At 58.2% G+C, this 49,580-nt stretch carries 35 protein-coding genes (1 of these 35 cut by a window edge); 8 read left to right on the top strand and 27 right to left on the bottom strand.

All coding sequences use genetic code 11. From position 1 onward, the window contains the following. Positions 1-197 precede the first annotated feature (197 nt). From AC13QE_RS29165 to AC13QE_RS29115, 11 genes are all read right to left on the bottom strand, one after another. Positions 198-701 carry a class I SAM-dependent methyltransferase gene (locus AC13QE_RS29165; protein ID WP_488486349.1) on the bottom strand — a complete coding sequence of 168 codons (504 nt, stop codon included), beginning with the start codon at positions 699-701 and terminating at the stop codon, positions 198-200. Between the two features lie 424 nt (positions 702-1,125). Further along, positions 1,126-4,230: a rhamnan synthesis F family protein gene (locus AC13QE_RS29160; protein WP_488486348.1), complete on the bottom strand. Its 3,105-nt coding sequence runs from the start codon at positions 4,228-4,230 to the stop codon at positions 1,126-1,128. Positions 4,231-4,363: 133 nt separating this feature from the next. Next, positions 4,364-5,143 carry an ABC transporter permease gene (locus AC13QE_RS29155; RefSeq protein ID WP_488486347.1) on the bottom strand — a complete coding sequence of 260 codons (780 nt, stop codon included), beginning with the start codon at positions 5,141-5,143 and terminating at the stop codon, positions 4,364-4,366. Positions 5,144-5,211: 68 nt separating this feature from the next. Then, positions 5,212-6,594: a zinc ribbon domain-containing protein gene (locus tag AC13QE_RS29150; protein WP_488486346.1), complete on the bottom strand. Its 1,383-nt coding sequence runs from the start codon at positions 6,592-6,594 to the stop codon at positions 5,212-5,214. Between the two features lie 188 nt (positions 6,595-6,782). Continuing rightward, a complete protein-coding gene (locus AC13QE_RS29145) occupies positions 6,783-9,188 on the bottom strand; it encodes a cellulose synthase (RefSeq protein ID WP_488486345.1) in 2,406 nt (801 codons plus the stop codon). Next, positions 9,179-10,228 (bottom strand): family 8 glycosyl hydrolase, encoded by a 1,050-nt coding sequence (locus AC13QE_RS29140; RefSeq protein WP_488486344.1) that lies wholly within the window; start codon positions 10,226-10,228, stop codon positions 9,179-9,181. Before AC13QE_RS29140 ends, AC13QE_RS29145 begins: the two co-directional genes overlap by 10 nt. Beyond that, a complete protein-coding gene (locus tag AC13QE_RS29135; RefSeq protein WP_488486343.1) occupies positions 10,225-12,720 on the bottom strand; it encodes a cellulose biosynthesis cyclic di-GMP-binding regulatory protein BcsB in 2,496 nt (831 codons plus the stop codon). Before AC13QE_RS29135 ends, AC13QE_RS29140 begins: the two co-directional genes overlap by 4 nt. Further along, complete coding sequence (bcsA, locus tag AC13QE_RS29130) at positions 12,720-14,909, bottom strand: UDP-forming cellulose synthase catalytic subunit (RefSeq protein WP_488486342.1); 2,190 nt, start codon at positions 14,907-14,909, stop codon at positions 12,720-12,722. The genes AC13QE_RS29135 and bcsA overlap by 1 nt, the downstream gene beginning before the upstream one ends. 59 nt (positions 14,910-14,968) lie before the next feature. Next, complete coding sequence (gene bcsN, locus AC13QE_RS29125) at positions 14,969-15,952, bottom strand: cellulose biosynthesis protein BcsN (protein ID WP_488486341.1); 984 nt, start codon at positions 15,950-15,952, stop codon at positions 14,969-14,971. After that, positions 15,843-16,172, bottom strand: a complete 330-nt coding sequence (locus AC13QE_RS29120; RefSeq protein WP_488486352.1) for a hypothetical protein — start codon at positions 16,170-16,172, stop codon at positions 15,843-15,845. Before AC13QE_RS29120 ends, bcsN begins: the two co-directional genes overlap by 110 nt. A 24-nt stretch (positions 16,173-16,196) precedes the next feature. Continuing rightward, positions 16,197-17,105, bottom strand: coding sequence for an alpha/beta hydrolase (locus AC13QE_RS29115; protein WP_488486340.1), 909 nt, complete (start codon positions 17,103-17,105; stop codon positions 16,197-16,199). 299 nt (positions 17,106-17,404) lie between these two features. Between AC13QE_RS29115 and AC13QE_RS29110 the strand changes: the two genes are divergently transcribed. Continuing rightward, a complete protein-coding gene (locus AC13QE_RS29110) occupies positions 17,405-19,594 on the top strand; it encodes a TonB-dependent siderophore receptor (protein ID WP_488486339.1) in 2,190 nt (729 codons plus the stop codon). 199 nt (positions 19,595-19,793) lie between these two features. Continuing rightward, positions 19,794-20,375 carry a dienelactone hydrolase family protein gene (locus tag AC13QE_RS29105; RefSeq protein ID WP_488486338.1) on the top strand — a complete coding sequence of 194 codons (582 nt, stop codon included), beginning with the start codon at positions 19,794-19,796 and terminating at the stop codon, positions 20,373-20,375. Between the two features lie 131 nt (positions 20,376-20,506). Here the strand turns inward: AC13QE_RS29105 and fhuB are convergent, their stop codons facing one another. The 8 genes from fhuB to AC13QE_RS29065 all read right to left on the bottom strand — a co-directional run bounded on the left by fhuB (position 20,507) and on the right by AC13QE_RS29065 (position 31,593). Then, positions 20,507-22,498 (bottom strand): Fe(3+)-hydroxamate ABC transporter permease FhuB, encoded by a 1,992-nt coding sequence (fhuB, locus tag AC13QE_RS29100; protein ID WP_488486337.1) that lies wholly within the window; start codon positions 22,496-22,498, stop codon positions 20,507-20,509. After that, complete coding sequence (locus AC13QE_RS29095) at positions 22,495-23,400, bottom strand: iron-siderophore ABC transporter substrate-binding protein (RefSeq protein WP_488486336.1); 906 nt, start codon at positions 23,398-23,400, stop codon at positions 22,495-22,497. Before AC13QE_RS29095 ends, fhuB begins: the two co-directional genes overlap by 4 nt. Continuing rightward, positions 23,390-24,202 carry an ATP-binding cassette domain-containing protein gene (locus AC13QE_RS29090; protein ID WP_488486335.1) on the bottom strand — a complete coding sequence of 271 codons (813 nt, stop codon included), beginning with the start codon at positions 24,200-24,202 and terminating at the stop codon, positions 23,390-23,392. Before AC13QE_RS29090 ends, AC13QE_RS29095 begins: the two co-directional genes overlap by 11 nt. 53 nt (positions 24,203-24,255) lie before the next feature. Beyond that, on the bottom strand, positions 24,256-24,729 hold the full coding sequence (locus AC13QE_RS29085; RefSeq protein WP_132720143.1) for a GNAT family N-acetyltransferase: 474 nt from the start codon (positions 24,727-24,729) through the stop codon (positions 24,256-24,258). Positions 24,730-24,788: 59 nt separating this feature from the next. Continuing rightward, the gene (locus AC13QE_RS29080; protein ID WP_488486334.1) at positions 24,789-25,379 is read right to left on the bottom strand and encodes a sigma-70 family RNA polymerase sigma factor; all 591 of its coding nucleotides are present in this window, start codon (positions 25,377-25,379) and stop codon (positions 24,789-24,791) included. A 164-nt stretch (positions 25,380-25,543) separates the two neighbouring features. Continuing rightward, complete coding sequence (locus AC13QE_RS29075) at positions 25,544-26,263, bottom strand: 4'-phosphopantetheinyl transferase family protein (RefSeq protein WP_488486333.1); 720 nt, start codon at positions 26,261-26,263, stop codon at positions 25,544-25,546. Continuing rightward, the gene (locus AC13QE_RS29070; RefSeq protein ID WP_488486332.1) at positions 26,264-27,583 is read right to left on the bottom strand and encodes a lysine N(6)-hydroxylase/L-ornithine N(5)-oxygenase family protein; all 1,320 of its coding nucleotides are present in this window, start codon (positions 27,581-27,583) and stop codon (positions 26,264-26,266) included. A gap of 32 nt (positions 27,584-27,615) precedes the next feature. Further along, positions 27,616-31,593: an amino acid adenylation domain-containing protein gene (locus AC13QE_RS29065; RefSeq protein WP_488486331.1), complete on the bottom strand. Its 3,978-nt coding sequence runs from the start codon at positions 31,591-31,593 to the stop codon at positions 27,616-27,618. A 326-nt stretch (positions 31,594-31,919) separates the two neighbouring features. Between AC13QE_RS29065 and AC13QE_RS29060 the strand changes: the two genes are divergently transcribed. The 6 genes from AC13QE_RS29060 (at position 31,920) to AC13QE_RS29035 (ending at position 39,559) form a co-directional block, all read left to right on the top strand. Beyond that, positions 31,920-33,071 carry a GNAT family N-acetyltransferase gene (locus tag AC13QE_RS29060; RefSeq protein ID WP_488486330.1) on the top strand — a complete coding sequence of 384 codons (1,152 nt, stop codon included), beginning with the start codon at positions 31,920-31,922 and terminating at the stop codon, positions 33,069-33,071. Continuing rightward, positions 33,071-34,441 carry an MATE family efflux transporter gene (locus AC13QE_RS29055; RefSeq protein ID WP_488486329.1) on the top strand — a complete coding sequence of 457 codons (1,371 nt, stop codon included), beginning with the start codon at positions 33,071-33,073 and terminating at the stop codon, positions 34,439-34,441. The genes AC13QE_RS29060 and AC13QE_RS29055 overlap by 1 nt, the downstream gene beginning before the upstream one ends. A 15-nt stretch (positions 34,442-34,456) precedes the next feature. Then, positions 34,457-35,638 (top strand): PLP-dependent transferase, encoded by a 1,182-nt coding sequence (locus tag AC13QE_RS29050; RefSeq protein ID WP_488486328.1) that lies wholly within the window; start codon positions 34,457-34,459, stop codon positions 35,636-35,638. Between the two features lie 107 nt (positions 35,639-35,745). Continuing rightward, a complete protein-coding gene (gene lysA / locus AC13QE_RS29045; protein WP_488486327.1) occupies positions 35,746-36,990 on the top strand; it encodes a diaminopimelate decarboxylase in 1,245 nt (414 codons plus the stop codon). Positions 36,991-37,145: 155 nt separating this feature from the next. After that, positions 37,146-38,567, top strand: coding sequence for a cytochrome P450 (locus AC13QE_RS29040; protein ID WP_488486326.1), 1,422 nt, complete (start codon positions 37,146-37,148; stop codon positions 38,565-38,567). Then, a complete protein-coding gene (locus AC13QE_RS29035) occupies positions 38,564-39,559 on the top strand; it encodes a lysophospholipid acyltransferase family protein (RefSeq protein WP_488486325.1) in 996 nt (331 codons plus the stop codon). The genes AC13QE_RS29040 and AC13QE_RS29035 overlap by 4 nt, the downstream gene beginning before the upstream one ends. A gap of 342 nt (positions 39,560-39,901) precedes the next feature. Here the strand turns inward: AC13QE_RS29035 and AC13QE_RS29030 are convergent, their stop codons facing one another. The 8 genes from AC13QE_RS29030 to AC13QE_RS28995 all read right to left on the bottom strand — a co-directional run. Further along, complete coding sequence (locus AC13QE_RS29030; protein WP_488486324.1) at positions 39,902-41,023, bottom strand: mannitol dehydrogenase family protein; 1,122 nt, start codon at positions 41,021-41,023, stop codon at positions 39,902-39,904. A gap of 318 nt (positions 41,024-41,341) precedes the next feature. Beyond that, on the bottom strand, positions 41,342-43,084 hold the full coding sequence (locus AC13QE_RS29025) for a glycerol-3-phosphate dehydrogenase/oxidase (RefSeq protein ID WP_488486323.1): 1,743 nt from the start codon (positions 43,082-43,084) through the stop codon (positions 41,342-41,344). Between the two features lie 60 nt (positions 43,085-43,144). Next, a complete protein-coding gene (locus AC13QE_RS29020) occupies positions 43,145-44,674 on the bottom strand; it encodes an FGGY-family carbohydrate kinase (RefSeq protein ID WP_488486322.1) in 1,530 nt (509 codons plus the stop codon). Between the two features lie 57 nt (positions 44,675-44,731). Then, positions 44,732-45,568: a DeoR/GlpR family DNA-binding transcription regulator gene (locus AC13QE_RS29015; protein WP_488486321.1), complete on the bottom strand. Its 837-nt coding sequence runs from the start codon at positions 45,566-45,568 to the stop codon at positions 44,732-44,734. Between the two features lie 176 nt (positions 45,569-45,744). Then, on the bottom strand, positions 45,745-46,692 hold the full coding sequence (locus tag AC13QE_RS29010; RefSeq protein ID WP_015343135.1) for a D-ribose ABC transporter substrate-binding protein: 948 nt from the start codon (positions 46,690-46,692) through the stop codon (positions 45,745-45,747). Positions 46,693-46,792: 100 nt separating this feature from the next. Beyond that, positions 46,793-47,845, bottom strand: a complete 1,053-nt coding sequence (locus AC13QE_RS29005) for an ABC transporter permease (RefSeq protein ID WP_132720129.1) — start codon at positions 47,843-47,845, stop codon at positions 46,793-46,795. 22 nt (positions 47,846-47,867) lie between these two features. Next, positions 47,868-49,412: a sugar ABC transporter ATP-binding protein gene (locus AC13QE_RS29000; RefSeq protein ID WP_488486320.1), complete on the bottom strand. Its 1,545-nt coding sequence runs from the start codon at positions 49,410-49,412 to the stop codon at positions 47,868-47,870. Next, a protein-coding gene (locus tag AC13QE_RS28995) for a DUF2291 domain-containing protein (RefSeq protein ID WP_132720127.1) crosses the window boundary here: on the bottom strand, positions 49,409-49,580 show its 3' end. Its footprint extends 485 nt past the window's final position; 172 of the gene's 657 nt are visible here — the last part of the coding sequence; its start codon lies beyond the right edge, outside the window; its stop codon occupies positions 49,409-49,411. The genes AC13QE_RS29000 and AC13QE_RS28995 overlap by 4 nt, the downstream gene beginning before the upstream one ends.

The following is a 49,580-nucleotide window of genomic DNA, read 5'->3' as shown; positions in this document are numbered from 1 at the left end:
CCCAGAGGACCGTCCAACAAATCCCAACTTGTGACATGAACAGTATGCGGCTTTGTCAGCGCCGCGGCCCACACCGAAGGCTTACATTAGGTTTTCGCATAGTGTGACTATGCTTGCGGTTTGCGTGGCCATTGTTACCGCGATGGCTTCGCCGGAAGGCTGTTTGCGCTCATCGCTCATTTGGTACCTATATTTTTTTATTTTATAGCTTCGAATACGAACATTGGCCATCCGCCATGATCTTGCCAAGGCCCCCAATACTGATGGGCAATCGCTTTAGCGAAGCCTGCTTGCTTTAGATGGTCCAGAATATCCCAGCCAAAATTTTGAAAGGCGAGAGACCCTTCACTTGTCATTGGGTTTCCATGATATTCGGGAGGCAGGTAATGTTCTATAGAACCGTCATCCTTTACGCTCGCGCGTATGACAGTTGTTTCGAGATCCGCTATAAAGGGAACAGTGAATACCATTCTGCCGCTGTCACGAAGAATGCGGGCACATTCATTGAATGCCATTTGGTAATTTGAGACGTGTTCAAGGACCTCCTGGCTCACGACGAGGTCAAAACTTTGATCAGGAAACGAGAGATTTCTGAGATCCTCATGCCGGATCGATCCATGTCCCTTGATCTTGGATGGCTTCCTGGCTCGGCGTCTGGAGATATGAACTCGCTGCCCTGGGCACGGAAAAAGTGAGCCCAACGCGGAAAGAAAATGGTGGTTACTTCAGGAAGGTAGACGTCTGTCTCAGGTGCAAGACTTAAACCTCTGATAAATGATCAAACCGCACGCATGCGGTTGTTCATGCTGCATCCTTCACACCAAAAGGCTTCTGACCGCCCGACAACCAGTTCGCCATTTTTCACCCAGGAATAATCCCAGTTAAAGGCCATGTTGGTAATTGTTTCACAGCATGAACAATATGCTCTGATCGATTGGGGGCCTCTTCCAGGGATTTGCCTATGGTCGATATCCGTCAAAATCTTGCTCGCGCGGGGAACCGCTAGATTAGCGGCCTTCCACTCGCTCAAGTCAGAATATTTGGCCACCCAAATCGACGGCAAGATAGATTGCATGATACCCCTGAAGCACTTCGCGATAGCTTATGCGGAGACTGAAGTATGCATTAGGCGGAAATTTCGTAAATCTGCCCAACATTTAGTTCGTCATTTCCGCAAAAGTCGTCCTCGACGTGCAGCCTTTTCCAAAAATTGTTAGGAGCTTTGAACTTCCTTTCGACAAAATACAAGAGAGGCAACTCGCAAACCTGAGAGCGATATCTCGTCAAGGCTACCTCAGGTCCATAAGTCTGGATGATATCGCTGAAGTACGCCTTTGCCCCTTCATTAATTTCCTGCAGGTAGGAAAAGTCTTTCTGGGACTTGCCTTCATGTTTGAATACAGGTCGGAGCTCACCCAAGTCATCGTCTTCAAAATCAACAACTTGATCATGAGGAGCTGTCAAGAGCGCCTCCAGAATCAGGGAATAATTTTTAACTGGGCTGCTCCCATCTCTTAAGGCCTCCGAGTAGAATCCGTGTGCCGTACCCCCACGTTTAAAGACATCCAGAATGTCAGGAGAGGTGACCATATAAAATCCGCTCAAGGGATCAGTATTGATTGTTTGCAGTGCAGATTGAATCGATCCGCTGTAGCCTAGATCAACCAACGCGAGGCTATTTCGGCAAAAGCCGCTATCATCCCAATACCTCGTGATCTTGTCTTTCATCCTTTGACCGTGCTCGATAATGGGCTCTTTTAGCACATTGAGAATATCGAGGATGAAGGATTGATCCGTCGCGGATGAGAATTCGACCTGCGCAAATCCAAAATCATCGGAAAGCTCAAAACCAAGGCGGTTCCGAAGGAACTCTTTGACTGTTCCTTTAAAGGTGGCCCCACGCGCCACGAATTCCGGATCAAAGGTTTCGCTTTGCATCGCCGCCATGGCCAGTCGCCGAGATATATGGAAATATTTGCCCTCGGGAAACTGGCTGCTCGCTTTGCCTAGCAACTCTAAAAGATGGCGGTAGATTTCATGAAAGAAGTAGCCTTCGCGAGCTAGGAACGCTAGCTGCTTGATGCCGTTCTTACGGGCGATATCTACAATCCAGGTAAAGAACCCGAAATAGAGCGGGCCAAGGATCGCGTAACCAAAATCAAAACCGCGGGGAAGGTCTACAGGAGAGAAAGTCTCGCATTCCAGGAACGCATTTGAGGATGTCTTTGCGATCACCGTCCCTATTATTAGGCCATCGCGCCAGTTTGGCCGCCCAATCTGCCAGTCGCCAGCGGGTCGTATACCACGAAGGTCAGCAAGCACCGTTGTATGCAAGATGTGAGCGCAAGGGATATGCCGAATGACGGGGAGATGAATGTCAGATTCCTCGTTGTCGCCTATATGTACGAATTTGTTGTTCTTGATTTCGTTATTTACGATAAGTTGCCAAGCGTCATCCCGATCTTTGCGACGCCCCGTCTCGGACGAGATGTAAAGAGCCGAAAACTTGTCTCTTAGACCAAACTTTTCAAGTACCGCCTCGAAAAACTGCAGTGGCATATAGGAATCGCTAAGCAATATAATGCGTTTACCGCTCTTTTTTGCACTCAAAAGCAAGTCCACAACATCGTTTCTGATTACAAGGCACTTGGTCTCGATGCTAAATTCAAGCGTCTTGGCGATTGCAATGGCTTCGTCATCCCAGTCGCTGACAGATCCAAAAAAGGAATAGATGTCATCCAGATTGACGTCTCCCTTATCGAGGACTTCACGCGCCTTAGCCTCAGCTGCTTTTCGAACCGCGAAAAACTCTTCTTCTTTTCCAATCTTGTTCCGGCGGAACAGAACCCAACCGATGTAGTTGTGAACGTCATCCGGCGTCACAGCCCGCCGGCTCACCAATGTGTCGTAGAAATCAAAGGAGATAACGTTAGACTGCTCGATAAGGGCGGTAGTAGCTTTCTTTGCATCCCTATACCCGTGGAGCATTTTTTCGCTCCAATTCCTGCGGAACGTTCCGAAGAACGCGTCGTGCTCGACATAACTAAAGCCGTGATGTGCGACGATTGCGCATATCCCGCGTTCGATCGCATGTGCGAGAGTTCCGTCATGATGAGACGGCTCAGGGTCAAAATCATCATATGACCACGGATATGTGAGCAAGCTTTCTAAGGCTTTTATTCTGGCCCAAAACATACCTCCATGGGGCAAATCTATAAGGCCGCGCGAACGGTAATCCGCAATTGATAGCTTCCGAAAGAGTTCCGCGGCACGATGTCCTGCACCAAGCCAGCTATGAGACCATGGCGCAAATTCAGGAAAGGTAGAGGGGAAGATAAGACCCACAGACTGGTCTTGAGCAAACTTACCAACAATAGCGGATACAAGCGTTCGAGAACCTATAAGGCCGTCGTACAAGTGCGTGCGCCAGCCAGTCTGCGAGTCCCCAGTTCGCAGAGATTTTTTACTATGAAGGTGGAGGAGGACATCATGCTTCAGTATCTTTTCTCGAAACTCCGTTAGGAATGGTCCGAAGTTGCGCCCGCGGTTTTGGGCGATCGCAAATTCAGCTGAGCAATCCAGCCGGAAGTATCGGATGGCACTCTTGAGCGCCCGAACCACAGATGCGTCGGGGACGGTGAAAAGAGCGGTAAACCGATATGGTATGTTTCTCAGGTGCTTGCATATTTCCTCGGCCAGATCGCCGTAGAAAACATGCGCTACCACCACGATACTTGGTCCAGATTTTACGGGGACTTGAACGATGGCTTCGCTTGGCCCAAAGAAGTTTGTTTCGGCTGGGCCGCCGCCAACGCCTCTGGTAATCACACCTTCCTTTCGACCGAAGAGCGTATAGTGCTGCAGGCCCAAAAGGCCAACATTTCGCAGTCCTGGGAGAGCTACGTTCTCATACCATACGGCGTCAAATAGAGGATGCGGCGCACGACCCTCGTTTGCGCCAAACAGTAAGTAGTGCTCAAATGGATCCATGCGACTGGCCGCCACGTCAGCATGGTAATTGAGGTACCACTTTGCATCGAACAGTTCGTTTGGATTGCGCCGCTCCTTCATACCGTACAAAATGTAGTGCCTTAAAGGATCATAACCTGCCCGTTTAACATCCGGATATTGCTCAACATACCAAAGAGGATCGAAGAGGCCGCTTTTTATTATGAGTTCTCGTAAGCGATGATACTTCTTCTTAGTGAAGAGGTGCGAGATCATTTGCATTTCTGCCTCGGTGATTAGGTTTGTATTTGTAGCTTTAGATTGAGCGCTCTGGCACGAAATTCCGTGCACATCAGTCAACCCACCGGTGTGATTGTGAAGGACTTTGAGATAGTTCCGCTGCCCATCGACCCACTCATCCTTCTAAGATGTCGCGTCGAAAAATTCGCTCCAAAAACAAACCAAGGCAAAGAGACGACAACCCAAACGCGACGATGTATCCTCTGTTTAGAAGCTTATCGCTGTAAGTTTCAAAGTACGCGACACGCATCCACTCGACGCATTGAAATATTGGGTTCCAAGACAAAGGTATGGCAATCGATTCTGGTAGATTCGATCCGACAAAAAGCGTGCCGGATGAAACATAGACAAAAATCATCAGTAGAGCATAAATGGTAATAAAAAACGGCCAGAACATTGCTACTACGCTAGCGAGCGTGCCAATGCCTACCGCGAGCAATATAGTTGCTAGAAATGCATAAACTGCTTCAACGGTATCGGCAGGGAAGGGGTTATCGCCTAGGGAATACAACATCATCGTTGTAGCGAAAAGCGTAATACAAAATGCGATCACTTCTAGAAATGCACGCGCCATCATTACATCGACAATCTTCACTACAGGAAACGCCAACATAGGCCGATTTAAAACGAGGGAAAGTGACATAAATCGTGAGATGTAGGTGAAGGCGAGTGTAGGCACTAACCCAGTAGCGAAGAAGATATTCATGCTGTCACCAAACGGCACGGCTCGATTTGTGAAATGATAAATCAGTAGCAACAGCACCAAGTGCGTTAGCGGCCAAATTGAAACAACAAGAAATCCCAATCCGTGATTGAAAAATCGGGTGCGCATATCCCGAAGCATGACCGCGTTCATAACGGCCAGCTTTTGTCCCAAAACTTCTGTAATGATCATGTGTTTCAGCTTCCGGCTGCAAAAATTCTGGCTATCAGTTACAGCGAAGTATGCCAGCGATCAATGAGCTACTTAACTTTTGGCAAGCTTCTATGCTCTCCGATACCGTACAAGACGTAATGCTTAGAAGCATTCATTCCGGAAATTTTAACGTCAGCATTTACATTTAGGTAAGCTTCTTCATTAAACCCAAACTTACAGAGTTGTGCCGTATCAAAGAGAAGCGCGATGCGCCTAACAAACCGATGTAACAATCCGCCCCCTTTTGCACGGTAACGATTTGATAAGAAGCTTAGCGCCGCCTCAAGTTTAGACAGCTTTTCTTGCAGGGAGGCGACACGGTAGTCTCGCTCATTACGTGCAAATTCTAGGTCCCGCTGGATCGCTGCTTTTTCCGATTTCATGTTCTCAATCATTTCTTGCAGGGTCACAATAGCAGATTGAGCGGTCTCGAGTTCATCCTCCAGCCTACGGGCGAAAATGTCCCTATCGCTCCGAACATCTGCAAGGGCGTTGTTCGCCTGGAGGTGATCGCGCTCAAGGCGAACCAACGAAGCGTTCATTCCGCTTGTCATCTGCGCGTTTTCAGCGATCCATTTTGCGAGATAGCGGGCGCCCCTTTTCTGCCCGGGAAAAACCGAATCAAGGAACTTTGCGCGCAAATCGACGTAATATGCATGATGCGGATGAAACTCCCATGGCCCGCCCCATGGCGCATCGCTAGATGTAAATTCGAGAGCCACATCTGATTTTACGACCTTCACGCCATCGTAGCGCGAGACGAATACTTCAATTGCGTCCAAAATTCGGTTGCGAGCCGAGATGTCTCTAACGTTTTGGAGTGGAATAAAATCACCATCCTTCAGTTCCGTCACGCAGAAACGTCGTGATAGGAAAAGTACACCTACCCCGCGTTGAGTGCGCTCTCTCAGTACTGCATGATAGAACTTATCGAAGTAATATTTCCATAAATCCCAATAAAGAGGGCTGTCAGGAGAAATAAATTCAGCTCTGCTGAGCTGTGATTCCTCATTAAAGACTATATCTTTAAAAGATGCGTTAAAAGTTTCATTTCGTACGTCCGCTATTATGGTATCCTCAATTTTTAGAAAGCCGATCAGAAAATCACTGGCAGCCTCGAAAACGATGATTGCGTCTGGTGCCTCAATAATGCGTTTGTATATAATTTTCGATGCTTCACGATCCAGTAATCTTGAAAATTCTTTGGATTCAAAATCTGCATGGTGCAATTCAATCGACGGCGACATGACCGTAGGGACTGCAGCACGCCAAAAATGGGTAAATTCGACTATGTCTAGTAGTTGATTGAAGACCTCAAGCGAGTTGCAGCCGCCGAGCGTAATGATGGATTTTCTTGCTGGTAGATATTCTCCGCTCCGGTCGTCGTCACCATTTGAATTTTCAACGACCGCCAATCTATTCATTTTCAACTAATCTTCCGCGAGTATAGCTAGTCGTTTATTTAATAGCGTATGCATACTGTAACGCGATTTCCAAAGAGTCAATAAGTTGCAATGCGGCAGCCGGCCAAGTCATATAAGATGACCACCGTTGCAGGACGTGTTGATGATGTCACTACTTTTAGCGCGAGGCGCAGTTTTTCCGGCCGTTGGGCACCTCAATACTCCCCCCGCGGCGGATGTAGCGTAAGCTGAAGGTCCCGCAAACCACGGCTGCCGTCGCGGTTGCCGGTTGCAGCAACCGCGGTGAAGATGCGTTCGGCGTCGTCGTACATTTTCAGATTGAGGTAGCAGTATCCACGCAGCACCATCAGATCGGCGCGTTCCTGCTGCAACTGTGCGCGCTGGTCGAGATAGAGCAATGTCTCGTGATAGCGCTTGCCCTCAAAGGCCGAGAGAGCGCGGTCGGCCAGGATGGCGACCTGTAATTCGGCGGCGCGCTGGTGGTTCATCGGCGCCTTGGTGGCGGCAACGGACGCATCGTTGGCAAGGCCAGCTCTCAAATAGGCCAGGCTCTGCCCATAGGCTGCTTCTTCGCGCGACTTCGGATCCGCACTGTTCAAGGCGACGCCGAAGGCTTCCACCGCTTCCATGGGCCGATTGAGGTTCATCAGGCACCAGCCTCGGGAAAGAGCGTTACCAGGCGTCAGCGCTTGCGCGTTCACGGTGGTTTTGCATCCGGCCGTTTTGCGTGGCGAGCGGGTGGCGACCCGGGCGCGGGCCTGTGGTCCAGCATAATCCTGGGATGGTGCACTGCGGGCGGGCGCGATCGGCTGGTCGGGCATCTGCGCATTGACATAGGGCCGTGTCACCGGAGGCTGAGGTGCTGCCTGGGAGATTGCGGGGGGCACATTCTGCGCTGCGCCTTGCTGCACCGATGTTTGAGGCAGAGCCTGCTGTACGGACTGTCCGGCTTGGTTGGGCGATGGCAGCGGTTCCGACGTCGGCGTGCGCGGTGCCGGCTCGCCGAGTACGGCGATCCGTTGGGAGCGACCGGTCCACAGTCTCTGGACTTCGGCGACGCCCACACGATCGTTCAACTGATTGCGGGTAATGGCTAAGCCGTAGGCGGAAGGCTCGTCGTCGGGTTTCCAGCGCAAAGCGGTCTCGAACCAGCGTGCTGCGGCCTGTGGCTGGTTCATCGAGCGCGCAAACCACCCGAACTGCTGGGCCGTCGGGACATACTTCTGCTTCACGACCTCCGCGGCGATACGGCCGAGAACATCTTCGCTGAAATTGGCCGGCGGCTGCAGCGCCATCAGATTGGCGGTTGCCGCAAGGTAGGTCGCCATCGCGTCTTTGGATTCGTTGCGCCATTTATACATGGCGTCTTCGGCTTCCTGCGGTTTGCGGTCGGCAATCAGCACCAGGGCTAGCCCCTGCGAGATCGTGGCCGAATCTTCCTTCTCATGCGCGGCTTTGAACCATTGCTCGGCGTCGGGATAATCGCTGCGGCGCAGATAGTACCAACCGAGGAGCGCATCATCGGATGCAAGGCCCTGGCTGCGGGCGACGCGCTCCACCTGAGACAGATAGTCTTGCGATACAGTCAGCTTGGGATCGTCATTGCCCTGGGCGATGAAACGGCGAGCCAGATCGGTCCTGATGCTGTCGAATTCACGCCCGCCATTGCCGTCCGGCCTTTCGAGAGCCAAAAGATCCTGCATCGGCTGATAGGGCAGCAGAGCCGCCGCCTTCTGGATGGTTGCAAGCCTTTCCTGCGGATTGGTGCAGGTCTTCAGGATATATTTATAGGCATCCTGGCCACGGGCGGCACGATCGGTGCGGATGAAGGCTTCGGCGACGCGCCAGAGGACATCGATATCGCTGCAGGTCAGCAGGCTCGGCGTTCTCGCGCCGATGTCGATCACGGTCTGATATTGCTTCAGATCGGAGGCGTTGACCAGCCGGGTGCGGGCTTCCGCAATATCGAGCCGCTCCAGCAGATCGGCAGGCGGCTGCCAGCCGGGTTCGCTAGTCTGGCGGTCGGCGACGGCCTTGCGCACTTCGGCGTAGCGGCCCTCCGAATAGAGCTGCCACATGGCCTCGAGCTGCTTGTCGCTATTTTGCGGTATGGCCAGCGGATCGGCAGGTGGCCTCCAATTGGGGTAGAGCGCCTGCAGCCGGGAGATTTCGGCCTGCAGTCGCGCCTTGTCGCCCCGGCTTGCAAAATAGCGCAATGCACTTTCGTCGACCTTCGGCTGATTATCGCCAGCTTGTGCCGGGTTGGACTGCTGAGGTGATGTTGGCTTCGTTGTTTGCGGCTGTGCCTGCTCCGGCGAGGCTTGCGCGACAGAATCCGCGGCGGTTGTATTTGCCGGCTTCGCGGGAGTGTCGGAGAGAACCGCCGACGGCGCAGCCGCCTGTATATGGTCGGCGAGCGTTTGCAAATCGACCGGTTGTCCCGAGCTGTTGTCGGCGACGAGCATCGCCTGCGGTTCGAGGCGTGCCGACTTTGCCAGCTTGATCTTGTCTTCCGGCGAATCGTGATCCTTTGTCGCGAGCGTGAACCCCGCCACGGCGACGGCCATGAAAGCCATGATCAAGGTGGACTTTATAAACACTCCGGATGCTTCTCCGTGACGAAAGCCAGGCTCAACAGCTGCAAGGTGGCCGGATAGTAAAGCGATGGGGTGAACTGCCGGACCGAAGCAGGCAGTTTCGTACCGCTCACCACACACGCCACAACATCGTTAACAATTCTATAACCCACGTCGGGAAGCACGTCCTTCGGCTTGCCGGTCGCCAGATCGATCGTGGCAGGCTCATCCTCCGCGACGGTCATTCCCTGCTGGAGGCGTGAAAGCAGCGCCTTGTCGTCGATTCCGGCGCGGGCCAGGTAAAGCGGGATCCTGACGCTATTATAGCCGAATTCCGCTTCGAAGCCGTCCGCGGGTTCCGGTTTCGCCTTGAGGCTGACCCAGTCGGCAGGAAGCTTGCGCGGGCCAAATTGCAGGGAGCGCAGCAGGGCAAGGCCGTCGGTGCTGAGCTTCTGCCAGCGATCGGAAGGCACCAGCAGCGCCATGACGGGGATCGCTTCGAAGACCCAATAGGATGGATTGATGACCGGCCCATCCTTGCGCCCCGGTGGCCGGTAACCTTCGGCGCCTGGAATAAGCAGCGTCGTCCCTGCGGACGTGATGACAAGATGAGCAAGGATGGATCTCGCCATGCTTGCGGCTGTCTGTAGATAATCTCTATTGCTCCAGGCCGATCCCGCCAGGGCTAGTGCGTAAGCAATCAGCAGATCGCCATCCGAAGCATTGTTCGTGTCCGCTACATGCGGGATGACGGCCGGATCCCATTTCCAGACGGCAAGACCGTCGTCGCGCAGCAACAGCTCCGTGCGGGTAAAATACCAGATCTGTTCGAAATCGGCCGGATTGTTGGCCAGGTAGGCAAGCAGCATACCGTAGCCTTGCCCCTCGCTATGGCTAATGCCGCCATTGCCGTTGTCGATGATGCGACCATTCACATCGAGGAATTTCGCCTTGTAGGCAGCCCAGGCATGCGGATCGATCGCCGCTCGTTGAGCGGCAGCCGGTTGCGCTGCCGTCATAATGGCCGCGCTGCAGATAGCAAGAACAAGGCGCCAAAGCTTCATTCGCGCCTGCCGATCTTGGAAAGAACGCTTGCCGTGCTTACGCCGAGCAGGAAGGAGCCGATCACGAACAGCAAGGCGTAGGACAATATGTTGCTGGAAAGCCAGTTTGCAGCGATCAGCCGATAATTTGTCAGCGACCAGGGCTGGGAAACGACAAAGCTGAATCGGCTCACGGGCACCGTATCGATTTTCCCCGTCTTGCCGGAATAGACCGTGATGCGGCCACCGATCTGCGACCAAGTATGTTGCGCACTCATTGCCTCGGCACCCGCCCGCAGGTCTCCGGCGCTGGGCGCAGTGACGACGGTCCAGGTTGCGTCATTGGTCGGATTTGCCTCCTGGGCGATCAGGAAGCTGTTTGCATTGGATGGTGTGAACATCTGTTCGGAGCTGGGAATGAAGCGCAGCGAGCTCAGAGTAATGTCGAAATTGCGATGCATCCATTGCTGGAAGTTCTGCATCTGCCCCTGCAATATCCCGCCATTGATGCGCGTGCGCCAATCGGCAATCGTCACGGAAGCTTCCGGTATATTGCCCTGGCCAGGGGCGGGCGGACGCCAGGCGACCTGGCTCGCAGCGGAGATGTTCATTTGCGCAAGGATTGTCGACGGCAGTTGGGAAACCGATCCTATGAACAGAGCACTACGGGCGCCGACGGTATTCGGAGAGGCGGTCGGTTCGAAAGGGATAGGGTGACCGGCGGTGAGCGCCATCTGGCCCAGGAGCGTTGCGGTCGCAGACAAGGTGTCAGCATCTGGGCGGTCGATGAAGAGCGCGGCGGGCTCGGTCTCGCGGCTGTAGGGGTAGCCTGTGCCGGCGAGCGCCGCCAGATTCGGGCGCTGTGCGATCCTCGCGAAATCCGGTACCGTGAACTGGCTCGTGTCGAAGAGTGCAAATCGCGGCGTCGTGCTCGATGTCGCGGCAGGCGCGCAGGCGGTATCCTCATCGGCCAGTAACATGGCTTCAAGTGTGATGGTGTTTAATCCCGGCTTGAAATGGCGCATGGTGATACGGATGGGCAATTGCCGGAAAATGCCGCCCCCGGTCGCTGTGATCGGCTTGGTCGTGGCGATGCTGCCATTGACGTAGACGTCGATATGGCTGCCCGGCCGCACATCCTTGGCATAGGCCGCATCCAGCAGGATGGTCGCCTCGCCGTAGCCATTGGCGTAGAAATCGGAGGGGATCGCCACGTTGAAGCTGGTATGAAAACGTCGACCGGAAAATTCCGTTGTCCTGACTCCCAGCTGTTCGAAGGAAAGGCTGGTGCCCGAATAGATCAGCGGCGCGTCGGGTGCAGACCATCGCTGCGTTACCAACAGATCACGGCGAGTGCCCGGTGCGCGTTCGGTCGGCGACACCACCATGTCGACCGCAGACGCGATAGCCTGCCATGAAGGGCCACTGACAAGGAGAAGCTGCTGACCGCTGCGCGGGTCCGTTGCAAAGGTCGCGAGCGCGCCACTTTGTGCTGCGGCCGGAACAGCAAAGATAGGCTGCAGCTCTGTCGGCGTGCCGACGACCACGGTCATTTTGCCCGGGCCGGGCGCGGGGAGGGCATCTGTGTCGAACGAAAAGGCCTGGTTTGGCATTCCGCTCAGAAGCGCCAGTCCCTGTGCCAGATGCAGGATCGGCTTGGTCGTCTCGGGTTGAACCAGCGCCGGTACGACGAGATTGAATTGTGTCTTGCCGCTGCCGTCGACGCCAATTGCGCGGATCGCATCGGTCGTCGTCAGTTTCTCCGCGTCGCGGCCGGCAAAGCTGAGATAGGTTCTGGCGGGATCGATGTCGGACCAGAGCTCGTAGGTCGACGCAATATCACAGTCGACGCGGTGTCGCTGCGTCGCCTCGAAGGTCAGGAGATTGGCGCCGGGCTGCAGGAGCCCGCGCGGAATGTCGAAGCTGATATCGGACTCGTTGTCCGAGGAGCCGATCTGCTGCTGATGAATGGCTCGGTCGTTCACCAGAACAGTGATCTGGGATGCCTCCGGGGCGACGACAACTGCATTCTGATAGGCAAATGTGAGTTTCGCCGGGGCTGCCGCCTGCTCAGGCGTCAGATAGATCGACCAGGACTTGCGATCGGCCTCCCCCTCCAATCGCAGCTTTGCGAAGGGAACGACATAGCGCCGGAATGCTGACGTATCGTTGCCAGTGGTTGCCTGCTTCGTCTTCCCTGCCGCTTGTGGCGTTGTCTGCGCGGGAGCAATAGGCGGGACGGTCTGTGGCGCCGGAGTTTGCGGCGTAACGGCCGGCGGAGTCATGACCAGAGGCGGAGCGATTTGAGGTGCGACGGCTTGAGGAGCGGCAGCCGGAGGCGCTGCTGTTTTGGGGGACTCCGTCTGCGGCGCGGCAGTTTGCGGGATAATGACCTGAGGCACTGTCGGCGCTTCGCCCTTCGGCCGCTCGACGGACATGTCGAAAGGCGCCGTCTGTGCCTGTGCTGTAACGGCGCCAAGAAGAAGCAGGAGGATGGGGAAGGTGCGGTTCATCAGCTTCTCGCCTTCGCGTCCTGCCGCTGCTGCGTGCGATCGGAGCCCACACCTTTGAACAGATAGAGCAGGCCGCGGCTGGTCTGATAAAGCGACATGCTGAGGAACCAGAAGGTCCCGCGGATGATGCCGGGATTGCGCCGCCGCGCCTGCTGGAACTTCGTCCATTGATCGGAATTGGCAAAGACGAGATCGGCAATCAGGCGGTGGTCGGCAGCACCCTTCGGAATATATTGGCAGCCGATGGCCGTGATATCTCCCATCTGTTCGATATTGCGAACGACGATCGACAAGGTCACCGTTTCTGCGCCGCTATAGGGCTGGAAGCGTATGGTCGCTTCCGAGCCGATCTTGACCGGTTCCAGATCCTTATTGAAGACGTTCAGCCTGGCGCCGTGGACGGAGACGTCCTCGATGGAAGCAGAGTTCCATCGTCCGTCGATCCCGAATTCGCTACGGCGATCGACCCGCACGCGCCGTGAAGAGGCGCGCTCCCCGCGTTCGGAGACAACCCCGAGCGCACAGCCGGAAAGGATGAGGTTGATGATGTTCCAGCCGCCGACGACAAGCGTGACGTCCGCTTTATAGGGCTCAGCATAGATGCGGTATATGGTGACCGCCAGCGCGATGATCTGAACGGCGAAGATGACGAAGAACGGACGGCTGATTTCCGAAAGCCGGCTGACGGCGATGGACTCATCCTTGGCGGTGACCTTGAAGGTCGGTTTGCGGGGATTGAGCATGACCGAGATCACCGCCGGCAAAAGATGTACCGTCTGAACATATTCGTAGAGCTCGGAAATCCAGGGCCAGCGGAACGACCCATAGAGATAGTTCTGCATCATCAAGTTCACGAGCATATAGGCAAGCGTATAGGCGAGAAACTCGCTGCCCGATGCCGTGAAGATCTCGAGATCGAAGAAGAGATAGCAGAGTGGCGCAAACAGGAAGATGGCGCGCGGAAACGGAAAGAGCCAGAACAGTGTCGAGGACATGTAGCAGAGCCGCTGCGGCAGCGTCAGACCGCGCTTCAAGAGCGGGAAGCGGAAGCGCAGGATCTGCATCATGCCTTGCGCCCAGCGGCTGCGCTGGCCGATGAAGCTTGCGAAAGTCGCCGGCTGCAGGCCGGCAATCAGCGGCTTGTCGACATAGATGCTGTTCCAGCCGGCGCCATGCAGCGCAAGCGCGGTTTCGCAGTCTTCCGTGATGCTGACGCCGCTAAAGCCATTTTGCGATTGCAGCGCCTTGCGGCTGAGCACGGCGGCCGAACCGCAGAAGAAGGCGGCATTCCACTTGTCGAGACCGCGCTGGATGATGCCGTAGAACATTTCGTTCTCGCTCGGCATGCTGTCGAACGTACGCAGATTGCGCTCCAGCGGATCCGGATTGATGAAGAAATGCGGGGTCTGAACCAGAAAGAGCTTCGGGTCATCCTCAAAGTAGCCGACGGTCTCGCGCAGGAAATCACGCGCAGGCGCATGGTCCGCATCGAAAACGGCGATCAGTTCGCCGTTCGAATGCTCCAACCCGTTATTGAGGTTGCCCGCCTTGGCATGTTCGTTGCGGTCGCGCGTCAGATATTCGACATCGAGATCGAGACAGAGCCGCTTGAGTTCGTCATGGCGGGCGATTGCCGCTTGCGATTCCAAAATCTTCGTCGAATTGCGCTTCTGCAAGGTGCCGCCATCGTCAAGCAGCCAGACCCTCAGCTTATCGGCCGGATAGTCCATAGCCTTGGCGGAGGCAAGCGTGTTGGCCAGAAGATTGGTGTCTTCATTGTAGGACGGCACGAAGACATCGACGCTCGGGAAGTTCTTGGTTTCGGAAGCGCGGTTGGTGCGCGGTGGTAGCGGCGTGGCGACGATGAAGAGGCTGAGCATCAGCATTGCCACGTTGTACATTTCGGCGAGGTAGAGCAGCAGGCCGGGAATGAAGTTTTCCAGCTGATTGACGGGGGGCAACGTATAGGATGTACGCCAATAGACATAGCGCAGCACGATGGCGGTGCCGAAGGCGAGGGCCACCAGCCGCCAGGTTCCCTGACGCTTGAGGATCTTGATGATCGCCATCAGAGTGACCACGACGGTGCTGGCAATCAGCTGCGTTTGAAGGTTGACCGGTAACGTGATCAGAATGATCCCGCAGAGCGCTATCACGGCCCATATCAAGATGCTGCGTGCAGTCTGCATTGGTGTCCCTTCAAAGGTATTGCCAGACGCCATCCTGGCGTCCCCAAGCGGAACCGCTGCTAGCGGCACCCCTGAGATATGCCAGTTGCCCTGTTACAGTCCGGTAAAGGCACGATCATATTGCTTGCGGTATTTGCCGGCAGTGGTGCGGCCGACGAACTCGCGCCGCTTCCGCCATTGATTTGGGAGGGCTCGTTTCCACCATCCGGCAGCGGTACGCGCGGTCCGATCATCGGCGGCAGCGCTGGTGCCGCCTGCGGCTGAGGTTGGATCACGACCGGCCGGCGCCTGATTGTCGGGCGCATTGTGACGGGGGCGGGCTGGTAGCCGATGCTGATCGGCGCAGTGCGGTAGGGTGCCGCGTCGGGATAGACCGGTTCGCCGGGCTTGCCGAGAGCAGCATCAGCACCGCGCGGTGCACCGAAAGGATTTAGCGCGGCGCCGGCAAAATGGCCGGCGATCGTATAGCCGTAGACCGTGCTCAATAGCTCGCGTTCGCTCGCGTGGGCGTCGCAGAGCCGGATGCGCACCTGCACCGTGCCGAAATTGCGCTGCTCCTGCTGTGGCGCAAAACCGGCCTTCACCTGTTGCCAGGCATAAAGACATGTATCGCCCGCCCGGCTCTGGCCGGAAGCATAGCCGAACGGCCCGTAGCTGTTCTGGACGAAGGTTGCCGAGCGCGCGAGCCGAACGCCAGGTATTGCGACCGCCATTTCGCGAGCAATCACCCGGTCACTGATCGTATCGAACGGCCGGCTCCCAAGTCCCGGATTGGGGCCTGCTATGCCTTGAAATTGGATCTTGAGGAAGTTCTGGCCTGAGACGGAAGATGACGTGGAAAGCGCGATCGTCTGCTCGACATCCTTGCCATGCCTGCGCTCGACCACGTTTATGATCGCCGGTCCACCGGGTGGCGGAAATGCCAGCGCCTTGTCACTTGTGACCGTTTCTACGCCGATCGATTGGTGAACCTGACCGGTTGTGGTGCAACCAGCCCCGATACAGGCCAACATTATCAAAACTATCGTCTTTGAAAAATGCATCTTTTAGATCGCGGCAATCCTGGTCACATTCATCGGCAAATTGCGCGACGGTCTTTAGAATCAAGCCCTTGTATTCACTATAGCAAATAAAGGTGATTATGGTTAACCGATGGTTAATTTTGCCCATTGAAGTGCCGGAAGAAGCCAGAAATGCGCAGCCAATGCGCTCCATCGTGCCGAATGCACGAAGCGCGATATTTTTCCTAAGAAGAGGCTGCAACTTCAGGCGGCAAGCCTATGAATTTCAGAATGATTTCTTTCTTCGAAATGCGATCTGGACGGCCCGGTTCAGCGCGACTGGAAGGACCGACATATGGTTCTCTCCGGCATATTCTTCAAAGGTGATCGTTCCTGTGGATGACACCAGTTTGCCCCATCTCTCAGCCATCTCGCGGGCAAGTTTTATCGTGCGTGTTTCCTTCGCACGTTCCTGTCGTTTTTGCTCTTCGGCGGTGCCTTTGTGGAAGGGCGCAAGGTTCTCGCCTTCATACTGACCGGCGGAAAGATGCAGTTCCAGGTCGAGCGGCTCTTGGTGCCTGTCGAGGAATTCTCTCTCCATCGAAAGAATTGCTGAATCTTCCCAGTAGATCGCTGGGCTTGCGGAAATCCAGCGGCTGAAGGCATCGGGTTTGCAAAACAGCGCGTAGAGCGTGAACAGGCCACCAAACGAATGGCCGAAAAGCGTCTGGCGCGAGCGGTCGATCCGAGCTTGCCGCTCTATCCAAGGCTTGAGCTCGTCCTCGATGAGCGCCAGAAAGCGTTCGGCACCCCCGGTCTTTACATCCGGCGTATCGGGAAAGAACGGCGGATAGACGCGTCCGGGCGGCGGGCTCAAATCCCAGGAGCGGCGGAGCGGGTCATATGGCTCGTCCGTGGGATAGCCGATGGCAACGATGACGCCTTCCGCGACATTGGTTCCGTTCGGATAGCTCGCCTGCACTTTCAGCGCGTCGACGGCGGTCGCAAAGCAGGCGTTACCGTCGGTCAGGTATAGGATCGGCCAGCCCTCCGGCGGTGCCGGTTTGTCCGGGCGATAAAGAAAGATCCTGTGCGGATGATCGGCATTGTCAAACTTCAGGTCGATGAATGTGCAACCGGGAAGGGTGGCCGGCGCCAGAATGGAAGCGGCATTGTATGACGATGTATGAAACATGGCCTCTCCGGCTGACCGATCATGTGGGGCGCCGGAATAACAGCGCCGATATTTGCAGAAAGATGACGAAAAGTCTCATATTATTGGTGGCGCGATCTGGCAAGCGGGCCAAATGCTTTGCTAAGCGTAATTTTCAGGTGCCTTCCGCGGTTCGGTGTTCGGCCATCAGGGGCGATTCTGCAACATGAGAGTGGAAACGAATAAAAATATGACTCTTGTACTCATGTATTCTTGACGCCGGCTACGCCTGCGAACTAATTTGCGCCATCTTTTCCGAAACGGGCAGGCGCAAAGGGCTTATGAAGCAGAAATCCCATAACTATATCAGTAATTTGACACGAAAGAGATTCCATCTTGCAAGCGGCGCCACCGCACTTGCGACAATGTTTGCTTTAAGTGGAAATGCCTTCGCGCAAGATGCTGCGGCCGATGCGAACAATGGAAATGCCACCCAGCTCGCGCCGATCATCGTCAGCGGCCAGTCGAGTGACGCAAGCGATAACACGACCGTGGCGGCGAAGAAGAGCATGGGCGCCACCAAGATCAATACGCCGATCCTCGAGACGCCTCGCTCCGTATCGGTGGTGACCAAAGAGGAGCTCGAACAGCGCGGCGCTCAGGATATCGTCGAGGCGGTACGCTATTCGGCTGGTGTCCAGACCGGCTCCTATGGCTTCGATCCGCGCTTCGATCAGGTCTATATTCGCGGCAATGATGTTACAACCGTCGGCGATTATCGCGACGGGCTTCGTCAGCCCTACATGAATTATGCGATGTTCCGGACGGATCCCTATGCGCTCGACCGTGTCGAGATCATCAAGGGACCGGTATCCGTGCTCTATGGCGCCGGTTCGCCGGGCGGCATCGTCAACAAGATATCGAAGCTGCCGACAGACGAGACGATCAGGGAGGTCGGTGTTCTCTATGGAACGTCGGATCGTGCCCAGACGATGTTCGACTTCGGCGGCAGGGTCAATCAAGACGATGACAGCATGCTGTATCGCATCGTCGGCCTGGCGCGAAAGGGCGACACCAATTTCGATATCGCCGACGATCGTTATCTGATCCAGCCGTCCTTCACCTGGAAGCCGGACGACACGACGAAAATCACCATCTATGGCTCGGCGCAATCGACGGAAACGGATGCCAATGTCGGCGCCATGATCGACCCCGATGGCAATGTTCTCGACTATCGCGACAGCGACCCGGATTACGATTATCAGAGAACCAAGCAGCAGCAGGTCGGCTATCAGTTCGAGCACGAGTTCGATGGCGGCTTCACCTTCCGTCAGAACCTTCGCTTCTCTCATCTTGATCTGAAGTCGCGTTATCTCGGCACTTACAGCTGGGTCGGCGACGTTGCCCAGCGTGGTGCGACTTCGATCGGCGACAGGATGAACGTCTTCCAGGTCGACAACCAGCTTGAATCCAAATTCGATACCGGTCCGGCAGCCCATACCATGCTGTTCGGCCTCGATTATACCCGCATGAGCGATTCCTTCGCCTATGGAATGGATGCGACGACCAGCCCCGCCTATGACTTTGATATCAGCAATCCGAGATATGGCGTATCCGGCCCGACACCGGCCTATAATTTCAGCCGGGTTGACGCCAGCCTGCAGCAGTTCGGCGCCTATGCCATGGATCAGATCGAACTCGACAGATGGCGCTTCACGCTCGGCGGGCGTCAGACCTGGGTGAAGCAGTCAACCGACACCACCATTGTCTCCACTGATACGACAACCAAAGACAGCTTCAACAAGAATGCATTTTCCTACCAGGCTGGCGCGCTCTATCTCTTCGACAACGGCATTGCACCCTTCACCAGCTATTCCACCTCGTTTAATCCGGTCACTCAGCGGTCTGCATCCGGCAGTATTCTCGATCCAACCAAGGGCGAACAGTACGAGCTTGGCGTAAAATACCAGCCGCCAGGCACCGACATTCTGCTTTCGGCCGTCGCCTATCATCTGGTGGAGAAGAACAAGCCGGTTCTCGTCGATCCGCTGATGGGCATTTATGCCTCGCTCGGTGAAGTGACCAATAAGGGGATCGAACTGGAAGCCAGGGCAAACATCACCGATGGCTGGGATGTGGTTGCCGCCTATGCCTATAACCACTCCGAAATTACGCGTGGTGACAATGCCGGAAACGCACCGGCCGTAACGCCCCAAAACATTGCCAGCCTGTGGTCGAACTACACGTTCCAGGATGATTCTGCCGCCAAGGGTTTGACCGTCGGCGCCGGCATTCGCTATACCGGCGAGACCTATACCAGCACGGCCAACACCGACAAGAATGATGCAAGCGTATACCTGGATGCGGCCGTGTCCTACGACTTCGGAGCGGTCGATCAGAAATATAAGGGCCTGATCGCATCCGTCGATGTCCGCAACATCGCCAACCGCCGCCTGACGGTCTGCAACGAAGGCTATTGCTACCTCGGGCAGGGCCGCAACATCACGGCCTCGTTGAAGTATCGCTGGTAAGCTTATCGGGGCGCCGTATTCTGTGCGGCGTCCGCTCCGCCCCGGTAGCGTCCTTTCGTCGGCTGAACTCGACCTTACTCTCAGCAATGCTACTTTGCAGCCTAAGCCTGTTGCATAAGATACCCGCATTCTTGCCGATGCGGCTATGAGGCTGTAGCTAGCAGAAAATGTGCCCGACCATCCCATCGCGAGGTTCCGTATGGCTGAGGTTCTTTTGTTCCACCACGCACAGGGATTGACCCCGGGTGTGCGAGCATTCGCTGATGAGTTGCGGGGTGCCGGTCACATCGTGCACACGCCTGACCTATTCGATGGGCGCACTTTTCAAAGCATCGAAGAGGGGCTCGCCTATATCGGCGATGTTGGATTCGACGATATGCGGGAGCGCGGCGCCCGTGTCGCTGACGATCTGCCTCCTGCGCTGGTCTATGCCGGGTTCTCGTTCGGCGTGCTGCCTGCGCAGAAGCTGGCCCAGACACGGCCTAGAGCACGAGGAGCTCTCTTCTTCCATTCCTGCCTGCCGATCAGTGGCGAATGGGCCTTCGGACCTTGGCCGGATAGCGTGCCTGTTCAGATTCACGGGATGGAAAACGACCCGATCTTCGTAGGCGAGGGTGATATCGATGCCGCCCGGGAGATTGTGGCGAAGGTCGAGGACGCGAAGCTTTTCCTCTATCCCGGCGATCAGCACTATTTCGCCGACAATTCGCTTCCGTCGTATGATGCGGGTGCAACTGCGCTGCTGACGAGCCGAGTACTTGAATTCCTGGATCGCGTCTGATCGAGGCCAGTGTTTTGGTTTGAACTTGGTTCCCAAAAGTGGTCGTGCAGCAACACAAGCAATCTGCCCGCCTTCGGCTGGCAAGCATCCCGTTTGCATTATATGCCTCAGGAAGCGGCTGCTACGTGAGACTATGCCGCCCTTCGCCGTTTCATCAGCAATATCAGCAGAAGCGGAGCGCCGACGAGAGCCGACACAAGGCCGGCTGGCATCTGATAGGGAAAGGCGATCATCCGGCCGAACCAATCCGCAAGCACCATGAGACTGCCGCCGGCGAGTGCTGCACCCATAAGCTGGGAAGCCGCGCGTCGCAGGCCGAGCTCTCGCGCCAGATGCGGTCCCATGAGGCCGATGAAGCTCAAGGGGCCGACGACCAAGGTTGCGGCCGCGGTCATGGCGGCGGCAAGGGCAAATAGGCAGGCGCGGGCGAAGTTAACGCGAATGCCGATTGCCTGCGCCGCCTGAGCCCCAAGCGGCAGCAGATCGAGCCAGCGATGAGCCAGAAAGGCAAGCGCAAGGCCGGCTATTGCTGCCATCATCGCAGAGATTGCCTTTGGTGTATCAACGAGATAAGTCGATCCGCTCATCCATTGCATCACGATCACAGCGCGCGGATCGCCGCTCGCGGCCAGCACGCTGATGAAGGAATCCAGCATGGCGCCGAGCGCGATGCCCGTCAGAAGTACTCGTTCCGGCGTGAAACCGGATCGGATGCCGAACAGGAAGATGGCCATGAGCACGGCGAAGGCACCGATACCCCCGAAGGCCAGTTGGGCGGCCATGCCGGGAGCAGGCAGAAGAAAGAGAGCGGCGGTGACGCCGAGCGTGGCGCCTGCTGAAATACCCAGAACCTCCGGACTTGCCATCTCATTGCCGCTGAGGCGTTGCAGGATCGCGCCGACGACGCCAAGCATGGCACCCGCAGCAAAGGCACCGGCGATGCGCGGCAGACGATAGGGCAATACATCGGGCCAATGGAGATGGGCGAGCAGCGTCCATGTTCCATCCGGTGCGCGCCCGAAGAGGATCGCTCCGGCCAGGAGAAGGACGAGCGCCGGAACTGATGCAAACAAGAGTAAGCGCGGCGTATGTAAGGCGCGGCTCGCATTCTGAGAGGGAGAGGGCGCGCTGCGCTGCACGGCCTTCAAACGCGGCAACATCAGCAGCAGCAATGGTGCGCCTAGCAGTGCTGTAATAGCGCCCGTCGGCAGGAAGGTCGAAGAGGCTCCGGAAAGCAGCACGAGGGCTTCATCGGTCAGCAGCAGCAATCCTGCGCCGATGAGGGGCGACCAGACGAGTTGGCTCTTCATCTGTCTAGCGCCGGCAAGCTGGGCGATGCGCGGCGCGATGAGACCGATGAAGCCGATAACGCCGACGGCGCTGGTGACGATCGCGGCGAGCGCGATCGCGATGCAAGCGGCAGCAATGCGCGTGCGCTTGACCGACAGACCAAGTCCGCTCGCGCCGCTATCGCCAAGTTCCATGAGCGCGAGCGGCCGCGCCATCAGCAAGGCCGCGGCAGACAGGATGGCGATTTTCGGGAGAAGGGAAAGCGGAATGGTCCAGCTTTGCTGCGCCAGCGATCCAGCCCCCCAGATGAAGAGGCCGGAGAGATAGCGATCGTTCATCAGCACGAGAATGGCGGCAAGCGCTCCGCTCCAGACGCCGACGATCAAGCCGGCAAGCACCAGCGCCAAGGGCGAAAAGCCGCGTCTTGCGCCGATCAGGAAGACGACTGCAGCGGTAGCGGCGCTCCCGAACAGGGCAACGGCATCGCGGCTGAGACCCTGAAGAGCGGGAAAGGCAAGCATGACGGCTACGAGCGCGAGATTGGCGCCTGCGGAAATGCCGAGTGTGGAGGGCGAGGCGAGCGGATTGCGCAGTACCTGCTGCAGCAGGCTTCCCGACAGCGAGAGTGCTGCACCGGCCAGCAAGGCGGTGACGATCCTCGGCAGCGTCGAATAGATGAGTAACAGGCGTTGCGGGTCGTAGCCTGCCTTCTGCTCGAACAGGTGTGAAAGATCCGGCGCCAGTTGATGCCAGGCAAGCAGGCTGGCGAGCGCGAACAGCGTCAGAGCCACGGCTGGAGCACCGAGGCCGTTATTTGCTTCGGTGCGGATCATGCGAATGTTTCCAGATGGTCAAGCAATATGCGCGCGAAACGCTGCGCCTCCTGCACCATGCCGAACATCAAGGTGCCCGGCAGTACGGATACCCGCCCGGCTCGGACAAAGGGTAGGCTGGTCCACAACGGACTATCCTGGAGATTGTCGAGCACGTTCGGCGGAAGCAGGGGTTCGAATGCGATCAGACGCAAGCTTTGATCGAGCGTCGCCAATTGCTCCAGCCCGATCGTCTCGAAGCCCCAGTAATCGCCCGGCCTGGTCCAGGCGTTTTTGAGGCCGATCCTGGTCATGACGTTCTGGTAGAGGCCTGCGCCGCAATAAATGCGAGCATGGCGCGGATCGACAAAATTAATGAGCGCCAACGGCGGAGGGGTGAGTTTTTTGACGCGGTTTGCGCAGTCATCGAAGAATTGTTCCGACCGGGCAAGGAATTCTTCCGCCTGTTGCCGCCGGCCGATGGCGTCGGCCAGCCGACGCGTCGCCTCGATGGAGCGCGGCAAAGCCTCGCCGCCTTCGGCATAGACCGTCAGTTCCAGGACCGGCGAAATCGCCTCCAGTTGCGGCTTCAAAGGTGCGAGATAAGGCGTGGTCAGGATCAGCGCCGGCTTGACGCTTGCCAGGACCTCGAGATTGATCTCGCTGGTGGTACCGAGATCGACGACGCCAGCAGGCATTTTCGGTTCGACGACCCATGTGTCCCAATCGGCAAGCGAAGCGATGGCGGCCGGTGTTACTCCGAGTGCCAGCAGCGTCGAGGCGAGCCCATAATCGAGGGAAACGATCGGGCCGGACATGGTTTCTGCAGCTACTCCCACTTGCGGAACGGCAAAAAACGCCGCGGCGGCAAGCAGCGTGCGTCGTGAAAGCATCAGGTTCTCGAGGCTGCTTTCAGATGACATATGCAAGCGGCGTTCCGTGTACGGGATGGGCGGTGACGCCCATGTTAGTGCCGTAGATCATATTGAGCGTTTCGGCCTTCATGAGGGTCGGCGACGGGCCTGCCGCAATGAGGCGCCCTTGCTTCAGCGCATGCAGATGATCGCAGAAATGTGCCGCGACATTGATATCGTGCAGAACGAGAATGACGCTCAGATCCTTCGTCCGGCAAAGCTCGCGCACCAGGCCGAGGATTTCCATCTGGTGGGCGATGTCGAGTGCCGATGTCGGTTCGTCGAGTAGCAGGCAGCGGCTGTCCTGCGCGACCAGCATGGCGATCCAGACGCGCTGGCGCTCGCCGCCGGAGAGCGTATCCACCATGCGGCCCGCCAAGGTATCGACATGCGTGAGCTTCATCGCTGTTTCCACCTTTTCCCGGTCGACATCGGTGAAGCGCCCAAGCGCACCGTGCCAGGGATAGCGCCCGCAGGCGACGAGTTCCTCGACGGTCATGCCGGCCGCCGATGAGGTGTCCTGCGGCAGATAGGCGACGGCGCGCGCAAAGGCCCGCATATCGTAGGAGCCGGCGGCCACGCCATCGAACAGGATGCGTCCGCCGGTGGGCTGAATCTGTCGGGCCAGCAATTTGATCAGCGTGGATTTGCCGGAGCCGTTATGGCCGATCAGACCGGAAATCTCGCCCGCCTTGAAGCTGATATCGAGCGGATGAAGAATGGTTTTCCCGTCGACCTCGAAACGCAGGCCTTCCGTCGCGAAGACCGTTGCGTGACTTTGATCGTTTCCGGTGATCCTATCGTTTTTCATTGTCATTCCTGCTGAAGCCCACCGGCTCCCTCCGGTCGCCGGTGAGCGATGCGTTAGTTGATCGAAGTCAATGGCTTGACGAAGAAGAGACACGGATCGCTTTCGCGCCAGAGGGTTGGAAATATCTCGGCGCGGATGAAGCCGTTTCTGTCGTAGAAGGCACGCGTCTTTTCATACTGCGGTTCGTCCCGGCCGCGCGGCGCAAGCGTCTTGACCGTCAGAAGCTTGCAATCGGAAGAGCGGGCGAAGGTCTCTGCCGCGGACAGCAATCGCTTGCCGACGCCGCTGCGATGATGCCGGGGCCGCGTTGCGATCACGAGAATCTCCATCGCAGATGGCGGATGGGCGCGCAGCGACACGAAGCCGGCCACAGTATCCTCCTCGACGCAGCCGAACATCGGCAGGTTTTCCACTGCGCCGGCGCAAGCTTCGATGACATCCGGATCGGCGAACCAGTCGGTGAGTTCCGACATGATGTCACGACAGATGGCACCCTTCGATTCGGTTATCTCGATGGTTTCCTGCATCTATTCCTCCCTTTCCTCGTTGTGGAGCACTGATTGCAGACCGGGAGAGTGCACGGCCATCAGGCCCGCATCTCCCGCACGGGTGCCGGCCGGTTTCGCCTGTGAGTACCGCCTGCATCGCAGTCATGCCCGGCTTCGAGCGAGATTGCGGCGAGGCACCGCGAATGAGCTTCGCGCAGAAGTCCGCATACGAGCGCGCAGGACACACCTGCCTCTTTGGCGATGGTTTTCTGAGGGACATCGTCGAAATAATGCTCCTCATAGAACTTTCTGGTTCTTGCGGGCATGGCTTCGACGGTGCAGCGGAAGGCCTTATAGGCTTGAGCTTCGTGAAGATGTTCCTCGGGACTTCCATAGGCGGAGGTATTGCCGCCGACTTCCTCTTCAAGGAAAAGGCCGCGCTCATATTGCAGTCGCCGCATATGATCCGTCGCCAGATTGCGCACCATGCGCATCACATAGGGCGCGGGTGCCGCTATATCTTCCTTCAGCGGTTTGGAAACCAGCTGTAGGAGAACCTCTTGCACCACATCCTCTGCCAAGCTCATGCAGCCAGTGATCCGGCGTGCGACGGAGAGGAGCTTCGGATAGGCGTGAAGTGCTGTTTGGAGTTGCTCATTGGAAGTCGACTGCGAATGGGTGGCAATCATGTCGGGCTCTCGCTGAAATCCAAAGTTGCATTTCTGTGTGTCCCTCTTTTTGAGAGGGAACCTATAAAACATGACAATGATAGTCAAGATAGCAGAGTCGAAAAGTGAAGCATCTCGTAAATCGAGGCTTATCCGACTGATTTTATTTCAATTTTTTTGCCGATCTAGAAGAAAATCCCGCTTTTGTGATGCTGCCATTTCGGTCTTGTTGCAGCTCTGGATGTCGCGATAGCCCATTGAAAATCCCCACTTTCTCCATTGCTGATCCGGCCTGAATGGATGAAAAATGCTTCGCCCGACATCTGACCTTTGCTTTCAAAGGTTGTATCACCTGGCATCAATATCACGCTTTGCGGGTCGGCCAGAAAACCCTGGCCGAAGCATTTCAGCGCGGCCTCTTTCTGGACCCAACAGGCGAGAAAAACATCGCGGCGATCTCGCTCATCCAATTGATGCACCTGATTGAGCTCTTGTTCGGAAAGGATCATCGGCATGATCTCCGAGGCTTCCTTCTCCGAAAATGCGTCGAGGCGCTCGATATCGATGCCGATGTGGCCGCCGCGACAGATCGCGAGCGCTACGCCGTCTTTCGTGTGTGACAGATTGAAGTCGATGTCGGGATAATCGCGCAGGTAGGGCCTGCCGGAAGGGGTAATCGCAAGACAAAGTGCTTGCGGGGCGCAGCCAAGCCGATTGGCGAGAATGCTTCGGCATAGGACCCGCCCAGCAACGAAAAGGCGCCGCGCCGAGCGTGATTTGAATGCTGCGGCACGGCTTTTTTCTGCCTCGCTCAAAATCGAGTCCGGTACGGGATGCCCGTCAGGCAGGTGCAGGCTATGAAGTTCCACCTGCGCCGTCTCTTCCCCCGATTGGCCCGTCTTCACCTATTCGGCTGCCTGTCCCATGTGAGAGGGAAGGTTCGAGGCCTGTCCGTGTGTTTCCCACTGTACGATGGGATCGAGCTGATCGAGATCGAAATGCTGGCGGCCGAGCAACGCGTTGGCGATGACCGCGCTGCGCCATGCGGCAAGGCTGAGCTGCGGCTCGGCAATGCCGTGGCTATGGCGTCCGGCATTGAGAACGAAGATGCGGTTATCACGTGGCCCATCCCATCTGAGCGAGAAATCGCTTTCCAGCACCGGTTCGCCGATGGAGTTGAGCTCGATGCGATTTTCGAGCGAATGCAGAAACTCCGGAAGCACGAAACGATAGCCGGTTGCAAAGACGACCATGTCGACCGTCAGTGTCTCGATGGTGTCATCGAAGCCGTTGCGCATGGTCAGCGTGATTTCGGGACCATCCTGCTCGGCTGCGATGACGTTGCGGAAGGGGCGCAGCGATATGCCGTGATCGGGGTTACCGGCGGCATCGAACTTTCGCTCGTAGAGCCGGCGATAAAGCTTCTTCAAGGTGGAGGCGGAAACGCCGTCGCTCGCCAGTACCTGCCGGCGCGTGTGCGTGAGCCGCAGCTCCTCGGACAGTCCGTGGAAACGCTCCATATAGCCTGGCGTGAAGAGTTCGTTGGTGAAGGGCGTCGCATCGAGCGGCTCGAAATTCGGCCGGCGGCTGATCCAATGGATAGACGAAACCCTGTTCAGATCCAGGAGCGCTTCGACGATCTCAGCGCCGCTTTGGCCGCCGCCGATAACGGCTATGCGGGGCGCTCTGACATCACCGATGCGCTGCATCGCTTCGCTGCTATGGAAGGTCAAAGATTTGGGCAGTTGCTCGGCCCAGCTTGGCCGAGAGGGGATCTTGCCGACGCCGACGGATAGATTACGGGCGCTGATCGCGCCGTCGTCGGTGATGATGGCGAAGAAGCCGTCATTGGCATGGACTTCACGCACGCTGTTGCCGAAGCGGAGCGAGGCCAGGCCGCGCGCGACCCATCCGAGATAGTCGGCGAATTCCTTGCGCGGAACGGCTTCATATTCCGCATTGAGAAACTGATAAAAGCGTTTATGCGCAACAAGATAGGAGAGAAAGCTCCAGCGGCTTGTCGGATTGGTGGCGGTGACCAGATCCTTGAGGATGGATGTCTGCATTTCCGCACCCGGCAGCATCATTCCCGGATGCCATGCGAAGGATGGACGCCGTTCGAAGAAGCGGACGGAAAGTTGCGGTATAGAATCGAGCTGAGCGGCAAGGCTGAGGTTGAAGGGACCGATTCCGGCCCCGGCGAGGTCGAGCACGTGCGATGTCATGATGCAGCTCCAGAATGATGTCGAAGAGGGGGTTACTTGACGGCGTCTTTGGACAGCGGCGCCGGCGCAAAAGCATGGTCGAGCCGCCGGGCGAACCGCTGATGGAAGGGCGTTTTGCCGATGATCGTCAAATGGTTGGTGCCGGTGACGATCTCCGATGCCGTCGCGTTTGGCGAATATCGCCGCCAGTCGATGACGTTGAGGGCACGCGTGAGAGAATCTTCGGCCGCAAAGGCATGGATGCGGAAATCGGATTGCTCCAGGCGGTAATTTCGAAAGATCATCGCATTGTCGATGAGGATCCAGAATGTGTGCTCTTCCGAGCCGATATCGGGACCATCCGTTGGCAGTTTGACGTTATGCTTGACGATATGATGAAGGAACTGTTCGTAGACCTCCTCGTTCATGGCGGTGAAAAGTCTCTCCCAGTCCTCGCGCATCGGCGTAGTCGCAAGCCAGCTCTGCACGGCGGCATGGGTGCGATCGCGGATACCGTCCTCGAAGTGCGGCATAATGCCGACGGTGAACTCCTCGTCCATGTCGCAGACATCGACCATGCCGATCATGCACAGGTCGATATCGTTGCCGAGCTGACGCGCGGCCTCATAGGCGAGCAGCCCGCCCCACGACCAGCCGAGAAAGGCGCAAGGCCTACCCTTGGCTTGTCTGCGTACGGCTTCGGCGTAACGCGCGGTGATATCTTCGACGCGGGTGCTGAGCGTCTTGGTCTCGGTCAGCGAATAGCAAATGAAGCCGGTCGCCGGCTGTTCCGGACCGAGATAATCGACGAGGCGCATATATTCGCGCGTGCTGACGAGGAGGCCCGGGAAGCAGTAGAGCACCGGCCGGTCACCGTTGCGTCTGAGGTAGACGACATCGACGCCGGTTTCGTCGCGACTGCCGTCGATGGCGAGCGCAAGATCGCGCACGGTAGGGTGATTGAACATATCGGCGATCGTCAGCGGCCATTCGGGATGGCGCGTCTTCAGGCGCGAGACGATGCGCACGGCCATCAGAGACTGTCCGCCAATATCGAAGAAATTCTCCGTGACACCGATATCGCCGATGTCGAGGATATCCTTCCAGACATCCAGGATCGCTTTTTCCTTGTCATTGGCAGGTGCTGCCATTTCGCGTTCGATGCGCGGTGCGGGCAGGGCCGCGCGGTCCAGCTTGCTGTTCGGCCCCATCGGCAGCTTGTCGATCAGCATGATGGTCTGTGGCACCATGTAGTCGGGCAGGGCCGTCATGGCGGCGCGGCGCAGCTCGGTCACACTCAAGCTCTCGCCCTCGCGCTGCACAACATAGGCGACCAGAGAACTGCGGCCGCCGTCATTGTGCAGCAAGATGACGGCCTCGGCGACACGCCGATCGGAGCGCAGCACGGCTTCGATTTCGCCCGGCTCGATGCGGAAGCCGCGCAATTTGATCTGGTGATCGACGCGGCCGGCGAATTCGACGATGCCGTCTTCCCGCCAGCGGCCGAGATCGCCGGACTTGTACAGTCGTCCGCCAGGCGTGAAAGGATCCGGAATGAAACGATCCGCCGTCAGCTCCGGCTGGCCGAGATAGCCGCGTGCTAGGCCGCTGCCGCCGATATAGATTTCGCCCATCACGCCGACCGGAACCGGCGCAAGGTCGGCATCGAGCACATAGATGCGCCGATCGCCCACGCCGCGGCCGATGGGTGCGACCGTTCCCTCGAAGCGGGTGCCAGCCGGAATCTTCCAGATCATCGGCGTCATGATCGTTTCGGTCGGGCCGTAGCCATTGATCAGCAGCTGCGCCTTCAGGTTCTCGGTGATCATGTCGAACACCGCCTGCGACAGCGCTTCGCCGCCGAAGGAATAAAGCCGCAGCCGCGGGATTTCGCCGTTTTCCCCGGCATATTCGGCAAGGCCGCGGACATAGCTGGTGGGCAGGCTGGCATTATTGACGCCGTGTCGCTTCATCGCCGCGAAGGCATCTTCTGGTGTGGCGAGCTTGTCCTGCGTCAACACCACACCTCCGCCGGCCATCAGCGGCACCATCCAGCGCTCATGGCCGCCGTCCGAGGTGAAGGGAAGCACGGGATATTCGCAGGATTCCTCGCTCATCTCGTAGATGCGCAGGGTCGCCTTGCAATGGTGCGCGAGTGGTCCGTGCTCGACCGCCACTCCCTTCGGGACGCCTGTCGAGCCTGACGTGTAAATCACATAGGCAAGTTGCTGTGGGGCAATGGTCGTTGCCGGCGCGCCCACGTTCTCCGCGGACAGGTCGATGGCATCGAGATTGAGATAGGGCGTGGCGATATCGCTCGGCAAGTTGGCGATGTGCTTTGCGCGGGAAATGACGAGCGAGAGGCCCGGGGCCGTCAGGATGTGACGATTGCGCGCTTCAGGATGATCCGGCTCTACCGGCGTGAATGCGCCGCCAGCCTTCAGCACGGCAAGAATGGCGATGATCGCGTCGATCGATTTTTCAAGGGCGATGGCAACGCGCTTTTCCGGGCCGATCCCCATCGCGATCAACCGATGAGCCAGCCGGTTGGCGGCAGCTTCGAGTTCGCCGTGTGTCACGGATTTCTCACCCTGTGCGACGGCAAAGGCGCTCGGCCGCCTTTTCGCCTGCGCGGAGATGACCTCGTGGATCGGCGTGCCGTCGTCGGGCTCCGGCGCGTCCGGATAGGGTGCCGAAAGCCTGTCCAGCTCTTCCGGTGACACGAAGGGAATATGTTTGACCTGAAGGTCGGGGCTCACCTGTAACTGCGCAAGTGCCAAGGCAAGATCGTCGGCGAAGCGTATGATTTGTTTTCGATCATGCTTCTGCGGGTCGAAGCCGATGCCGATACGCAATTTGCCGATGGATGCGGGGGAAACGGTAACGACCAGATCGGCATCGCGGCGCGCCGGCGGTTCGATGGGGCTGCGCAGCGTGACTTCGTTCGAGGTTGCTTGCAGGAGATGCAGGGGCGGACGCACATCGAGGAGCGTCTTGACGAGGCCGGTGGTGTCGAAGGATTCGTCCCGTCTTATCAACGCATCGGCAAGAGCCTCGAAGGGTAGGGATTGCCTGATAGCCATATCGATTTCCTTGACGAACGCGTTACGAACGTCCTTGAGCATCATGGTGCCGTCGAGTTCCTGCGTCAGGATCAACACGTCCTCGCAGCGAGCGGCAACTTTCTGCCTTTCCGGCCGCGTGACCAGGCCGATCCTTTGAGTGCCGTATCCGGTATGGCGCCGCAGGGCGATCCCAAGGGCGGCAAGCATATCGCCGGAGGCGTTAGCGGACGATTGTACCGGCACTTCGAGAATATGCTCGAACCAGGCCTCGTCGACCGTGTTTTTTCCCGCCGATGTTTGCGGCGGGAGTGACGCAATGTTCTCCTGAGCCGTCAGCCGCTGGAACCAGAAGTCGACCAGTTCTGGTGCCGCATGGCGCGGTGCGCCATTGGCAATCATCCACGAGGCGGCGTCGGGCAGTACGGTCTCTGCGATATCCGCCGGGTCATGACCGTCAATGTTGTGAAGGAAATCCGTCGCAAGCAGGTCGAGCGCCGCAGCGTCGACAAGGATGGCGTGGAGGGAGAATAGGGCGCCCACCGCCCGCGCTTCTTGCGTCAGGAGGATGAAGCGGGCCGGATTGCCATCGGTAAGGTCGATCGGGCGGGCCTGTTCCGCTGTGGCAGCCGCGGTCAGCGCGTCGTCCAGGTTTTCGCCTGCAGTCAACTTCGTCTCGATGATCTCGACGAAACGGCCGTTCCTCAGGATCTGCTGGACGGCGCCGCCTGCCCGTGCCTCGAATTCCGAGGTAATGAGGGGATGTTGCCGTGAAAGCTTTGACAGGCCCCGATGCGCGACAGCAAGAGGGACGGGAGGAAACGCGATGGCGAGTATTTGTCGCCCGTAGACGACTTCGTTACCAGTCTCGGACAGGAGCCAGATACGTGACTGTGTCGGCGATAGGGAGCATTTGGCGAGAAAATCCGTATCGTTTGCTGCCTTGGCGTTGCGATCGTGGATAGTCATTTCTTCGCCGCTCTCCTTGAATGTATTGAAATACATATCCAATCGATCGAAATGCAATAACGTATACTTCTCAATATCTATGAGAGATATTAAGTTCAATCGATCGATATCCATGTCTTATGGCGTCGATAAACTCGGACATTCCGAAAGTTACGTCGACGTAGCTGCATAACGAATGGGGTTTCGGAAAATTCAGATGATTTTCGAAAAATATTTTTTGGAAAATATTTTGAATTTTTACTGACGTCGTTCGTCACCGCAGAACTAGCGCTGTGTTTGGCCTGCAGATTTCAACCGGCGTGGTTCTGAAGATATGGAGATGAAAGATGGATGCTTCCCTGGCGATCAGGAGCGATGGGACGGCGGAGAAATCCTTTGATCTGCGCCTGCCGGCTTCGGGCTTCGAGAGCAGCGCGCTTGCCTGCGGCCAGCCACTCATCATATCGGCAGGGCATGCACCGGGGAGTTTCCGTGTCGAGTATCACGGAGTGAAGATGGCCTCAGGTCATCTATCGGGTCCGGCCACCAATCTCCTCGTCTTCGATACAATCTCTACCGCAGTCCCGCCGCTTTCTGACGAGGATATCGTCAACGCCGTGTCGGAAGCCGTTCTGGCATGCAATCCACAGCTGGACTGCTTCGAGATCGCGCTTGCGGATGAGGATCTTGCAATGCGACTGCTGGAAACCGGCGCGATCGACCGGCGCGGCGAGCGCCTGATCGTGCGGCCGGAATCCTTTTTCCAGCAGGCAAGATCCTGGCTCGGACGTGCGCCCAAGGCCTATCCGGAATCTCCGATCCTGACGAATGGTGCCCTTCATCCGCAGCGGCCGCCGAAGCCCGCCGGCCGTGTCTACAGCCGCTTCATTCCCTGGCTGAATACCCAGCTTGGCTTCCATGTCGCCGATATCGAGGCCGATCTTCCCCATTTCCATCGCTGGATGAACGATCCGAGGGTTGCCGCCATATGGGAAGACAGCGGCGATCTTTCCTATCATCGCGATTTCATCGCCGGCCGCCTTGCCGATCCCCGCACTCTGCCGCTGATCGGAACCATCGGGGGTGTGCCCTTCGGCTATTTCGAGCTCTATTGGGCGAAGGAAGACAGGATCGGACCGCATTACGAGGCCGACGGGTATGACCGAGGCTGGCATGTGGCGATCGGCGAGGATGATTTCCGCGGGAAGGCCTTCGTTAGCGCCTGGCTGCCGTCGCTGATGCACTACATGTTCCTGGCCGATCCACGCACACGACGTATCGTCGGCGAGCCGATCCATCATCACACCCAGCAGATCCGCAATCTCGACCGTTCCGGCTTCGCCAAGGTCAAGCATATTCAGTTCCCGCACAAGAAGGCGCTGCTGGTCATGCTCCTGCGTGAGCGCTTCTTCATGGACCGGCTGCTGTTGCCGGATCTCACCGGCTTGTCCACAGAGGATGGGCAGCCTGTCCTTGGCTCGCTGGCGCGAGGCGCCTGATGAAAACAGCCGTCGATATGAACGATCCGCGCGTCAAGCGGCTCGTTCTGGCGGTCGCGCTTCCGGCCGTGGCAGGACTTGCCGCCAGTGCCGGCCATCATGCGATCAACGCGATCTTCCTGGGAACGCTCGGCCCGGACATGCTGGCAGGCATCAGTCTGGTCATGCCACTGTTTTTGCTTGTCGCGGCCGCCGGTCAGGGGCTGGGTATCGGGCTTGCGACGCTGCTTGCGCGCTACCTTGGCGAAGAGGATCTCAAAGCCGCTGCATCGGTCGCCACGACAGCGCTCGCGGCGACGGTCCCGCTCGGCGTTTTCTTGTCGATCCTGATCTATTTCGGCCTGCCGGATTTTGTCGGCGCACTTGGCGCCAGCGACAATCTCCTCGCTCCTGGGCTCGATTATGGGCGGCTGCTTGCTTTCGGTCTGACACTCGGGCTTTTGCAGGCTATCTGCGATTTCATAGCGATCGCCGAGGGCAATTCACGCTTCTCGATGATCGTGCTGATCGCGAGCTTCGCCTTGAACGCGGTTCTCGATCCGGTCTTCATCTTCCTCTTCAAGCTCGGCGCGTCCGGCGCGGCACTAGCGACCATCGTATCGTCCATTGCAGCCCTTGCATGCTATGCCGTCTACTTTCTGCGCCGATGGGGAACGGTGAGCGTGACCGGCGGGGCGATATGCTGGCAACTGCTTTGGCCGATCGCGCGGATCGGCCTTCCCGCTGCCGCAACAAGCATTGTCACGGGCCTCGGCTTTCTGGTCCTGATGCGGGAGGCGGCGGTCCATGGCGGCGATAAAGGTGTCGCGGCAACGGCGATTGCCATCCGTCTGATGACCTTGGGACAGCTTCCGTTGTTCGGCTTTTGCCTCGGTGCCCAGAGTGTTGTCAGTCACGCCTTTGGCGCCGGCGATGCTGAGCGGCTTAAAGCCGTTATTCGGTTCATGCTGGCTGTGACGATACCGGTCGCATTGCTCTATTCTATTCTGCTGTTCTTGGCTGCCGAGCCGATCGCGCGCCTGTTCACGGATAGCCAGGACGTCGTGGATGAGGCAGTCGCCTGGCTGCGGTCCCTCTTTCCTATCTTTCCGCTTGCGGCCTTTCAATCCGTCCTGCTCGTCATGCTGCAATCGCGGGGCAGGGCGGGTCTGTCCGCCCTCGTCGGGCTTGCGCCGCAGGGCTATCTGCTGATCCCGCTTCTGCTCCTGCTGCCGCTTTGGATGGGCTTTGCCGGCGTTTCAGCCGCCGTGGCTACCGCTGCCATCCTTGCTGCCATCCTCGGCGGTCTTGTCTGCTGGCGGGAATGGCTCGCCATTCTGCCGGCCGACGCACCCGGCCGCCTTGTTGGCCAATCGACACTTCACTCCTGACCCAAGAGGACCGCCATGAACGAGACGCCGAGATTCGATGCCTACCGCCACGCCATTCCCGATACGCTGATGCCGCCGCGCGACGATCCCTTCGATGCCGCCGTGCCGCCGATCTATCAGACATCCCTCTTCCTGTTCGATAGCTACAAGGAGCTGGAGGACGTCTTTGCCGGTCGTTCGAAGAAGCCGATCTATTCGCGCGGCGACAATCCGACCGTGCGGCTTCTGGAGCGCAAGATCGCCGAAATGGAGGGCGCGGAAGAGGCGCGTGCCTTCTCGAGCGGCATGGGCGCGATTGCTGCCGCGGTTCTCGCCTTCGTCGGCCCAGGCGATCGTATCGTCACCGTCCGGCACGTCTATAGCGATGCCTTCCGCTTCTTTGAAAAAATCCTGAAGCGCTTCGGTGTCGTCGTCGACTATATCGACGGCACCGATACGGGGGCTATGCTTGCCGCACTTCCCGGCGCCAAGCTCGCCTATCTCGAAAACCCGACATCGATGGTTTTCGAGTTGCAGGATCTGACTGCGATCGCCGAGGCCGCTCGCCGCCATGGCGTCGTAACAATGGTCGACAATTCCTGGGCAACACCGCTCTTTCAGAAGCCTCTCTCCGTCGGTATCGATATCGTCATTCACGCGGCCTCGAAATATCTCGGCGGCCAGAGCGACACGGTTGCAGGTCTGGTTACCGGCTCGAAGGCGCATATCGACCGGATCAACAGCGAAATCTACCCCTACACGGGTGCGAAGCTCGCGCCGTTCGAGGCATGGCTCGTGCTGCGTAATCTCGAGACACTGCCATTCCGCATGCGGCATCATCATGAAGCCGGGCTCGAAGTGGCATCCTGGCTTGATGCCCATGCGGATGTGACCAATGTCATGCATCCGGCACTCGGCGACCATGTCGGGAAGCGTACCTTCAGCGGCTTTGGTGGGCTGTTTTCCTTCGAGGTCTCAGAGCACATCGATGTAGCCGATTTCGTCGATGCGTTGCGCCTCATTCGCATCGGTGTCAGCTGGGGTGGACCGGAGAGCTTGGTGGTGCCGGCAAAGGCAGCTCTCAGCATTTCGCCGGAGACGAATGTCTTCGCGCGCTTTGGTGTCAGCGAGCGAACGATCCGCCTGAACGTCGGACTGCACTCGGCCAAGGAGATCATTGCCGATCTCGAGCAGGCCCTTGTTGCCGCGAGGCGCTAGCCAGCTGCAACACTCTTGTATTCAGAAAGGGGTGGAGTGACACGGTCGCTCCGCCCATACTATTATTCATTGTTGATCCATTCCCGCCCCGACCCGATCGAGACAAGATGACCATCCCTTCCAATGAAACGCTGAGCGCGCTTGCCGCCGAATATGGGACGCCGCTCTGGATCTATGATGCTGCCGCGATCCGCCGCCGCATCGCCCAACTCTCCGCCTTCGACGTTATCCGCTATGCGCAGAAGGCCTGTTCGAACATTCATATCCTGAAAGAGATGCGCAAAGCGGGCGTGCGGGTTGATGCCGTCTCGCTCGGCGAGATCGAGCGGGCGATGCGGGCAGGTTTTTCCGCCGGCAATGCGTCGGGAGAAGCGGAGGTCGTCTTCACCGCCGACGTCTTCGATCGGCCGACGCTGGAACGCGTCATTGCCGACAAGATCGAGGTAAATATCGGTTCCATCGACATGCTGCTTCAGCTGGGAGAGCGCTCGCCGGGCCATAGGGTTTGGCTGCGCATCAATCCGGGCTTCGGGCATGGCCATAGCAAAAAGACCAACACCGGCGGCGAAACCAGCAAGCATGGCATCTGGTTCGAGCAGTTACAGGAGGCCATGGCGCTGACGCGGCAATATTCGCTGAAGCTCGTCGGGTTGCACATGCATATCGGCTCCGGTGTCGATTATGGACATCTGCAGCGTGTCTGCGGTGCAATGATCGGATTCTGCCGCACGCTGGATGTCGATATCGAGGCCATTTCCGCCGGCGGCGGCCTGTCTGTGCCTTACAGGGAGGATGAGGAGGAGATCGATCCTGCCCATTACTTTTCGCTCTGGGACAAGGCCCGGCGCGAGATCGAGACGCATGTCGGCCATCCGATCCGGCTTGAGATCGAGCCGGGCCGCTTCCTGACAGCGGATGCAGGCGTATTGCTGGCAGAAGTGAGGGCGGTCAAGATGATGGGCCGCAACCGCTTCGTGCTTGTCGATGCCGGCTTCAGCGATCTCGCCCGGCCGGCGATGTATGGCAGTTACCATCACATCGCGGTCATTCCGGGCACGGCGCCTCGCAGTGCTGCCGGAACAATCTTCCCCACCGTTGTCGCAGGCCCGCTCTGCGAATCGGGCGATGTCTTCACGCAGACCGACAACGGCACGGTGGAAACCCGCGATTTGCCCGAAGTCCATGTCGGCGACTATCTCGTGTTTCATGGTGCCGGCGCTTACGGCGCGACGATGTCATCGAACTACAATAGCCGTCTCTATGCGCCAGAAGTGCTGATCGACGGCGAGACGCATCGATTGATCCGCAGGCGGCAAACGCTGGATGAATTGCTTATGCTGGAAGGCATTTAAACGCGGCCGATTTCCAGGCGAAAGACGAGCCTTAACTTCGGCCAAGCAGGGGCTTTTCCGCGGTTGCGAAATGAATATAGTGGCCACGTCCGCGTGTCGTGTCCGACTGCTCTCTTATCATCTCTGGCCGCAAGGCGTGAAAGTTCTGCACCGCTATGCTGGCCTGGCTTGATCAGAAAACCGAAATTGTCGAACACGCCGATCAATCCTCGCACTATTTCGAGCCGGCTCACGCAGCTTATTATAACGGGAAGCCCGGCCAGCCGTTGAAGCTGATGCTGCAGGCGCGCAGCGACTTCCTGTCGATCTGGCGCCGCGCTGATTATCGCGAGCATGTGGCGGAGTTCAAGCTTCTGGGCCGCCAGCTCATCATCGTCAATTCGCCTGAAGCCATCCGCTATGTGGTGGCGAAACGCCATGAGAATTTCGAGCGCAAGACGCCGCAGATGCGCCGCGCGCTGGAATATCTTTTGGGCGATGGTTTATTCATATCCGATAAGGAAACCTGGAAACAGCGCCGGCCGCTGGTCTCCGATATCGTGCATAAAAACCGCGTGCCGGCCTTCGGCGCGATCATGCAGAGCACGGCAAGCGAGCTTGCCGATCGCTGGCAGAGCCTGGGTGAAGGCGCTGAAGTCAACGCCCTGTTCGAGATGGCGGGGCTGACGGCGGAGATCATTTCCCGCAGTGTCTTCGGCAATGACCTCGGCGAAGAAAGCGCCAATGCGGTGACCGAAGGGTTTGCGAGCTACCAGTCGCTGGTCGATTCCGTCAATTTCGGCTATTTTCTAGGCTTCGATGAAGGTTTGCCGATCATCAAGACGCCGAGCTTGAGTCGATCGGTGAAGCGCATTCACCGGATTATCGATCAGGTGATCGAAGATCATCTGGCCGGCAAGGGTGATAACAGTTCCATGGTCGAACTGCTGATCCGTCGTCAGCAGCGCAATCCCGAGCTGAAACTCGATGTCGTGGCGCTTCGCAACGAGGCTGCCACCATCTTCATGGCTGGCCACGAAACGACTGCGGCAACGCTGACCTGGGCCTGGTACCTCTTGGCAGGTGCGCCCTGGGTGGAAGAGGCAGTTCATGCGGAAATCGACGCCGTCTGCGGCGATCGGGTTCCCTCGATCGATGATGTTGCGAAGCTAGACTGGTGCCGTGCGGTCATCGAAGAGACGCTGCGCCTCTATCCTCCCGTGCCGATTCTAGCACGACAGGCGGCCGAGGCCGACCAGATCGGCGACGTGAAGGTACGCAAGGCCGCATTGGTGCTGATCGTGCCCTGGATCCTGCATCGCACGGATTCGCTCTTTCCCGAGCCGCATCGCTTTCACCCCGAGCGTTTCCTCGGCGAGACACGGCCGACGCCCTACAGCTATATTCCCTTCGCGGCCGGCCCGCGCGTATGCCCCGGTCTGCAGTTCGGCCTTACCGAGGCGATCCTTTGCCTGGCGATCCTGGCCAAGCGTTTTCGTGTCCGGATCAGGGATGGACACAAGGTTCAGCCACAATGCCGTCTGACGCTGCGTCCGTGTGAGGGCATGCCCGTCACATTGCATCGGCGTCGGGGATGACGGCTGGGGACGAAGGCGACGAAAGAGTTGTCGCGTCAAAGCGCAAGGCGTGGACCTATGAGCCTGCCAAGGCCCCGCCCTTGGCCGATTTCGCAGCCGGCGGTAACCACCGCAAGGCATTTCTGCGCTACTGGGTCTTCGAGAATATCGACAATGCCGTCGATCTCTTCTTCTATTTTTCCTTCATGCTCTTGCCGGCCAGCGTCTGCTCGGATCTCGGCGGTTGGCTTGGGCGTCTGCTTGCTCCCCGCTTTCATAAAGCGGCTTACACGCGCGCGGCAGCCAATCTCAAGACGATAAGGCCCGAACTCACGGATATCGAGCTCCAGCGGCTTCTCGATGCCTATGCCGATTCTCAAGGGCGGCAGATGGCGGAATATTCTGTCGTGCCGAGACTGGCACGGTGGCACGTCCGCATGATTGGCACCGAAGGGTTGGTTGAGCGTTGCAGCCAAGGCCCGGTGATCTTCATTGCGCCGCATATCAGCAACTGGGAAGTGCTCTGGCATTGTCTTCTCGATATGGGGCTTAATGTCACCATGAATTACGACCCGCCCAAACGCCGCTCACGCCACTATATCGTCAATCGGCTGCGCAAGGGAGCGGGGCTCGGAATCTTGAAGCCCGGCCGCAGCTTCGTCCGCCCGGCTCTGAGAATCCTGGAAAACGGCGGCAATCTACTGATGTTCTGTGACGAGGGATTTAACGGACGTATCCGAGCGCCATTCTTGGGCAGGCCTGTGCACCTTGAGGGCAATTATGCGCTCATTGCGCGAATGGCGAGGAAGACAAATGCGTTGATCTATCCGATTTATATCGTTCGGGAGAAGGGGGCGCGATTTGCGCTAACAACCTTGAAGCCTTTCATGCTCCCCGAAAAGTTCGGCGTTGAGGAACATCTTGTTCAGGAGGTCGCGCAATTGAATGCCGTGATAGAACCGGTAGTGCGCTTGCATCCAGAGCAATGGTATTTTGTCGATAATCGACTGTAGCGACAAGCGAGATTCAATTTGAGCATTTCGTAATTGGCCATTTAGATATCGCACCACCTTAGTCAGCTTGCGAAGCTTACGCATTATCTGTGACCACAGGTTGCGATGTGATTTAGGAGATCGAAGCCTATAAGCTATAAGGCCAGGCACAGAGGCGATTTCTAAGGGCTCACAGCGCCCTTGAGCTAAGATTTTTTAGCCGTCACTTCCGGTTTTTACCAGGGGTGATGGCAATCTATGGCCCGCTGTCGAGGGATGATGCGCCGTTCAATGAGCTCAATCGCTATGAACTGAACGGCCCCTATTCGGCCAGCAAGGCGGCAGGCCTCACCTTCGGTTCACTCAGGAATAGCGCGCCGCAATCTGTCGCAGCGTGGCCATGTCCGAGGTGCTGCCCGCCTTATCCGTCGTCCAATCTAGAAAGGCGCGGATGCGGCGGGCGACCTTTTCGGGGTGATGCTGGCTGATGTCGGAAATGCGATGGTCGAGGAAGGGATTGCGGAAGCGGTCGAGCGTCGTTGCGACATAGGCTTTTGCCTCGTCGCCCATACCGTTTGCGGCAAAGCCGGGCAGCACTTCGCTTTCATAGAGGGTGTCTAGCCTGGTCCGTATATTTTTATCGGCCAGGATGGCACGCACGGTTTCATCCGCCGGCCGGCCTTCGCGCTGCCAGATTTCGGCAAGAAACGTGTGGCCGAGATTGAGGATATGCAGTTTCAGGCGCTCGTAAGGTTCGAGATCGTCCGTCAGCACGATGCTCGGATGTTGGCATGGCGCTCGCACGCCGGGCGCGCGCTTGATCGCCCATAGAGCATAAGGTTCGGCAACGGCGCCGATCGGTTCAATCGGCTCGGAAACAATACGATCGACCAGGGTTTCGGCGAAGGCGACGTGGCCGTCGAGCCAGTCATAAAAACCAGCCGCCACATTGTTGAGCCTGGCGCAATCGACGACCGCCTGTTTCAGAACGCGGCCATTGCCCGTTATCAGTTCGCAGGGAAGGATGACCAGGGGGCGGGCGGAGGCCTGCCAGCGTTGGACGAGGAGGGCGGCAAGCTTTGCGGGGAAGGATCGAGGAACATCGTCATTCGAGCCGAAACGATCCTCCTCAGGCCAGGTCTGGTAACCGGTGTCGCCGGTGTTGGAGACGACGAATTCGGCATCCTCGGCAAAGAGTTTCGACAACTCCTTCCAATGCTCGACCGCTGAAAGGCCCCGATCAACGCTGGTGACCTGAATGGTGCGATTGAGTGGCTGGCCATCCGACATACCGCGGATGATGACCGGATAGCCCTGCGGATCGCCGAAGGCGGCGACACGTCCGCTGCGGCTGCTGGCGCCTGAGACCTGAACGACGGCGATCGGACCGACATCTTGGCCGGATTGCTGTGCTTCATGCACAAACAACGCAGCATGCGCCTGCAGGAACCGGCTGGTGCCAAATTGGATGATCCGTGAGCTCAAGCCGATATCCTCATATATGAATGCTGTTGGCAGACCATGCGTGGGATGCGGAGACTCACGCATTTATCAGTGATTGTTTTTTATCTATAGAAAACATTGAAGTCGCCGACCGTCAAATGTTTTCTATGGCGATAACAAAGCATTTCCCTTAGCGGGTTTGCTGTAACGGCCTGATCGAGGCCAGCTTGGCTGCACTCGGCGCTCCCGAAGAATGCTCGGGCAGTTCGGGCGGTGGGCTGTATTTCACGCATTCAGCCATAGAACTCGTGCCACAAGGCCGGTCTGCCTGATCCGTTATTTTCTTGGCGCGGAGGATGATCAGCGCGCCGCAGGACCTGCCGCCCGGCGCATGTTTTCTTCGGTCAGTGTCTGGCCGTGGAATTTCGACAGCGCCATGACGACGTCATCGATTTCTTGGTTAAGCCGCTGGGCGTCCCATTGCAGGGCCGCTGCGGCAATGGCGCCGATTTCGCGCAGGCCTTGGATCGTCAGCAGGCCTTCGATCGCCATGGTCGTGCGGCGGAAGACGATGTCGGAGAGATGCACGACCATCTCCTGGCGCGCGATCCAGTCGATCTCCAGCGCGCTATGACGTGGCGCCCCGCTGACGCGTTGACTGTCACTATAGTCGCAACGGTGGATAAGAATTTCCGCGGCGGTCGTGCCGTATCGGCCGAGTAACTCATCCACTCTATCTGTCTCGGCGCCGGTTTTTGCCGCAACAGACCTGATCCAATTCGCCCGCTCATTGGAGGTGATCGGAAAATCCCGCCCGCCGCCGATCGCAAGGCGCTCGGTCGATGTTCTGCGGCTGCGTTGGAGGCGTGCGAGCACGGTATCGGTGACTTCCTCGGCAAAGCCGCGGAACGTGGTCCACTTGCCGCCAACAAGCGAGATGATCGGGAAGGGCCGTCCGGCCTGCGGTTCAAAGACGGGTGCGGAGTGATCGCGGCTGATCAGGCCGGGCGAGGAGGCATCCGAGGCGGGCAGGGGCCGGATACCGCTATAGCTGTAGGTCACTTGGTCGCGGTCGAAACGCAGGCTTGGCAAAAGCGTGCGTACGCTATCAAGGAAGTAATCGATCTCCGGCTCTTCGCAGCGAACATTGTCCGGATCGTCGCAAGGAATATCGGTCGATCCCACAAGCGCCTGGCCAAGGTAGCCGTAAACAAGGCAGATGCGGCCGTCATCGGCTTCGAAATAGATCATATGGCCGTTCAGGCTGCGCACCAGTTCCGGATGATCGAGCAGGATATGCGATCCCTTGGTACCGCCGATCAGATGGGCGGGTGCTCCAAGAGCGGCATTGACATGATCGATCCATGGGCCGGCAGCATTGATGACGAGCTTCGGCTTGACCGAAAAGGCATAGCCATCCGCGCGCTGGAAGGTCAGCAGGCCGTCGGCTGACGAAACCAGTCTTGTTGCATTTGCTGCGAGCGAGTCCTTGTTTGCCTCCAGCCCGTCTTTGACCAGTTCATAGACCAGCCGTTCCGGTCGGCTGATCTTGGCGTCATAATAGATGCCGCCGGCGACGATCTCCGGCGTGACATGCGGCATTTCCTTCAGCGCCCGGCGCTTCAAAAGGAACCTGTGGCGCGGCATGACGCGGTTGCGCGAGCCGAAGAAATCGTAAAGCGCGAGCCCGATCTTGATAAGCAGGGCGCCGCGGCTGCGCGGGGCGGTGGTCGAGCCCGTCAGCGTGCGAAGGGCGGCCCAAATCCCGCGCGTCCAGGAGAAGATCGGCACGAAGGTCGGCAGGGCTTCAACGCAATGCGGCGCGTTCTTGAGCAAAAGATTTCGCTCGAGCGCCGACTGCGCGACAAGCCGGAACTCGCCGGTCTCCAGATATTTGAGGCCACCATGGATCAGCCTGGATGGTGCGGCACTCGTACCCGAGCCGAAATCCGATTTATCGACGATCAGGCAGTTGACGCCCTGCAGCGAGAGATCGCGGAAGAGGCCGGCACCATTGACGCCGGCGCCGAGAATGACGACATCGACGTCTCCGTCTTGAAGTTGCGAGAAGCGTTGTTTCAGATCGGCGGCCATATCGGTCATAACATCATTGTCCTGGTGAACTGCCGCGATAGAGCCCGTCTTCGCGACGCAAGTGGCGGTCTAGCCTTGGGAGTGCTGGGTTGCGAGATTGCCGATCCGCGGCCAGAGCGGCGTCATTGCTTCGGCAATGTCGCGAAAGAGCTGATAGCGGATGCGGTAGTCTGCGCTGCGGGCGGGATCCGGAGAATAGGTCCTGGCGATCTTGCCGACATCGCGCGGGTCGCATTGCGGGCTTGAATAGACGCCAATGCCGGCACCGGCGCAAAGGGCTGCCCCCCAGGCAGCGGCTTCATCGGTTTCCGTCACGGTAACGGGCATGCCGAGCACGTCGGCGAACATCTGCACGACAATCGGATTGCGCGAGACACCGCCTGCCAACCTTGCCTGATCGAAGGAAAAACCGGCACTTAGGGCATCGACGTGAATCTTGTGATTGAAGGCGATGCCTTCCAGAACCGCGCGCAGCATGTCGCCGCGATCATGCCAGCCGCCAAGCCCGAAGAAGCTGGCGGTGGCTTCCGTACCATAGGGCGAACCGAACAGATAGGGATGGAACAGCGCGCTCGACGGTCGATTGAACGCTGCCTCGATCTCGGGACCGAGCATGGTATGAATGGACGTGCCGGCAGCTTCGGCGCCGGCAATGTCGCTGGCGCAAAGCTTATCCAGGAACCATTCGTAATTGGCTGACGATGCTGGCGAGATCGACATGTTGTTCCATTGGCCAGGCGCTATGGCATTGCGACAGAACCAGCGGCGATCAACGCTCGGTTTCGATGACAGCGTCTCGTTGATCGAATAGGTACCGGCGATGACGGCAACGACGCCGGAGGCATAACCGCCGGCGCCGAGGGCCGATGCGGTGACGTCATGCAGGCCGGCAACGACGGGGGTGCCCTCGGCAAGGCCGGTGCGCTTTGCGACGGCCTCGGTCACATATCCGACGATCTCATCGGATCGCGAGGCCGGCGGCAGAGCGCCGGTGATTTCACCGATACCATAGAGCCTCAGCGCATCCGGCGCATAATCCTGCGTCGTGACATTGGTGAAGGACGTGCTCGCCTCGGTGCGGTCGGTGCCGACAACGCCGGTCAGGCAGAAGCGCAGCCAGTCCTTGCAACTCAGGATATGGGCGATTTCAGCAAAGCGCTCCGCTTCGTTGGCTTTGATCCAGGCAAGCAAGGCCGATGGCGCCGAGACATGCGGCAATTGCCCGGTCAGTTTCAAGGATTCATCGGCAACAGGGGTCTTCAGCCATTGTTCGACGATCGAGCCGGCTCGGCTGTCGAGCGAGAGAATGGCGCGTCCGAGCGGCTTCCTTGCTTTGTCGAGGAGGTAGATGCCGTCGCCATGCGCGGTTGCGGCAATCGCCTGGATGTCGCTCGCAGGGCGGTTGCTGAGCTTGATTGCCTCGGCAATGGCGTCGGCCGTCTGGTTCCAGAGTTCGTCCATGTCGCGCTCGACATGGCGGGCCTTCGGCATGAATTGCGTTACACGGCGGCGGGCAACGGCAAGCGGCGTTCCGTCGATGTCGAAGATGACGGCTTTGGTGACGGTCAAGCCGCTGTCAATTCCGAGCAGACTCGGCATTCTCATTGCTCCTGATCGCAAACGAAGAGGGTAAGCCCTGGCGGCTCAGTCTCCGGATCATTCCTTGTCGCCGCCGGCGACGACGACATTGATATTCTTGCTGCGCATGCGCTCCAGATGGTCGGCAGGCGTCTTGCCGTCGACGATTACGACATCGAATTCGCTCAAATGCGCAAAACTGTGCAGGGCCCGCCGTTCGAACTTGGTATGATCCATCAGCAGGATGCGCTTGGCGGCGCTTTCGAACATGGCGCGCTTGATATCGACGATCTCGGGCGACTGATGGAACACCACGTCGTCAATGATGGCCGACATCGAGATGAAAGCGGCATCGGCCCGCAAGCGGTTGATCTCATTGATCGTCATCCGCCCCATGAAGGCGTTGCACCAATTATAATACTGCCCGCCGAGCGCCAGAAGCGTCACGTCGTGCATGTCCTTCAGCGCATTCATCAGCGTCAGCGAATTGGTGATCGCAGTCAGCGGAACCTTGGCCGGCAGCTGCGAGGCCATCTGCAGGACGGTGGTGGAATCGTCGAGGAAGATTGCCTGGCCAGGCTCGATGAATTGCATGGCAGCTGCGGCGATCATCTTCTTTTCGCTTGCCTGCCGATTGGCGCGATAGACGTCGCTCGATTCGATCAGGCTGGTGGCGGCGGCCGATACGATGCCACGTGTCTTGCGGAACAGACCGCGGCTGACCAGTTCGTCGACATCGCGATGGGCCGTCATCAGGCTGATGCCGAAACGCTCGGTCAGATCCTCGATGCGCATGGAACCTTCCGCCATCACGGCCTCGGCTATCATCTGGCGCCTGGCGATCTGACGGGAATGGCGGCTGTCGCTTGGCAGCTCGTCCTGCAGGAATGCTACGGGGCTTGTCTTGTCTGTCACTTTGGCCTCTGACGCTGAGCCTTGCGGAGATCAGCTTATTGCAGCGAATATCGTGAAAAAATATGAAAGAACAATTCGCTATCAGGATTTCTGCAAGTTCTGTCTGATGTTCAGCCAGGATGCCGCTCATCGCGGCCAAGGGATGGGGACGCCGGTGAGCGGCGTCCCCAATGTCATTACTGGGCGAGAACGAAGGGTGCCGTGTACTTGTCGACATTGTCCTTGGTGATCAGGATGCAATCGAAAAGCTGCTTTTCGCTCTTGGCACCGGTCTTGCCGGTCTTGATGAAGCTGTCGGCCTGCTTGACGGCTTCTTCGGAGAAGATAGCGACCGGCTGCAGGACGGTGTACTGAAGCTCACCGGCCTTGATGGCGGCGACAGCGTCCGGCGAACCGTCGAAGCCGCCGACCTTGACGTTGGCGAGCTTGCCGGCTTCCTTCAATGCGGCAATTGCGCCAAGCGCCATTTCGTCATTGCCGGAGATTACGCCGGTGATGTCGGGGTGCGCCTGCAGCATGGACTGCATCTTGTTGTGGCCCTGGGTGCGGTCCCAGTTGGCAACTTCCTTGGCAACTTTCTTCAGGTCGGGATATTGCGTCAGAACGGTTTCATAGCCGTTCGAGCGCGTGGCGGCATTGTTGTCGGAGGGTGAGCCGAAGAGTTCGGCATAATTTCCCTTGTCGCCAACGGCTTCGACCCACTGCTGAGCGCCGATCGCCGCACCTTGAGCGTTGTTGGAGACGAGCTGTGCCTTGGCAAGGCCTTCCTGGTTGATTTCGGCATTGACGAGGAAGACCGGAATGCCGGCTGCAACAGCCTTCTTGACCGCGCCGACCGAGCCGTCCGCATTGGCCGGATCGAGGATGATGGCGACCGACTTGTTGGTAATGGCCGTATCGATCAGGTTACTTTCGGTGTTGGTATCGCCCTTGTGTGCACCGACTGTTGCCGTGTAGCCGAGCTTTTCAGCGGTTGCCTTGGCGATATTGCCTTCCGTCAACCAATAGGGGTTGGACGGATCGTTGACGATGACGGTGATCTGGCCGGCGGCCCAGGCGGCCCCGGTCAGAAGCGGTGCCACAGCAACTGCTGCCATGACGATGCGCAAGCCTTTTTTGAACATTAGTCTCTCTCCCTTTGATGAGTTCTGGTGATGCCGGCGAACCGGCGGTCCTTTCTCCGGCCGGCATTTTCACCGACCAGTGATAAGTTTCGGTGCAACGTCAGCCGGATTTGGTCCTGCGTCCGTACTGGATGCTGTTCATGAGCACGGCGAGCACGATGACTGCGCCGGTAAAGACTGTCTGCCAGTAGGCCGAGACGCCGATGATGACGAGGCCATCCGCCAGAAAGCCGATAACGAATGCGCCAAGCATGGTGCCGCGCACCGTGCCGCGGCCGCCGGTCAATGCGGCACCGCCAATGACGACGGCGGCAATAGCTGTCAGCTCGTAGCTGGTGCCAGCGTTCGGACCGGCCGAGGTCAGCTGTGAGGACAGGACGAGGCCGGCAATGGCGGCACAAATGCCCGACAGGACATAGACAGCGATCTTGACCTGCTTGACCGGAACGCCGGAAAGATCGGCGGCGCGTTCGTTGCCGCCCGAGGCATAAAGCCAGCGGCCGAAGGCAGTGCGGCTGAGCACGATGCCACAGATGATCGCAAGCACGGCAAGGACGATGACGCCGATCGGAACGCCGGCGAGGCGATTGAAGCCCAGCCAGTTGAAACCGGTATTGCCGAGTTCGGCACGGCCGCCGAGATTGTTGTAGGTCAGGCCGTTGGTCATCAGCAAGGCGATACCGCGGGCGACATAGAGGACGCCCAGCGAGGCGACGAAAGCCGGAACGCGCAGGTAGGCGACGAGCACGCCGTTCACCGCACCGACCACGCCGCCGAGAATGCAGGTCAGCACGACGACGGCCCAGACCGGCGGATAGAGAATGACGCCGAAGCTCGAAAGCGTGACACCCTGCATCAGGAAGCCGGCAATGCAGCCGGCAAGGCCAAGCGTGGAGCCGACGGAAAGATCGATGCCGCCATTAAGGATGACCAGCAGCATCCCGATGGCAAGGATGCCGAAGATCGCCACATGCGAGGCCATGGTCAGGAAGTTGCTGAGCGAGAAGTAATAGGGCGACAGGAAGGAGAAGACCGCGATGATGACGATCAGCGCAAAGAAGGCGCGTCCTTCCAGGATCAGCCGCACGAGACTGAAATTCCGCCGCTGTCCGTTGGAAACTGGCTTTTTATCTGTGATGTTCGTGACTGACATAATCAGTGCTCCATGAATGCGGCTAGTGCGCGACCACTGCTTCGCCCGAGGCGGCCATGATCTTTTCTTTGGTGACATCAGGACCGAATTCGGCAGAAATCCTACCGCGGTGCATGACGATGATGCGATGGGCGATGCTCAGGCACTCGGCGACTTCCGACGTCGAATAGATCACCGCCAGACCTTCCTTGGCGCGCTCGGCGAGCAGCTTGAAGACCTCAGCCTTCGCGCCGATGTCGATACCGCGGCTCGGCTCGTCGAGCAGGATCACGCGAGGTGCCGTCGCCAACATCTTACCGATGACAACCTTCTGCTGGTTGCCGCCCGACAGCGAGCCGATTGCCGCGTCGCCGCCGTCGGTCTTGATATGAACCTTGCGGATGGAGTCGCTGACCAGCGACCGCTCGCGTCCGCTTGAGGTGAAAAGACCCTTGGTAAAGGCGCCGATGCTGGCAAGCGACAGGTTCGAGCCGACGGTCATCGTCTGAACGAGACCGTCGCGTTGCCGGTCTTCGGGGACCAGCACCAAACCTTGCGCGATGCGTCCGGCGATGGACAGACCACCGACATCCGTGTTGCCGAGGAGCACGCGGCCCCCGCTCGAGCGCAGCCGGCCCGCCACGCATTCGAGCAGTTCGGTGCGGCCGGCGCCCATCAGGCCATAGATGCAGACGATTTCGCCGGCGCGGACTGCAAGCGATAGGCGATCGACAGCGTTATAGGCGGCGCCCGAAGGGCCTGGAACCGTGAGATTGTCGATCGTCAGCGCCACGTCGCCCATTCTGTGGCCGGTCGGCGGGCTGCCGAGGTCAAAATTGTCGCCGACCATGTTGCGCACGATCCATTCGAGATCGATGTCCTTGCGCTCGGCATAGGCGGTCATGTTGCCATCGCGCAGAACGACGGCGTGATGGGTGATCTGCAGCGCCTCTTCCAGGTGGTGCGAGATATAGACGATCGACACGCCGCGGTTCGTCAGGTCGCGAATGACCTTGAAGAGAACTTCGACCTCGCTGGCGCTGAGCGCCGAGGTCGGCTCATCCATGATCAGGATGCGGGAATTGACCGATAGAGCGCGAGCGATCTCGACGATCTGCTGCTGGCCGAGACGCAGATCCTCGACCGGTGTCATCGGATCGATATTTTCTTCGAGCTCCTCCATCAGCGCCCGGGTCTGGCGTTCTTCCTCGGCAAAATCGACCACGCCTCCCTTCATGATCTCGCGACCCATGAAGATGTTGTCACGGACGCTGAGGTTCGGCGCCAGGCTCAATTCCTGGTGGATGATAGAAATGCCGCAGGCGCGCGCATGCGTGGAGGAGGCGAAGGAAATGGGGGCACCATCGAGGATGATCTCGCCCGATGTCGGCTGGATGACACCGGAGAGGATCTTCATCAGGGTGGATTTGCCGGCGCCGTTTTCACCGAAGAGGGTGGTGACTTCGCCGCGGCGAATATCGAAATTGACACCCTTCAGCGCATGGACGCTGCCATAGGATTTGGCAACGTTGCGGGCGGCAAGAACGACTTCACCCGTGGTAGTGTCATTGTGCTGGACCTGGCTCATTTCACGTCGACCTTTACCGGGGTGACGAGCCAGTTCTTCGGATTGATGAGCTTGAAGACCCCGACGACTGTCGCCGTCTTGCCGGTCAGCTTTTCAGGATCCAGGCCGCCAAGGGTCGCCTTCTTCATCTCATTGTTGATGGCGGAGCCCGCGTCCTGATATTCGATC

Source organism: Martinezella sp. CNPSo 3957, from assembly GCF_057784395.1.
Note: the sequence above shows the minus strand (reverse complement) of the source record. Positions and strands in the feature narration are given on the sequence as shown.

What these genes read in the sequence shown, in the direction of transcription:
- AC13QE_RS29160 (WP_488486348.1), bottom strand. Translation starts at nt 4,230, where the DNA reads ATGCAAATGATCTCGCACCTCTTCACTAAGAAGAAGTATCATCGCTTA.
- AC13QE_RS29155 (WP_488486347.1), bottom strand. Translation starts at nt 5,143, where the DNA reads ATGATCATTACAGAAGTTTTGGGACAAAAGCTGGCCGTTATGAACGCG.
- AC13QE_RS29140 (WP_488486344.1), bottom strand. Translation starts at nt 10,228, where the DNA reads ATGAAGCTTTGGCGCCTTGTTCTTGCTATCTGCAGCGCGGCCATTATG.
- AC13QE_RS29135 (WP_488486343.1), bottom strand. Translation starts at nt 12,720, where the DNA reads ATGAACCGCACCTTCCCCATCCTCCTGCTTCTTCTTGGCGCCGTTACA.
- bcsA (WP_488486342.1), bottom strand. Translation starts at nt 14,909, where the DNA reads ATGCAGACTGCACGCAGCATCTTGATATGGGCCGTGATAGCGCTCTGC.
- bcsN (WP_488486341.1), bottom strand. Translation starts at nt 15,952, where the DNA reads ATGCATTTTTCAAAGACGATAGTTTTGATAATGTTGGCCTGTATCGGG.
- AC13QE_RS29115 (WP_488486340.1), bottom strand. Translation starts at nt 17,105, where the DNA reads ATGTTTCATACATCGTCATACAATGCCGCTTCCATTCTGGCGCCGGCC.
- AC13QE_RS29110 (WP_488486339.1), top strand. Translation starts at nt 17,405, where the DNA reads ATGAAGCAGAAATCCCATAACTATATCAGTAATTTGACACGAAAGAGA.
- AC13QE_RS29105 (WP_488486338.1), top strand. Translation starts at nt 19,794, where the DNA reads ATGGCTGAGGTTCTTTTGTTCCACCACGCACAGGGATTGACCCCGGGT.
- fhuB (WP_488486337.1), bottom strand. Translation starts at nt 22,498, where the DNA reads ATGATCCGCACCGAAGCAAATAACGGCCTCGGTGCTCCAGCCGTGGCT.
- AC13QE_RS29095 (WP_488486336.1), bottom strand. Translation starts at nt 23,400, where the DNA reads ATGTCATCTGAAAGCAGCCTCGAGAACCTGATGCTTTCACGACGCACG.
- AC13QE_RS29090 (WP_488486335.1), bottom strand. Translation starts at nt 24,202, where the DNA reads ATGAAAAACGATAGGATCACCGGAAACGATCAAAGTCACGCAACGGTC.
- AC13QE_RS29085 (WP_132720143.1), bottom strand. Translation starts at nt 24,729, where the DNA reads ATGCAGGAAACCATCGAGATAACCGAATCGAAGGGTGCCATCTGTCGT.
- AC13QE_RS29080 (WP_488486334.1), bottom strand. Translation starts at nt 25,379, where the DNA reads ATGATTGCCACCCATTCGCAGTCGACTTCCAATGAGCAACTCCAAACA.
- AC13QE_RS29070 (WP_488486332.1), bottom strand. Translation starts at nt 27,583, where the DNA reads ATGACATCGCACGTGCTCGACCTCGCCGGGGCCGGAATCGGTCCCTTC.
- AC13QE_RS29065 (WP_488486331.1), bottom strand. Translation starts at nt 31,593, where the DNA reads ATGACTATCCACGATCGCAACGCCAAGGCAGCAAACGATACGGATTTT.
- AC13QE_RS29060 (WP_488486330.1), top strand. Translation starts at nt 31,920, where the DNA reads ATGGATGCTTCCCTGGCGATCAGGAGCGATGGGACGGCGGAGAAATCC.
- AC13QE_RS29055 (WP_488486329.1), top strand. Translation starts at nt 33,071, where the DNA reads ATGAAAACAGCCGTCGATATGAACGATCCGCGCGTCAAGCGGCTCGTT.
- AC13QE_RS29050 (WP_488486328.1), top strand. Translation starts at nt 34,457, where the DNA reads ATGAACGAGACGCCGAGATTCGATGCCTACCGCCACGCCATTCCCGAT.
- lysA (WP_488486327.1), top strand. Translation starts at nt 35,746, where the DNA reads ATGACCATCCCTTCCAATGAAACGCTGAGCGCGCTTGCCGCCGAATAT.
- AC13QE_RS29040 (WP_488486326.1), top strand. Translation starts at nt 37,146, where the DNA reads ATGCTGGCCTGGCTTGATCAGAAAACCGAAATTGTCGAACACGCCGAT.
- AC13QE_RS29035 (WP_488486325.1), top strand. Translation starts at nt 38,564, where the DNA reads ATGACGGCTGGGGACGAAGGCGACGAAAGAGTTGTCGCGTCAAAGCGC.
- AC13QE_RS29025 (WP_488486323.1), bottom strand. Translation starts at nt 43,084, where the DNA reads ATGACCGATATGGCCGCCGATCTGAAACAACGCTTCTCGCAACTTCAA.
- AC13QE_RS29020 (WP_488486322.1), bottom strand. Translation starts at nt 44,674, where the DNA reads ATGCCGAGTCTGCTCGGAATTGACAGCGGCTTGACCGTCACCAAAGCC.
- AC13QE_RS29010 (WP_015343135.1), bottom strand. Translation starts at nt 46,692, where the DNA reads ATGTTCAAAAAAGGCTTGCGCATCGTCATGGCAGCAGTTGCTGTGGCA.
- AC13QE_RS29005 (WP_132720129.1), bottom strand. Translation starts at nt 47,845, where the DNA reads ATGTCAGTCACGAACATCACAGATAAAAAGCCAGTTTCCAACGGACAG.
- AC13QE_RS29000 (WP_488486320.1), bottom strand. Translation starts at nt 49,412, where the DNA reads ATGAGCCAGGTCCAGCACAATGACACTACCACGGGTGAAGTCGTTCTT.